This window comes from Halorientalis brevis (assembly GCF_023077655.1).
Genome location: NZ_JALLGV010000005.1, coordinates 607611 through 660437, shown reverse-complemented (window position 1 = coordinate 660437; position 52827 = coordinate 607611). Strand labels below are relative to the sequence as shown.

Below are 52827 nucleotides of genomic sequence, written 5' to 3'. Positions count from 1 at the left end.
ACAAGACATATAGCCGCATTTGGCATAGCTGTCGGCAACAGAATGCTCGATGCGCTGCTCGGGATGCTGGCCTGGTTCACGCAGTGGTCCGATCCCCTCGCCTGGCTGGTCGTGGGAACGTTCTCTGCGGGGGCAGTACTCGACTGGTCGAACCGCGACGAGAGGTCTCAGTACTCGACCGTCGCTGTGGGCGTGCTCGGTGCCGTCTTCTGGGCGGTACTGGTGTATTACTATGCGATCGTCCAAGGGAGCATTACGCGAGGTGCCGTGACGGTGGGAGCCGTTCTACTCGCCCTCGGCGTGGCCGGTGGGTTCCGCTCGTTGACGCACGGAACTCGTGAGCCCAAGCGCCTGGTCACGACCGCAGCGTGGGTTCTCTTCGGATTCTTCTGGTTCACGCTCATCTATCACTTCGCGTTCGTCCAGAAGAGCATCGTGGAGGGGATCGGAACGCTCGTCGCCGTCCCGGCGTCGCTCTACGTCGCGTATTTATTGGCCGACGGCCGGGACTCGCTGTTCGCGCTCTCGCGAGCGATCGCCGTGATGGGGCTTGTCTACGTACCGTTCGAGACGCTGGTGCTGTTCAAACGGCCGCTCGTCGAGATCGTCACCCGGCAGACGGAGGTTCTGATGAACGTGATCGGGTATCACCCCGACGTCATCTATGGGAACCTCGTCAGTGAAGCCGGTGGCACCGCGGCATCCGACTACGCGCCGTATCGCAACACCTTCGAGTTCTATCCCGACCCGGATCACCGGATCACCTACACGATACTGATCGCCTGTACCGGCATCGGGAGTATGGCGATCTTCGCGGGGCTGATCGCGGCCGTCCACGCACCGCTCTCCCGGAAGCTCCGGGCGCTGGCGGTGTCGATTCCGATCATCTACGCGCTGAACCTGGTTCGGAACGTGTTCATCGGCGTCTCCTTCGGCAAGCAGTATCTCCACGTGTTCCCCGACACCGTCATGACCCTGTTCGGAACGTCGGACCCGTATATGGTCTCGTACTACGTCGCCGACCGGATCATGGCCCAGGTCCTGTCGGTCGCGGCGCTCGTCGCCATCACGTGGCTCGTAGTTCGCGAACTTCCGGAGGTGCTCGTCATCGTCGAGGACGTGCTCTATCTGCTGACGGGCACCGAGTACGACCTCCGCGAGGCGCTCGGAGTCCAGCCAGTGCGAGCAGACGGGGAGTAAGCAGTCCGCTAGTCGTCGAGCAGTTCGGTCGGTGCGCCGGCCAGCTCGGCGAGTGCGTCCTGTTCGATGAGGTGGAGGTCTCCCGGGACGATGAGCAGATGCAACGGCGGGCCGAACCTCTGCTCGGCCAGCTCGGAGAGGCTGTCGGCGACGACCGTCGGATCGTCGCTCCCGGCCTGGCAGACGGCAACTGCCAGGGTCTCGTCGTACTCGGAAGCCAGCAGCGACGCGGCGGTGTCCGCGGTCATGTACTCTTCCTCTTCGGCCTTGATGTCGAGATAGACCAGCGTGTGAAGGCCCTGCTCTCGGTTCGTATCGATCGTGTCCACGACGCTCTGCGGGACGCCCTCGCCGCCGTGGGAGCGCTCGAACGGAAGTGTGGTGGCTTTCCCGAACCGGTAGTTCTGGAGGCCGGTCAACGAACTCGCGGCGGTCTGGGCGGTCGTGCCGTGGACGACGCGGGTTTCGATGCCTCGATCGTGGGCGCGGAGGCGAAGGTCGACGTGTGTCGTCGAGATCATGGTATCGCCCGCGGTGAGAAACACGGTCTCGCTGTCCTCGGCGGCGTCCAGAATCGGGTCGGGGTCCTGTTCGACGCCGGCGCGATCCCGGACCTCGATGGTGACGTCGTGATGGGCTTCGAGGTCGGCGACCGTCGTGCCGACGAGTTTGCTGGTGTAGAACTCGGCGAAGACGCGATCGGCGCGACGCAGCGCGTCCTGGCCTGCAACTGTGATCGAGCGCTCGTCGTAGAGACCGAGACCGACGAAAGTGAGCATACCGCTACTGTGGGCTGGGAGGGATTAAGCGGCCCGACCTGGACTGGAAACGTCAGGCTTACCGCCGGCGGTGTCCGACGTGTGGCCATGTCGGTTCCGTGCGTCTGTGTCGGCCGCGAAGCGGGCGAAGAAACGCGTGAGGCGCTCGCAGACGCGGACCTCATCGACGACGCTCACGAAATCACCGTCGAGGACGGACAGCTCTACATACCGGTCACAGACGCCAGTGCGGTGCCAGCGCGATACGAGGTGGTCTCGTACGACGTTCCGGCCAGAGAGACGCAGACGATGCCGGCCGACGTCGTCGACTTCGAACCGTCGTACGCTCGGGTGGGCGACATCGCCGTCATCGACGAGGACGATCCCGAGAGAGCGCGGGCGCTCGCCGACGCCATCGTCGAGTCCGCGCTGCCGGTCGATACGGTACTCAATCGGGCCTCGAAGGTGAAAGGCGACCTCCGGGTGCGCGACTGGGACGTGTTGGCCGGCGACCGGACGGAGACGGTCCATCGAGAGTACGGCTGTGAGTTCGCGCTGGATCTCGCCGAGGTGTACTTCTCGCCCCGGTTGGCGACTGAACGCCATCGCGTGGTCGAGCAGGTCGACTCGGGCGAGCAAGCGTTCGACATGTTCGCCGGGGTCGGCCCGTTCGTGATCCCGTTCGCCACGCGGGGGGCAGAGGCGGTCGGCGTCGACCTCAACGAGACGGCGATCGAATATCTCCGCGAGAACGCGCGTCGGAACAAGGTCGCGGACCGCGTGACGGCAATCCAGGGGGACGTCCGAGACGTGGCGGCCGAGTACGTGAACTGGGCGGATCGGCTGGTAATGAACCTCCCGCACAGCGCCGACGAGTTCCTCGACACGGCCGTCGACCTGGCGAGCGACGAGTGCGTCCTCCACTATTACGACATCCAGCACGAGGACGACCCGTACGGCCCCGGCGAGGAGGCGATCCGGGCTGCGGCCGAACCCCAGTACGAGGTCGACGTCGAGACGCGACACACTGTCCGGTCGTACGCACCCCACGAACTGAACGTGGTGCTTGACGTACGGCTGGTGCGAACGTGAGGGGTCCCGTCAGCGGGATTCGCAACCCTTATTGCGTTTATCCTCCCACGATTTGATGCGGAGAACGCCAACGCGCCGGTGTCTCGCTGAACGCAGAGAAGCGAGGCTTGGCAGACGAACACCGCGACGTCTGCCGGTGTAGCTCAGACTGGCAGAGCGAATCCTTCGTAAGGATTAGGCCGAGGGTTCAAATCCCTCCACCGGCTCTTTTGCCGCGAACAACCCGTGTGTAGTCGGCGCTACCGAGGGATTTGAACGAGACGAGACGCCCAGCGAAGCGAGCAGTCTCGGCGTAGTTCACAATCCCTCTACCGGCTTTTTCAGGGATACAACGCGCTCGATAGCGGTGTCAACGGGTTCGAACTGGGAGGCAATCTGGCGGAGTCGCGTCGTTGCTGTTGAACGAGAGATCAGCCACTCGCATCGCTTTCCCAGCGCCGGGAACTCCCCTGGACGTGGTTCATGACGGGTAATGAATGCGTGACCTGTCGGCGCAGCAACCACCGTACTTGCGCCATGTTCGCCGCGTTTGCGGACGATGAGTACGGATCTGTCGAATAAGCCTCAACGCTTAACAATACACTCGTTCAATGGGTTGTCATGAGCGATGTCGATGTCGACCCGATTCGGGTGCTACACGTCGACGACGACCCGGAAATCGTCGATCTGGCTGCCACTTTTCTCAAACGGGAGGACGACCGCCTCGACGTGGAGCTCGCCGAAACGGCTGGTGAAGCGCTCGACGTGGTGAGGGAGGGGACGATTCACTGCATCATCAGCGACTATCAGTTACCGGATATGGCCTGTGACGAGTTTGCCGCTGCTGCCAGGGAGGAAGCGCCCGGCATCCCGTTCGTGCTCTTTACGGGCCGCGACCGCGCGCAGCTCGACGACGACCTCCTCGACACTGCTGTCACTGCGTATCTCCAGAAGGGGTCGGGAACCGAACAGTACGGCGAGCTGGCCGACGAGATACTCACCGCAGTTGCGGAGTACGAGCAGATCCGAACCGACGGCGGTCGGCCGGAGGCGTCCAGCTATCGGACGGACGGTGGGTCCAAAACTGATTCGCGAGCGGTCGCACAGTTGTTCGAGCGCGTTGACGACGACGACCGCGAACGAGTCCTCGTGGAAGCACTCGACGCCATCGACGACGCGTTTTTCATTCTCGACGAAGACGGCGAGATCGTCTACTGGAACACGTACATTCCTGCCGTGACGGGGTACGACGAGGGGGAAATCGCCGGGATGGAGCCGGCCGAGTTCTTCGCGTCGGAACACCGCGAGCGGATCGACGACGCGATCGCTGAGACGGTCGCGACTGGCAGTGCCGAGGTGGAGGCGGCGGTCCGGAAGAAAAGCGGCGATGAACTCCCCGCGGAGTTCCGGGGCGCTCGACTGACTGACGACGAGGGGACCGTGGTCGGGATCGCCGGCGTCGCACGCGACGTCTCCGACCGTGTGACGTACGAACGGGAGTTAGAACGCCAGAACGAGCGACTGGAGGAGCTCATCGGAGCGGTGTCGCACGACCTTCGGAACCCACTGAACGTCATCACCGGTCGGCTCCAACTCGCGCGGGAACTGGGGGACGAGGAACATTTCGACGCGCTCGAACGGGCGACCCATCGAATGGAGGCACTCATCGAGGATCTGGTCGAACTGGCCCGGAAGGGGCACACCGTCGCTGATGGCGACTCCGTCCCACTGGACGCGCTCGCAGAGACGGCGTGGTCGGGGCTCGACACTGCGGACGCGACGCTCTCGATCGAGACCGATCGGACCGTCGTTGCAGACGAGCCGCGACTGCGACAGGTGCTCGAAAACCTCTTCCGGAACAGCGTGGAACACGCCGGCGACGAACCAGCGGTAACGCTCGGTGAGATGGAAGACGGGTTCTACGTCGCCGACGACGGTCCCGGTATCCCGGAAGACGACCGGGAGCGCTTGCTCGAATACGGCGAGTCGACGACCCAGCACGGAACCGGCCTGGGGCTCGCGATCGTTCGCCGCATCGCCGAGGCCCACGGCTGGTCGTTCTCGATCACCGATAGCGAGAGCGGCGGCACGCGGGTCGAGATTACCGGCCTCTAGGCTGTTGGCCGGGCTCCTGACGGCGATTCACTCGACGTCGATCGGAGTCCCGCCGTCGTCGCTGTCGGCCCGCGACAGCGTGATCTCCAGGACGCCGTTGTTGTACGTCGCCGTCGCGGACTGTTCATCGACTCGGGCTGGCAACCGAACCTGCTCCGCGTACTCCCGGCGCTCGCCCGTCGCCGAGATCGTCAGCGTCCGTCCGTCACACGTGACTTCGATTCCGTCTTTGCTCACGCCGGGAAGATCGGCGACGACCTGAACCGCTTCGTTCGCTTCTTGCACGTCGACGTGAGCTTCGGACGGTCGACGCTGACGGCCGTGCTCGGCGTGGTCGAACTGGTGGTCCACGTCGATGTTGACGTGGCCGTACGGTCCCATCATTCGATCCGTGTTCTCGACCATCTCTTCGACGAGTCGCTCGAACGCGGTGAACACGTCGTCGAACGGTCGCTCGTCCCTGTCTCGTGGGCGTCGAGTCATACTGCGAGCTACGCGCTCGAAGGCAAAAAGCGCAGCAGCTCCGTTCACTCGCCTTCGCCGCTGGTCACGTCTCTGACGACGCCGACGGATCCGCGGAGGTTGCCGTCGTCGTCGGTGAGGACGGCGACGTTGTCCTCGTAGCGTCGAATCTCGCCGCTGACGTTCTCCATGACGAACTCGAACCGGCCCCAGTTCTCGTCGTCGTTTTCGAGGAGGTCACTGATGATCTCGGTCCCCTTCTCGATGTCTTGCTCGCGCATGAACGTGGAGACGTGAGCGTCTTCGACGACGTCGCGGTCGTAGCCGGTGTGTTCGATGAACGCCTCGTTGACCCAGGTGATCTCTCCCTCGGGCGTGAGGACGTACATCGGATCGCCGGCGTTCTCGACGACCGTTCGGTAGCCTTCCAGGTCACGTTCGCGCTCTTTCCGCTCGGTGACGTCGCGGGTCGTGATGACGAATCCCTGCACGAACGGGTCGTCGAGGAGGTTGCGAGCGCGGGACTCGACGGTGCGCCACTGCCCGTCGGCGTCCTTGGCGCGAAACTCGACCGTCGGGACGTACTCCGGGTCACGGACGGCGTCGTAGAACTCCTCGCGGATCGTCTGCCAGTCGTCCGGGTGGACGCTGTCGAACGGCAACTTCTCGTCGATCTCCGCGGGAGTGTACCCGAGTACCTCCTCGACGACGTCGTTCTGGTAGGTAATCGAGGCACCTGGACTGACGACGGTAATCATCTCGGCGTTCTCGTCGACGATCCGGCGCGTTCGCTCGTTGCGTCGTCGTGTGCGTCGCGCCTGGCGATGGTCGGACGCGAGTTCGGCCACTCGCTCGACGAGCCTGCCAGTGGGATTGTCACCGCTGGCCGTGACGTAGTCGTCGACTCCGCCACTGATCGCCTGGCTCGCGAGGTGTTCGCTCCCGTCGCGTGCAAAGAGGACGATCGGTAACTCGTCGTGGATCTCGCGGACGCCTTCGATGAACTCGATCGGATCGCCGTCGTCAGTACAGATCACGCAGTCGAACGGGTCTTCGTGATCGACCAGCGGGCTTCGCATGCGGGGATGGAGTCGCTGCTGGGCGTCCGCGATCCGATCTAATGCGGCGGCGGCCGCCGTCTCCGCGACGAACTCGACCGGTTCGTCGAACCGCTCGAATCCGGCCCGCACCCAGTCGGCAACCTTCTCGTCTGGACCGAGGTAACAAACTCGGATCGGCCCCCGTCCGACCAGTTCCATTGGTCAATTACTGCGCACGTCCCCTGATAAGTGTTGGCAACGATTCGACAGTCTTCCCTCGTTGAAACTACTGGGTGGGAGACACCGAACTGAGTACGACTGCGGGTCGGACGGACGTGTGTCACACGGTCCGTATTGCCAGTCCTGAGCGGGTCGGGCTCTGCACCGTCGTGACTGCTCACAACTCGAAGGCGTGCGTCAGAAGAAAAACCGGCTGTCGGGTACCGCTCTAGACCACTGCGCCGACGTAGAGCACGACGACGAGGAAGATCCAGACGGCGTCGACGAAGTGCCAGTACATCGAGACGGTACTGACGGAGGTGTGTCGCTCAGCGTCGTACTGTCCGAGGAGGCCCCGGACGAACACGATGCCGATGAGGATGGCGCCGAGGGTCACGTGGAGACCGTGGAGTCCGGTCAACCCGTAGAAGGCGCTCCCGTAGATTCCTTCGGTGAGCGTGAAGTTCTCGTGGACGAGGAACTCGTAGTACTCCAGTCCCTGTCCGCCGATGAAGATGATCCCGAGCAGGAGCGTCACGGCCATGAGGCCCATGAATCGCTTGCGGTTGTTCTTCAGGAGCGCGGTGTGGGCGAAGTGGAGCGTGAAACTGCTCACGACCAGGATGGCAGTGTTGACGAGCACGAGCGAACTCACGAGCGGCGGGAGTTCTGCGCCCGTCGGCGGCCAGGTCCCGGCCCGGATGAAGAAGTAGTACACGAAGCCGGCGCCGAAGGTCGCCACTTCTGTCCCGAGGAAACTTATCATCGCCAGGCGCATCGCACCGCCGCCGTGTCCGTCGGTGCCGTGTTCCCAGAAGTTGACCACGAACGCGTGGTACAGCCAGCCGTAGAGGCCACCGAGGAAGACGAATGCACTGCCGATGAACACGTACGGGCCGGTCATCGGGCCGACGATCGCTTCTTCGCCCCTTCCGAGTACGAACAGTGCAGCGCCGACGTAGAAGCCGGTCGCACCGAGAGCCGTGATGAACGGCCACCAGCTGGCTTCACCGAATCCACGCGGCCAGTCTTCGACCGCGGGGAGGTGGTGTTCGTCGTGGCCCCCGTGGTCCTCTGACGTTTCGTCTGCGAGGCTCATGTCTATCTGGCGGTTACGTGTCTATTGGTAAAAACCTGCCCAAGTGAATCCGCCCCCGTCGGCGTGGTTTCGGAAGCTACTCGGGCGAGAAGCCCCTTTCCTTACCCAATGACCGACGACCCGTCCGCTCGGTGGTCGCCGTCTTCCCGGTCGTCGCTTCTCGCCGCCCGACGCGCGGTCGTTCGACTCCTCGCACTCACGCTGGCCGGCGTCCTGTTCGTCGGCGTCGCCGCTGCCCACGGCGGGAGTCTCGGTGCCTCCGCACGGGAGGAGCTGACGGTCCCGACCTGGCTGTTCTTGCTCACGGGCGGGAGCGCCGTCGGCGCGTCCTTCTTGCTGGCCAGTTTCGTCACGGACCGGGCGCTGATCCGGGAGATTCACACCTGGTACCGCACGAGTCCCGTCCCGGCCCGGCGCATCGGCCGCTGGCTCGGCCACCTCGCCGGCGTCGTCGGCCTCGCTGCCATCCTTGGCGTCGGATTCGTCGGTCCTCCCGAACCGCTTGCGAATCTGGCGATCCTCACCGTCTGGGTCGGCTGGTGGGCCGGGTTCACCATGACCACGTACCTGCTCGGGAACGCCTGGCCCGTGGTCAACCCCTGGCGGACGATCTCGTCGCTGCTCCCCTCGCTCGACCGTGCCTATCCGGACGGGCTGGGGGCCTGGCCCAGCGTCGTCGGGCTGCTCGCGCTCGTGTGGCTCGAAGTCGTCAGTCCGCTGGCCGACGAGCCGCAACTCCTCGCCACCGTCATCGTGGGCTACTCCGCACTCACGCTCGCGGGTGCGTTCGTGGTCGGCCCCGCTCGCTGGTTCGGAACGGTCGATCCCGTCGCTCGGGTGTTCCGCTACTACGGTCGCGTCGCACCCCTGACCTGGGACGACGAGGCGAGCCGACTCCGACTGCGACTGCCCGGGACCGCACTGTCAGAGACCCGCTTCATCGACGGGTTCGACGAGGTCGCCTTCGTCGTCGCCATCGTCTGGGTGACCACCTACGACGGCCTGGTCTCGACGCCTGCCTGGGCCGGCTTTGCCAGAGCCGTCGTCGGCGTCGGCGTCCCGCCGGCGCTGCTCTACCCCGCCACACTGCTCGTCGGATTCGTCGCCTTCCTCGGGGTGTACTGGCTCGCGGCGGGATACAGCCGGCAGCTGGCCGACTCCTACCGAACGAAGGCGTTCCTGGCGCGTCGGTTCGCGCCGTCGCTCCTGGCGATCGCCGCCGGCTACCACCTCGCCCACTACCTGGGCTATTTCCTCTCGCTGTTCCCGGCCGCGCTGGCTGCGCTGCAGGACCCGCTCCCGGCGTCGGCTCCGACCACTGTCCCGGTCGCGCAGCTTCCCGGCTGGTTCGGCGGCCTCAACATGACGTTCGTCCTCCTGGGCCATCTCCTGGCCATCTGGGTCGCCCACGCCACCGCCTTCGAGGTGTTTCCCGGCCGCCTGCAGGCCATCAAGAGCCAGTACTCGTTCACGCTCGTGATGGTCCTCTACACGATGACCTCGCTGTGGGTCGTCTCGCAACCGACGATTCAACCCCCTTTCCTATGAGCACGCACACCGAAGACACGACGACCGGATCGACCGTCGCCGCCACGGCGAGCGAGCAGTACACCGTCCCGACGGGGGACGACGCGTTCGTCTGTGAGTACTGTGGGGCACCGTTCGCGACCGAGGAGTACCATTCGCTGCACCTCGGGCTTCAACACGGTGCTTCACTCACTGACGACCAACGAGACGCGTTCGAGGCGGCCGCGACGGACGAGGCTGAAGAACTGAAGCTGTTCCGGCTGAAGGCGCTGGGGCTGCTCGTGTTGCTGTACTTCGGACTGCTGATGACGTACGCCGTGGTGACGTGAATCAGTCGGGCGCTCAGACGTCGCGCTCGACGACGAATCGGGTGAACGCCGACAGGTGGTCGGCCGGTTCCGGTTCCAGGTCCAGATCCGAGAGGTGGTTCCGGGCCCGTTCGGCGAGGGCCAGCGCCTGTTCGCGTGCGTATTCGATGCTGCCCGTCGACTGGAGGATCTCGATGACCTCCAGGATCTCGTCTTCGTCGTTGTCGTCGGCCCAGAGGATTTCCTCCAGGCGGGCGACGTCCTCCGGGTCGGCGTTTCGTGCGGCGTGGATGACCATCAGCGTCTTCTTCCCCTCCCGGACGTCGTTGCCGAACTCCTTACCGAAGGCGCCGGCCTCGTCGAGGGTGTGTTCGACGTCGAGGATGTCGTCGCCGATCTGGAACGCGATTGACATCTGTTCGGCGTAGTCGGCGACTGCCTGTTCGACCGCGTCGGACTGGCCGGTGACGATGGCGGCCAGGCGGGCGACGATCCGGCCGAGACACCCCGTCTTGCAGGCACACATCTCCAGGTACTGCCGTTCGCTCATCTGGATCTCTTTCTCGTTGTGCCAGTGGATGTCCATCCCCTGCCCGAGGTGCGTCCGGTTGAGCTCGTACATCAGCATCTCGTAGGCCGCCAACCGCGTTCCGTCGTCCAGGTCGCCGGGGTCGCGCGTGATGATCTTCAGGGGCAGGAAGTACATCGCGTTGCCCGCGTTCAGCGCGACGTCAGTCCCGTGTTCGAGGTGTAGGGCCGCGTCGCCGCGGCGCATCGACGCGTCGTCTTCGACGTCGTCGACGATGATCGTCCCGTTGTGCAGGATCTCGGGAACGCACGCGTAGGGCAGGTACTCGTCGGGATCCTCGCCGAACGCCTCGACGAGCAGGAGAAAGACGACGGCGCGCCACCGTTTCCCCCCGCGGTCGAGCAGTTCCCAGATGGGGTCGGAAAGAGCCGCCTGTACTGCGTCCGGGTCGTACTGGTAGGTCGGCTCGCCGAAGAAATCCGCGAGGTACGCGTCGTCGACGAGGCGCGGCAACAACTCTTCGATCGTCTCGTCGACTACCGGTCGCCACTCGTCGAGTACGTCCCGCATACCCCAGCAATCACCGTCGCGGCTCAAAAGCCTTCAGTTCTCCCGCGAAACGTGGTCTGTTGCCTACAATAATTCCTTTAGTCCCCACTCGCTTCACTGAGCCGTATGACCGACTGGATCGGCGAGACCTTCACAAGCGACGCCGGATGGTCCCATCTCGAAGCGCTCGTGGACGTCGGCGACCGGATGGCCGGCAGCGACGGCGAACGACGCGCGGCGGCACTGACCCGGGACGCACTCGCGGACGTCGGCGCTCGAGACGCCCGACTCTCCGAGTTCGACGCTCAGGGCTGGACTCGCGGAACGAGTGCCATCACTGCAGGCGAGACGACACAGGACTGCATCGCCCTCCCGCGGAGCCCCGGCGGAACGGTGACCGGGGAGTTCGTCGACCTGGGCTACGGCCTGCCCGAGGACTTCGAGACTGCGGACTGCTCGGACGCGGTCGTGATGGTCGCCAGCGACGTCCCCGACTGGCAGGACCGGTTGATCCACCGACGGGAGAAGTACTATCGCGCCGTCGAGGCGGGGGCACGCGCCTTCGTCTTCCGGAACCACGTCGACGGCTGTCTCCCGCCGACCGGGAGCGTCGGCACGAGCGAGGCCCCTCTCGGTGAGATTCCGGCCGTCGGCGTCAGCAAGGAGGTCGGTCACCGGCTCGCACGTCGGTTCGAGGGGACGGACGTCACCGTCACCGTCGACGTCGAGACCGGGCCGGCGACGAGTCAGAACGTCCACGCCGAACTGGGCCCCGAGACAGACGAGCAACTGCTGTTGACCAGCCACGTGGACGCACACGACATCAGCGAAGGAGCCATGGACAACGGTGCGGGGACTGCCACTGTCGTCGAGGTGGTTCGGGCCCTGGCGGCCCGCGAGGACGAACTGGACACGCGCGTCCACGTCGTCTGCTTCGGGGCCGAAGAGGTCGGACTCCTGGGATCGGCCCATCACGCCGAGCGGACCGACCGCGACGAGATCCGCGCCGTGGTCAACCTCGACGGCGTGCTCCGCGGACGGACGCTTCGGGCGAAAACCCACGGGTCCGACGCGCTGACCGAGGCAGTGCGGACGGTCAGCGACCGGTTCGACCATCCGATCACCGTCGACCCGCGACTCGGGCCGCACAGCGACCACTGGTCGTACGCCCAGTGGGGCGTGCCCGCGTGCTGGGTCAAAAGCGAAACCGCCGAGCGCGGGCGCGGGTGGGGACACACGCACGCGGACACGCTCGACAAACTCGACTCCCGCGACCTCCGGGAGAGCGCAATTCTCCTGACCGACCTCGTGGTCGAACTCGCGGGCGCCGACCGCGAGATTCCACACGCCGATCCGGACGCGGTCGCTGCGAACCTCGACGCCCAGGGGCTCGCCGAAGGGATGCGCGTGACGGGCGACTGGCCGTACGCCGAGTGAGCCGGCCGGAAGTCCCCACGTTTTTGCCGGCCGGGTGCCTGTACCCGGATAATGGGTACCCCAGCGGAGTCGTCGGTCGTCGGTGTCGTCGGCGACCGGACCGATTCGGTCCGGTCTGCAATCGAGGCAGCGGGCGGCCGGCACCGACTGGGCGACCTGACGACCGTCCTCGCTGGCGACCCCGACGTGCTGGTCACGGTAGGCCAGGCGCATCTTCTCGAACTCGCAGCCCTGGAGCCGACGCCCGATGTCCCCGTTCTCCCGGTGAACGCGGGGCCGGGCGTCGAGTCCGTTCCGCTCAGTGCGGTCCCGGCGGCCGTCGACGCGCTCCTCGCCGACGAGGGCGGGACGCACGCTCGGCCGGTGCTGGCCGCGCTCGAAGGCGAGACCGAGCGGGCGCGCGCGCTGTGTGACGTGATGCTCGTGACCGCGGAACCGGCGCGCATCTCGGAGTACGCCGTTCGGTCCGGCGGCGACCTCGTCGCGCAGTTCCGGGCCGATGGCGTCGTCGTCTCGACGCCCGCCGGCACCCACGGGTACGGGCGGTCGGTCGGTGCGCCCGTCGTCGCCCGCGGGACTGACGTCGTCAGCGTCGTCCCGGTCGCTCCGTTCGCGACCAGCGCCGATCACTGGGTCCTGCCGACGGGCGACGTGACGCTGACGATCGAACGCGACGAGGTTCCCGTCGAGTTGCTCGCCGACGATCGCCGGGCTGAGCGAGTCCCGCCGCACACGCCGCTGTCGATCGCCCGCGTGGACTCGCTTTCGATCCGAACGGTGCCACAGAGCCGGTCGTCGTTCGCGCGGTCCGAGTGACCGGCCGAATCGACCGGACGACAGGTCGAGTTATCGCGGGCGTTTGCCGATTGGATTGGAAAAACTCTAATGTATCAGGTGGGAAGGTGCGAGTATGGCAGCACCATCGGTGACACTCTTCGGACCGCTGGATACGGTTCTCGGCGGCCAGATCGAGTACGTCCTTCTGGCACTCGCGGTGGTCAACATCGGGACGCGCGCGTATCAGCATCGAAAACACGTGAAGCAAGCCGACGAAGGCGGCGCTGAGGCGGTCAGCCGCAGTCCGCTCCACGTCGCCTCGAACCTCGCGCTCGTGCTTGCGGCGTTCTACTACACGACGCTGCATTACCACGGCGGCATGGTCGCGTCCGCGCTCGTGGTGGGCCTGTTCCTCACCGACTTCTTCGAGTTCGAGTCCCGCAAGGTCGAAGCCCGCCGCGGCATCCCGATCGAACGACCCAAAGGCGCGATCGCAGCGTCCATCCTAGCGCTGATGTACGTGAGCTACCAGTCGCTGTTCTTCCTCATCAAACCGATCTGGTCGGCCATCATCTGAGCGGTCTCCGCTTTTCCCGTTTTCCCGACGCGTGAGACTCCGGTCTCGCAGTCTACTCGCTTTCACTCCCGTCTGGTCGAGTGTCACAGCGATCTCCACCGTGACCGATCTGGCCCGCTTCGCAACGATCAGCTGGATTCACTCTCGTCTGTCCGGTTCTGTGCGTTCCTCTGAGAGATGTCGTGGGTATCGCCCGGACTTTGAGCCACGCGCCACGTTGTCGTCCGCAATCGCAGCGAATCGGTTGCCACCGAGAGATGGGTCGAACCGGAGACCGGATTCAAAGCCAGTTTCGTGGGAGTTCAGTGTCGGCGTGTCCCGTTTGTTCGTCGCGCTTCGAGCGTGAGGGCTGAACTGTCCTGCCTGCTGTTGTGCCGAGACCGTCGAGTCGCCGGCGGGTCACGCTCTTCCTGAAGTGGTCGTTCCCGCTGTTGTCGTGTCCTGGGAACAACCGCTGCTGTCGGTCGCTAGGTGTCGAAAAACGAGTGGCCGGAACGGGGCCTCAGTTACCGCGCTCGGACAGTGCTTCGCGCGCCTGGTCGATCGCCGGGATGACGACCCAGAACGTCAGTGCGCCGAGGATGGCGAACCAGAACAGCGCGTCCTTCAGGAGCAACGCTATCTGCCCGTACATGTCCGGATTCTCCGGCGGGGGTGCCAACAGCTGCCCCTCTTCGAAACTCGCTGTCGTAAACCAGCCCGCCAGGACCATCCAGCCGAGCCCGGCCGTCGTCAGAATGCCGAAGCCCTTGGCGAATTCATCAGCCATTATCTGAGTCTTCGTCGGTGTCGTCTTTAGGCTTTCCCATTCCTTCCGCCCGGAACCGCGTCGAGAACGCGTAAGCCGCTGCCCCACCGAGGATTAATGCGATCCCCACGAGCGCCAGCACCGGATCGATCTCAGAGAGCGCTGCCCGCGCGCGGTCGGTCGCCAGGTCCAGCAACGCGAACCCGACGACGACGGTCACGACCGCGAACAGCGTCGTGAACACCGTGACGGCCTTGTAGACGCGCATCGGAACCTCGACGTCCCGGCCGCTCTTCGAGTCATCGGCGTCACCGTCGCGACGCTGCGCGATCGATTCGTCGGGCGATGCTGAGTCGGACGGCTGGTCGGACGTGGAATCGTCAGAAGTCATCGAAAACAGGGTGTCGTTACTTCGGCGGGCGCAGACGGTAGTAGCGACGGTTGAGGGTGAACATGTACCCCTCGCGCATCGACTTGAGCACCGCGTAGCTCATGAAGCCGAACACGAACGGCAGCAGGAACGTCAGGTCGAAGAGCAGGTGCGCGTCGATGGGCACCAGGTTCTTGACCGACAGCGCTGCGATCGTGAACGCGAACACGACGCCGAAGACGCCGACGGACGCCCAGAACGGCTGTTCGACCGGTCGGCGCGCGCTCCCCTTGTTCAGGAAGGGCACGATCGTGATGAACCCGACGACGACGAGGTTCGCCAGCACACCGTAGGTACGGTCTGCCATCAGCTTCTTCCCGCCCAGCAGGGCCAGCTCGGGATTGAGCGGACCGAGTTTCAGCAGCCCGAACGACCAGTACAGGTACCAGTCGGGCAGAATGACTGCCGGCGTGGACGACGCGTTGGCCGGCGGCAGCATCTCCGGCGGCAGCGTCGCCGAGAGAAACAGGATCATGCCGATGAAGAAACTCGTCAGCGAGAGGTTCCGGATCATCTCGTGGGGCCAGGCCGGGAAGCCGAGCACGTCGCGCTCGACGTAACTCGACTCCTGGCGCAGGTCCTGATCCTCGCGGCGTGCGCGCTCGAAGTACTCGTAGGTCAGCCGGGAGAGCCCCTGGGAGCGCTCCTTGCGCTCGCTCCAGGTGGGCGTCTCGTCGTCCGGCGGGACGATACCGGTTCCGCCGTCAGTCTTGGTGGTGTTGTCCTCACTCATGGTTTTAGTGGGGTTCCGCGATGCCCTGCATCCAGACGATGCCGATGTGGATCGCGATCAGCATGGTCACGACGAACGGCAGGAAGAACACGTGCAGGATGTACATCCGTTGCAACGTGGCCTGCGTCAGCGTGAATCCGCCGAACAACAGCTGTGCGACCCACTCTCCGGCCATCGGGATGGAGAGTGCCATTTCGACGCCGATCTGACCCGCCCAGAACGACAGCTGGTTCCAGGGAAGCAGGTAGCCACTGTATCCGAACACCATCGTCATCGAGATGAGGACGATGCCGAGGATCCAGTTCAGCTCACGCGGTTCCTTGTACGCGCCCGTGAAGTAGACGCGAAGCATGTGCAGGAACACTGCCGCCGTCATCACCTGTGCGGCCCACCGGTGAATACTCCGGAGCATGTACCCGAAGTTCAGGTCGGTCATGATCGAGGTGACCGACGCGTACGCGACGGTCGGGTCACCAGTCGCCCCGGCCGCAGCGGGTGCGTAGTAGAATCCCAGTAACGCGCCGGAGGTCGCTGCGACGAGATACGCTAACGTCGAGAACGACCCGAGCGCGTACAGCGGGTACCAGTACCAGAACTTGTTGTCGAGTCCGTACTGCTCCGTGTGGCTCTTGGGCATCTGGAGGTTGACCTTGTAGTACATGTCCTCCAGCAGCTCCAGGTAGTCGACGAGGCGGAGGCGTTTGTCGAGCCACATCAGGATGGCCAGATAGCGCGTCTCGACTGCGGTGAGGTCGCGCGACTCCATCCAGCCTTTGTGGTCGTGTTCGTCTTTCTTCTCGAGACTCATGCTATTCGCCTCCTTCGCTGCCGCCGTCGGACTCCGGCCGCGGCAGTGCAACGAACGATTTGCTCACCGGGCTGAACGGGTCGTAGATCGACTGGTGGCACTGGCAGTACACTTCGTTCTCGGCGCCGAACTTCGAACTCCCCTCGTAGGTCTTGAAGCCGGGAACACAGCAGAAGTGGGTACACTTGTTCAGCCAGGCCATGAAGCCCTGGTCGGTCGCGGCGCTCAGGAAGTTCTTGACGTCGCTCGGGAGTTCGCTGTACTTCCCTTCGCCGTTGGCCATCTGCTCGACGCGCTTGCTGCGGATGACCTGCACCGGGATCGTCTGGACGTCACCGTCAGAGCGCCACGTGGCCTCGGCGGGCTTGCCGACGCCGGACTTCCCGATGTTGTTGCCCCACTCCTCGTAGTCCGAGAAGTCGTCGACGGTCAGTTTGGCGCCGCCCTCGAGCTCTTTCTGCCACTCGAGGGTCGGCGAGGGATTCGAACGGAAGAAGTTGTCCTGATCGGCCGACGGTGCGAGTCCCTCGTAGTTCTGGACGCCGCAGTACTGGAACCAGGCGTTGGAGTAGGTAACTCCGCCGACGTCCGTCTTCGCGACTTTGACTGTGCGACCAGACTGCGTTTCCTCCTGGACTTCCGGCCAGAGGCCTTTGAGCGCCCCGTCGGAGTCGATCTCGAGGGGGATGATCGGCATGCCGCGGGGAGCCGGGCCGTCGGTGTTCTCGATGCCGACGAACTGGGTGATACCCCCACCGACACCGGAGGGCGAGGTCGCCGTATCGAGGGCGGCCGCGCCACCGACGCCGACACTTGCGAGCGCTGCGCTTCCGACGACGCCTTTCACGAAGCGGCGACGTCCTGTCTCTTTCGGATATTTGTCTTCGTCTAGTGGCATGGTTTATTTCTTGTAGTAGGGGTAGAGAGCCTTCTTGACGCCCTCCCAGGGTTCTTCCATGAACGGCGTCCCTTCCATGTCGTCAGAGCGGACGTAGAGGTCCTCCCACTTGCGTCGGCGTTTCTTGACGATCATCACGTCCGGCAGGAACTCCTTCCGGTACAGCATGAGGATGAACGCCAGGTCGATGAAGATGATCGCCAGGATACCGCCCATGTACATGTTCCCGAACTCGGTCAGTGCCCACCCGGAGATGAGTCCGTAGGTGAACAGACCGACGAACACGACTTCGACGACCGTCAGGAGGACGATCGCGAGCGCCGCTGCCGTGCTCTCGCGTGGCGGTTCGTACCTGTGAATGTCTCCGTAACTGCTACCTTCGGATGCCATGTTAGTCGTTACCTCCCTTCGTGTGCGGTGATTCACCGTACTTCAGCAGGAAGAACGTGAAGATCAGCGACACGAACATCATCAGGATCGTCGCGATCCCGACCCAGTGTGCCTGGAACGGCACGCCCATGTGCGTCGGGTCGGTGTTGGCCTGATGTCCGCCGCCGCCGCTGCTGGCGGCTTTGGTCGGGTAGTCGGTCCCGACGACGATCGAACCCAGCATTCCGCTCGCCTTGTGTGGGTTGCAGTAGTAGTTGTAGACGCCGTCGGAGTTGAACGTGTGCTCGAAGTTGACGCCGGCCGACGCCGTCGGCGAGCCCGACTCGAAAGAGCCGTCCTCGGCGACGACGTTGTGCGCGCCACCTTCGCCCGTCCACTCGAACTTGACCGTCGCGCCGTTGTCGACGTGGACTGCAGCCGGCCCGAACGCCAGGCCGCCGTCACCGGCACCGACTTCCACGGTCACTTCCGACTGGCCCGTCTTGTCGGCGACGGAGCCGGAGTAGTTGTTCGCGCCGTCCAGGTAGCCACCGAGGTCCGGCGGACCCGTGGGTGCGCTGCCACCGCCACCGCCGCCTGTCTCATTGCCGCTGGTTGCGTTACCGCTGCTCGCGTTACCTTCTTGAGCGACGGCTGTGCCTGCACCAGCAGACACGGCGGCGGTACCGCCGGCAGCCCCGCCGGCTGTTCGGAGAAAGTCCCGCCTGTTCATATACAATTGAGAACTCAGAACTGGCTTTGTATAAACCCACCGAATACGCCCCCAGCACCGGCGATGAACTACTCACGTGCTGTTTCGGAATCCCCGTCCGTCTCGCCAGGCGAGTCGCTCGTCTCCGTCGCTTGCATGCGCGTGGTTGCGGCTCCCAGACGCCTTATTCGTCCGCAGTGTCCGTCCCCGTCTCCAGACGGTTCGGTTCGTCGCCGGTCCACTCCCCGTCCTCGACTGGGAGGAAGTCCGGGCGTTCGCCCGATTCCATCCCGATCGCGCGCAGTCGGTTGCGGTACTCCTCGGCCCGGAACTTGTCGGACAGCCGAGCGTTCGCGACGGTCGCGAACAGCACGAACCCGATCACCAGGAACGCCAACCCGGCCAGCACCATCAGCGTCAAGTTCAGGTCCTGCCCGACGCGGGTCGTCGGCGGCTGCAGGACGCCGAGGGCGAACAGGACCCACGACAGGAGCAACCCGATACCGGCCAGCACCTGCACGCCGGCGATGGCCTGCAAGACGAGATTGCCGAGTTCCCCGCTCCCTTCCGCGACGTCGGCGGGGTCGGGGAGGACCTCGCCGTCCGGCATGTCCGGGACGTCGTAGTCGTCCATGGAACACAACGCGACGACGGGCTCGACGTCCCGCAGGACGGTCCCCTGTCCCTCGACGGAGCCGTCGGGGTTGACCGTCGCGTACCCCTCGTCGGAGTAGGCCACGATCCGCCCGTCGTCGAGCCGTTCGACGCGCGCGAACACGTCGCGGATGGCGACCCTGTACTTCAGGTCGGCTTCGACGCGGTCGAGCAGTTCCTCGCCCGTGATCCACGTGTCGGGATCGAACGCTGCCTCCCACTCGTCGGCGCTCATCTCTGCCATGTCGTCGGGGCCGAAGTTCTCGAAGTCGTACTTCTCCTCGACCTGCTGGCGGAGCTGTTCGGTCGAGAGCTCCTCCGTCGAGTCCTCGCGGTCGCTGGCCTCCCGCTCGTCATCACCGACGCGGTCGTCGGAGGCGTCACTCATTACCGGATCGTTAGGACGCGACGTTCCTTAGCGTGACGGTTGCCAGCGCCGCCAGCGGACCGACAACTTTCGCGGCAGCGCTGCTCGCCAGGGGAGTACTGTTCCGGGTGCTCTGACACGCCCGTTCCGGCACGCTTTAACGGACTTCGTCCGTACCGCCGGGCATGGCCCTGTCGGACGGGACGATCGCGACGGGCGTTCTCGTCTCGGTGACGCTCAGTTTTCCCTGCTTTCTGTACGGCGCCTGGATCATGATCGACGCCGACGAGGTCACCTGGGGCGTTCTCACTCACCATCTGAAGTTCATCGCGACTGGACTCACGCTCACGACCGTCCCGCTGCTCGGGTGGATGCTCCCGCGACTCGTCGAGCAACTCAACGGGTTCGCGGCGATCCACGCGTTCCTCGGTCTCCAGGCGTACGCCATGCTGGCGTTCGGGTTCACGGGCATCGTGCGCGTGTTCCGCGCGAAGTGGGAACACGACCTCTATCACGACTACGACGAAGACGTCCTGTTGGACGAGATCGGTTCGGACCGCCTGCAGTTCTTCCGACGACGGATCCGTATCGGCGTGTTCGGCTACGTCTTCTTCTGGATACTCGCGTATCTGGTCGGGGTTGCCCGATACCTCATGAAATACTGGCTCGTCAGTTGACGGGAGGAGACCACGCGTCCTGGCCTGGGGGTCGTCGGTCGGGGGCCCGACCGACTCGTCAGCGGGAGGGAAACGGAGAATTCGAGGGGAGATGAGAGAGGTACACTGTGTGTGGCAGCGTCGAATCGCGGTGATGGCGTGAGTGCCGATTGCGTCTCCTAGTGGTTCGCTCCGAAACAACTGGGTCGGCGTGGAACGACTGGCCGGCAGCACAGCGAGACAGCGCGATGGCGTCCGATACCGCCCTCCAATGCACGACCTCGTCTGTGAAGTGATACCACGTCGGAACAGCCCGAGAGGTGTCCCGAATGCCGTGCTGTCGACCGTTCCTCGTCTCGTAAGGTCTTCCTATCGACCCTACGATTAGGTAGCGACCTGCTACTGCATTAACTGTTTTTTCGGCTTCCAGGGGGTTACTCAGAAGATAGTGGCCAGTTGGTCCCTCCACTGATAGTCGTCCGTCCCGATTCCGTCGATCGAATCGCGGGCGGTAATCTGCTCGTTCCGTCTGGTAGCGGGGCCTTACCGGGCTCACCAGGGCTCGCCGCTCGCGAGGTCGACCTCGCTGTCTCCCTTGGCCGACGGGCAGATGTCCGCGAGGACGCACTCTCCACAGTCGGGATTGCGCGCCGTACAGGTCGCGCGCCCGTGACTGATGAGCAGGTGCGTGAAGGCCTGCCACTCGTCGTCGGGAACGAGGGGCATCAGGTCTGTTTCGATGGCTTCCGGCCGCTCCTCCTCGGTGATGCCGAGCCGACGCGTCAGCCGCTGGACGTGCGTGTCGACGACGATGCCCTCGACGACGTCGTGGCCGTGCTGGAGGACGACGTTCGCGGTCTTCCGGCCGACGCCCGGCAGGTCGGTGAGGTCGCTCATCGTGTCCGGGACCTCGCCGTCGTGTTCGTCTCTGATCTTCCGGCAGGCGTCTGTGATGTAGCCCGCCTTGTTGTTGTAGTAGGTCACCGAGTTGAGATCCTCGGCCAGTTCGTCCGTGTCGACCTCGGCGTAGTCGTCCGGGGACTGGTACTTCTCGAAGAGGTCGGCGGTGACTTTGTTCACGCGTTCGTCGGTGCATTGGGCGCTGAGGACGACCGCGACGAGCAGTTCGAGTCGATTGGAGAAGTTCAGCGAGATCGTCGAGTCGGGATACTCCTCGTGGAGGCGGTCGATGACTTCCTGTGCCTGCTCCGCGCGCGAGTCGAGCGGCGTTCCCATACGAGAGGGGCCGGCCGGTGATGACTTGTGGCTGTCGAGTTCTGTGCGGTCGGCTGGACCGAAGGGATATACCGCTGGCTGTCGTTCCAGTGGGTGTATGGCTATTCGTCGGCTGCTCCGCGGGCAGCTCTCGTGGGCACGTCTCGAACCCGTCGTGAAGGAGGTGTGTGATCGGTACGACCTCCCGGAGGGCGACGTCGAGTTCCTCGAAGCCGACAACTGGCTCTCGACGCCCCTGGTGGTCGACGAACAGGTGTTCGTGAAGGTCATCTCCGGTCAGAACTCCATCGTCCACGCGCTGTTGACGGCCGGACGCAACCTCGGCGCCTTTTCGAGCGGGACCGAGGGCTTTTTCGAGCACTTCGATGCGCCGGTCGAGATGGCCGAACACGAACTCGCCGCGACCGAGCGGATGCGCGAACTCGGGATCAACGCCCCCGAGCCGCTGGAGGCGTTCGAGGTCGACGGCCTCGGCGTGCTCGTCATGGAGTACCTGCCGGCGTTCCGCACGCTGGACGAACTCGACTCGGCGACAGTGGCGGCGTACGCCCCGGCGCTGTTCGACGCCCTCGCGACGATGCACGACAACGGACTCGCCCACGGCGACCTCCGCGAGGAGAACGTGCTCGTCGCCGGTGGCGGTCCCGCGAGCGACGTGAGCGAGACCTCGGCGGACGGGCAGCCCGCCGGTGAACTGTTCTTCATCGACGCGACGAGCGTCTCCGAGGCGAGCATCGACGACGCCCGGTCCTACGACGTGGCCTGTGCGCTCGGGTCGCTGACGCCCCACATCGGCGCGCGAGAGACGGTTCACGCGGCGCTGTCCGCGTACTCGCCGGCGGAGCTCCTGGGGGCACGCGAGTTCCTGGATTTCGTCAACATCCGCCCGGACCACAGCTTCGACGCCGCTGCGGTCAAAGGCGAGATCGAAAAGGCTGCAACACGCCCGCACGGGGCGTGAGCGGTGTCGGTCAGAACTTATTCACACGGGAGCGAGCCGGCGCGGCTGGCGTCGCCGACGAGGACCACGCCGCACATCGTCGATTTGCCGTGGATCGAGCAGTAGTACTCGTAGGTCCCCGGATCGTCGAAGGTGTAGTTGATCTCTTCGCCACCCTCGGCTTCTTCCTGGAAGTCCCACTGCGTCGCACCGCTGTTGAACTGGGCGCTCGTGACGTCGTGGGGAATCCCGTCGCGGTTGACCCAGCGAACTTCCGTCCCTGGTTCGACTGAGACCTCCATCGGCGCGAACGCCAAGTTGTCGATGTCGACGACCTGTCCGTCGGGTTCCGGCGTCGCCGTCTGGGTCGTCTCCGTGGCGTTCGTGTCGGTCGTCGTGTCAGCGGGCGACTCGGTCGCGTTCTGCGTCGTCTGCGTGTCGGTTTCCGTGGGCAATTCTGTGGGCTCCGTCGTCTCCGTCGTCTCGGTCTGCATTCCACCTGCGCCCGTCGGTTCGGTCGTGTCTGCTGAAGCGCCGTTCGGTTCCGTGGTCGTGTTCCCACCCTGGTCTGCACAGCCGGCAACGAGTCCAGCCAGTGATACACCACCAATTCGGAGGACGGCACGTCTATCGAGACGCATGCAACCGAGATTCAACGTCCAGGTACCTGAAACCAAGGGTGGAATCTGTTGGCAAATATTTTACGACGAACTGTGAGGTTCGCGCGGGAGTGGCTTTTTCACCTCGCGTGTGCAATCATTGCCGGTGATTCTATGAGTCAGGAAGGCCAGGCCCCGTTCGAGCAGTACATCGACGGCGAGTGGGTCGCGGGCAGCGGCAGCGAGACGTTCGAGAGCACCGATCCCGCGACCGGCGAGTCGCTGGGCGAGTTCCACCGTGCGACAGAGGCAGACGTTCGGCGCGCAGTCGCGGCGGCGGACGACGCCTTCGAGGCGTGGCGCGACCGGTCGTACGTCGACCGGGCCGAACACCTCTGGGACATCTACCACGAACTGCGCGAGCGCACGGACGAACTCGGTGAAGTCGTCACCAGAGAGTGCGGCAAAGAGATCAGCGAGGGCCGCGCGGACGTCGTCGAAGCGTACCACATGGTCGAGTGGGCCGCCGGCAACGCGCGCCACCCTCACGGCGACGTGGTGCCCTCCGAGATCGCGAGCAAGGACTCGTACATGCGGCGGAAACCACGGGGCGTCGTCGGCTGCATCACGCCGTGGAACTTCCCGGTCGCGATCCCGTTCTGGCACATGGCCGTCGCGCTCGTCGAAGGCAACACCGTGGTCTGGAAACCCGCCGAGCAGACCCCGTGGTGTGGCCAGATCGTCGCCGAAATGTTCGCGGACGCTGGGGTTCCCGACGGCGTGTTCAACGTGGTCCAGGGCTTCGGCGACGCCGGCAACGCCATCGTCGAGGACGAGCGCGTCCCGACGGTTCTCTTTACGGGTTCTGCAGAGGTCGGGCACAAGATCGCAGGGAAACTCGGCGGCGAACCCGGTCGCGAGGTGTCCGTCGAGATGGGCGGGAAGAACGCCGTCGTCGTCACCGAACAGGCGGACCTGGACGTCGCGGTCCACTCGGCAGTGATGTCCTCGTTCAAGACCACCGGCCAGCGCTGCGTCTCCAGCGAGCGCCTGATCGTCCACGAGGACGTGTACGACGAGTTCAAAGCGCGCTTCGTCGATCTCGCCGAGGACGTGGCCGTCGGCGACCCGCTCGACGAGGACACGTTCATGGGGCCGGTCGTCGACGAGAGCCAGGTCGAGAAGTTCCACCGGTACAACGACCTCGCGCGCGAGGAAGGCGTGACTGTCCTCGTGGACCGCGCCGACCTTGACGACGACGAGATTCCCGAGGGACACGAACAGGGCCACTGGATCGGGCCGTTCGTCTACGAGACCGAGTACGATCCCGAACTCCGCTGTCTCAAAGAAGAGGTGTTCGGCCCCCACGTCGCGTTGATTCCCTACAGCGGGGACGTCGAGCGAGCCGTCGAGATTCACAACGACGTCCCGTACGGACTGGCGGGCGCGATCATCAGCGAGGACTACCGCCAGCTCAACTACTACCGCGACCACGCCGAGGTGGGCCTCGCGTACGCGAACCTCCCGTGTATCGGCGCGGAGGTCCAGCTCCCGTTCGGCGGCGTCAAGAAGTCCGGGAAAGGGTCGCCCTCTGCCCGGGAGGTCATCGAGGCGGTCACCGACCGAACGGCGTGGACGCTGAACAACTCGACGGACATCGAGATGGCACAGGGGTTGTCCGCCCAGATCACGACGAGCGACGACGGCGACTGATCGTCGCGAGTAAGTCATTCCGTGAGGATGAAAGTCCCGGCAGGCCGACGCTCCCTGCCGGGGACGCGCCGACGGGACGAGGCAGATTGCGACTGGGTGGCTGTCCGGACAGCCATCGTCGCAACGGTGGCCGAGCAGCGAGGCGGGTGCGTCCTGTGATGCCGGTCGTGACGTGAAAAGCGCCGTACCGGCACCAATCGGTACGGCACCCCAGAAAATAAATATTCGGTTAGGTTCGCCGGTCCCGAAGCGCCGGGAACTCGTCGCGGACCGCCTGGACGCGGTCCGGTTCGATCGTGGCGGTCACGAGCGTCGGGTCGTCGTCGGCGCTCGCGAGCACAGTCCCCCACGGGTCGTACACTGTCGACCGACCGAGCAGGGTCGCGTCGTCGAACGCTCCGCTCCCGTTGATCGTGGCCACGTAATACTGGTTCTCGATCGCCCGCGTGCGGGGGAGCGTCTGCCAGTGCTCGACGCGGGGATAGGGCCACGCGCTCGGGACGAGCACCAGGGTCGCGCCGGCTTCGACCAGTCGCCGATACAGCTCCGGGAACCGGAGGTCGTAACAGGTCGTCATCCCGACGGTGAACCCCTCGAACTCGACGGTCGGGACTGCCTCGCCGGGGACGAGCAGCTCCTGTTCGGCCGACCCGTACCCGAAGAGGTGTCGTTTCCGGTACACCGCCTGCCGCTCTCCGTCGCGGTCGAAGAAGACGCTGGTGTTGGCCAGCCCATCGGTGGCCGGGACTGTGGCGTCCGACTCCCGGGCGGTCGCAGCCAGGTCCTCGACGATGCTCCCGGCCAGCACTGCCACGTCGTGTTCCCGGGCCGTCGCAGAAATCTCCGCAAGCGTCGGGCCGGCCAGTGACTCTGCGCGGCGGCTGTAGCTGTCGAACGCGAAGTAGCCGACGTTGAAGACCTCGGGGAGTGCAACGAGGTCGACGCCTTCGGCAGCGGCGTCGGCAATGGCGTCTCGTGCGCGCGTGACGTTTTCGGAGACGTCGCCGCTCTCGATGGCCAGTTGTGCGAGTGCGAGCTTCATCTTAGGCCTCGATTCCGAGATCCACGAGCAGCGCCTGTTCGATGTTGTGCAGTTCCTGGTCCATGTTCCGTTTGAAGTAGCGCTCGACGCCGGGGAGTTTGCCGTCGACGGTAAAACGAGTAATCAGGCGCGTCCCGCCGTCGATGGGTTCCAGTTCGTGTTCGCCGACGACGCGCATCACCTTCGAGCGGCCGACGAACTCCACCTCGGTTGGCGGTTCGAACTGCGTGTCTTCCGTCTCGACGGCGATGGATCTGTCGACGACGGGGATCGGGAGCTTGAGGTACCAGGTCGCGGCGTGCTCACCGGTCTGCTCGAAGTCGGTGACGACGCTGATCGGCCGGGCGCGCTTCTCCGGGTCAGCGATGAACGACCATACCTCCTCGGGCTCTGCCGGCAACTCGAACGTTCGCTCGACCCGGACAGTCATACCCCCACTTGGGGTCCCGCGTCAAAAAAGAGTGCGACTCGACTCGCAGCGCGTAATCACGCGCGCGTGACTCGCCAGGTGGTCGACCGCGCACGTCCCCACTTTTCGATCTCGACCTCGTCGGATTTCTCTGCCAACCGGGGCAGACGAGCACCGACCTGCTTTGCGGACAGGCCGATACTCTCGGCGATGTTTTTGGCGCGGACGTACGACTCACCTCCAGCGACCTGGTCGCGGAGGTGCTCTATAATGCGTTGTTCCTCCTCGCTGTAATCGGTCATACCAGAACTAGGCGGTGCTGACTTTTAACGGTTTGTTTCCGGTAAATGTCGCGTGCCTACCGATACAAACGAAGCGTGTTCACGAGAAAATGTGGATCACTGCGACGGCGATCGACCCCGCGATCATCGCGAGTGCGAACCCCCAGCCGGTGGTGAGTTGGTCCGCCGAGGCGATGAACATCACGAGCGCTCCGATGATGGCGACGACTCCGAAGACGAGGCCGAGTCCCAGCGATTTGTCCGACTGCAGTCCGGTTTCTGCCATTAGGGCTGGATTCCGCCAGCGCGTACTTAGTTCATACGGATACTGCCTGTCACCTCCGTATTCCTGCGATCGAACTACCGACTGGCCGCACACTCCAGGCCAGAAGACATATCCTACCGCTTCTACTCCGATGTATCGAAGCGTATGTCTCGGCTCAAGGACCAATTTCTCGGCAGTACTGCGCGGATCGCTGCGACGGCCGTGCTCTCGATCGCCGTCGTGGTCGCACTCGGCGTTCTGTTCGGCCTGTTCGGCGTCCCTGGGGTCGCAGCCGTCCAGAACAGTTTCGGCCCGGTCAACGACTCGACGACGACGATCCACACCGACCTCGTCGTCTCGAACCCGAACCCGGTCGGCGTCTCGCTCGGCGGGTCGACCGTCAACTACACCGTGTCGATGAACGACGTTCGGATGGCCAGTGGACAGAAAGAGGGCATCGAGGTCGGCAGAGGGAACTCGACGCTCTCTTTTACGACGTACATGCGAAACGAGCGCATCCCGGCCTGGTGGCGCTCCCACGTCGCGAACGGCGAGCAGACCCAGGTGCTGATCGACGCCTCGGTGCGTTCATCGACGTTGGGAGGCAGAACCGTGTCGCTCCCACAGAAAAAGCAGGTCGAGACGGACGTCATCGGGCAGTTCAACTCGACCGAAACCCGCCCGATCAACGCGAACCGCGCGTTCGTCTCCGACCCGGTGCTGTACGTCAACGAGACGAACGCCCAGTGGGATCAGGCGGGCCTCTCCCGCGAGCGTACGCCGATCAACATGAGCTTCGACGTGTACAACCCCAAACCGTGGCCCTACGCGGTCACGGAGATCGGCTACACGATCACGATGAACAACGTGACGGTCGGTGAAGGGAGCACTGAGGAGGTCGCGACCGTCATGCCCGGTACGACCGAGCGGCTCCGGACCGAGACCGCGATGCGAAACCAGCGGCTGGACGAGTGGTGGGTGAGCCACCTGCAGCGCGACCAGGTCACGGACCTGCGGATCGACTTCTACCTCGTCGTCGATCCCGAAACGAACGCCGGGCTGGGGAGCGTCGGGGCGTTCCGGATTCCACTGGACCCGATCGATTACGAGCGGACCATCGAGACGGACATCTTCGGCACCAAGAACGAAACGACCGCCAATACCAGCACGAGCGACGACAGCGCTGACCGGACCCCGACTCCCGGCCGAGAAGACGAGACCGACCAATCGACCTCGACCTCGGCTGCCGACACGACGACTGCCCGGGACACGGCGGCTGCCGATGACGGCACCACGACGGCTGACCGGTCGACCACGTCGGGCGACGACGGTGGCCTGTTCGGGGACGACACCGGTTCGACGCCCGAGACGGCGACTGACGACGGCGGACTGCTCGGCTCGTGAATATCTATCTGTTAGTTGCTAGGTTTTAAAGACCCCGTTCACGCCCACAGTAGGGTTTTATCCGTTGCCGCGAAAACGTGGTATCGCATGACACGGAGTGTTACCGCTCCTGATCGAGTTCTTCGACGGTGATGAAGAGCCCGATGGGGGGGTAGGGGTAACGACACAGGGAGAATCGATCCTCGTGACTATCGGCGACCAGACGCACGAACTGTCGCGCGAACAGGCTCGCGAGCTCCAGGCCGCGATTGGGGACGCGATGACTCGGAAACGCGAGTTCCTGCACACCGCAGGCGAACACCGCGAAGACGGCAAATACGTCGTCTCCCGTCGGAGTGCCGATTCGGCGGGCAACACGAAGGTGTTCGAGGACTTCGCGAACCTGCGGCGACTGTTCGAGCGGTTACCGGCGGAGTTCACCGCCGAGGACGTCAGTCGGACGGGGATCACGGGGTCGCGCCGGCACATGCTGGTGCGTCACTTCGCGGAACATCCCGCGTTCGACTGCTCGATCACGACGCGCAACCCGCTGACAGTTCGGAAAACAGCGACGAGCGCCGACAGGGGTTCCGAGGGGGAATCCGACTCGGCCACTGCCGACTGAGCGTTCCGCTCGGTCCGCGCAGTCTCACTGTTGCGCCTGCCCGGGAGCGCCGTCACCTGATGGTGGTGTGAACCGACTCTTCGTTGAGCGCCAGGTTCGTCGCGATCTCGGCGTTCCGCACGGCGTACTGAGCGGTCTGCTGAAGACTGACCAGTACCTCACGGACGCGGAGCAGGTCCTGGTTGTCCATCTCCGGGAGGTCCGAGAGGATTTCCTGCTCGCGGTTGCCGATGTCGGCGTACAGTTCGCGTACCTCGATCGCGGTGTCGTAGTCGCGGTTGACGGCAGCCGCGACACCTTTCTCGGTGATGTCGTTGACCTGGTCGGTGAACTCGCGGATGCGCCGCATCGTCGAGGACTCGACGTTCAGGGTGTGGCCGTCGGTCTCGAGGACGATCTCGGCGATGTCCTCGGCGTTGTCCGCGGTGAGTTCGAGGTTCTTCGCGATCGAGCGGTAGCCGATCAGCGGGAAGCCGTTGTCCAGCCCGACCGCCCGGGCGAGGTTCGGGTTCTGGTAGGCGGTGAAGATCAGGCGCAGGAGGAGCACGAAGATCTTGTTGGCCTGTCGCTCCCGGTTGAGCGCGCGCTGTGCGAGGTCGGGATTGCCGTGGGCGAGCGCCTTGACTGCCTCGTTGCGCATCGTCGAGCCGGTGGACTCGAGCCGTTCCAGGAGGTTGTCGAGCGTGAAGTCCTCGGGGTCGACCGAACAGCGGATCGCGATCCGCTCGGGCGTCTCTTCGATGACGCCCAGGCCCATGAGCTGGGTCTCGGCGTTGTAGACGGCGTTGATGTGTTCGCTCTTGAGCGTGCCGTCCTCGCCGGCTTCGACGTGGATGATGCGCCGCCCGAGCACGTACTGGGCGACGATCGCGCGTTCGACCGCGTCCGCATCGAGATCCTCGGCGTAGATGATGGCTTCCGACTCTTCGCTCTGGACTGACTCTGGCATCACCGTCAGCGTGCCTTTGCCGCCGATTCGGAGGGAGACCTCGTCGCCCTTCTCGACGTGGTGCTCCTGGGCCCATTCGGCCGGGAGCGTCATCGCGAGGGTCGACGGACCGAGTCGTTGCACCTTACGGGTTTCCATATGCCCTTTGTCAGTCGTCGCCACCCTTAATCTTGTCTATACACCACTTATGACGCCGAGGAATATAATATCTCTTCGTGATGGTTCCGCGATCTGGTGTGTTCCTAAACCACTTTCATCAGCCGGCGCTCGAAGCGACCGACGCGCACCTGGAGCCACCCGCGGAGTTCGTCGTCTAACTCGGGGTCACCTGTGTCGACGCGCAACACGCCGATGTCGTCCAGTTTCCGCTTCGAGGCGACCACTTCGAGGTCGCACCGGCGAATCACGTCGGGAGAGAGTTGCTGATTGCCGCGGCCGAAGACGAATCCCTGCCCGCCGATGGGTGAGACCACGATGACGTTCTCGTCGCCCAGCGCGTCCAGAATCTCGCGTTCGCTCCCGTCCTCCACGAGCACGGCGTCGTCACGCCAGACGTCGACGCCGAGCGCGGTGCCCTCGAATCCGAGTGCGTCCTTGACCGCGCCGACCGTACTGCCGGGACCGAGAACGTAGGTGACGCCCGCCTGCGCTTCTCGGGCGACGCCTTCGGCGAGACTCTCGACGGTCCCGCCGCCGAGTTGCTTGCTGGCCTGGCGCTGGTCTGCCGCCGGCACCCTGACGACGCCGCGCAGTTCGGTGTGGACCTCACCCTCGCGGTACTCGTCCTCGTCGATGTCGTTGACTTCGGCCGTCTCGGTGTCGGTGTAGGACGCCGCGACCTGGCCCGCGGCGCGCGGCGTGACGCCGAACACCTCGGAATAGACTTTCACGCCAGCCGGCACCCCGAGCACGGGCGTGTCGTCGCCGAGTTCGTCCAGGGTTTCGGCCACGTCGACGGCCGTGCCGTCGCCTCCGACGAACAGGACGAGGTGCACGTCGTTGGCGACCAGATCGCGGACCGCCCGTCGCGTGTCGTCGGCCGTCGTCTCCTCGCCGGCCGGTTCGCCGACGACGACGGGTTCGAAGCCCGCTGCGCGGACGGCGTCGGCCCCCATCGCCCCGCCGTAGGTCAGGACCTCGGTGTCGGGTGCCAGTTCCTGGAGCCGTTCGAGCGCTTCGTGAGCGCGGTCGGGCGCCCGCGGTTCCGCGCCCCGCGCTCGGGCCTCGTCGACTTTCCCGTCGGTTCCCTTGAGCCCCACGCGACCACCCATCCCCGCGATCGGATTGACGACGACGCCGATACGACGCATTACCAGTCGATACTCGTGCCGCCCTCAAAAGGCGTCCGGGCCGCGACTCACTCGCCCATCGCGCCGAGGAGCAAGCGGACGTTCGTCCCCAACGTCGTGACGAGCGCACGGGGGAACCGACGCCGTGCGCCTGCCAGCGCGTCGTCGAGAGCGGCGGCGGCTTCGTCGAGTATTCCCTCGCCGTGGCCGAACAGGATGCGCTCAGGGCTCAGATCGCCGAGTGCCTCCCGTGGCGGGAACAGGCGGTGCGTGAGAAACACGCCGAGTCGCTCGTCGCCGACAGCGTATCCGGGCGCCGTGCCGAGGAGGTCGGGGACGTACAGCGTCCCGTCGCGTTCGCGGTAGGCGATCGCTTCCTCCCAGCCCGGAATCGGTTCACAGCGCCGAACCGAGAACCCGGAGTCGCCGGGCTCGGTGTTGAACCGCTCGACGGGCGCGTCGACGCGCTCTGGGACTCGGCCGAGCCAGTGGGGGACGTGGACGGCGACGTCGTGTCGCCTCGCGATGGCACCGGCGTCCCTGGCGTGATAGCTCGAGAGGACGGCCACGCCGGCGACGTCTCCGAACTCGGCGAGCAGGTCGTCGAGGCGGGGCACGTCCAGCGGATCGAGCAGCCAGACGCCGTCGTCGGCCTCGACGGCGTGGCTCGCCCGTCGGCCGTCCTCGTCCGGGTGCGCGAGCCAGCCGACGCCGCTGTCCCAGCGGTCGATCGCGCGAGACGAACTGGCAGGGGACCGTTCGTAGGCGGGCATACGCGAGCGGTGTCGCCCCGCTGGCATCAATCCACTGTCAGTGGGACTGGGCGGGCGGAGTCCGGGATTGTTAAGATGGAGGGGTTGGAACGGCCGCTTATGAACGTCGTACTCGCAGAACAAGCCGCAAACGCGACCGGAGCCGGTGTGCAAGAGGGAATCATCAACAGTGCCGGAGCCGCGGTCGGCCTCGTGGGCCTCGTTCTGGTGGCCGCCTGGTGGGCGTACTTCTACCGCTGACGCTCACCCGTCGGGTTCCGGCGGATCGACGCGCTCACTGAGCCAGGCGGCCGCCGCATCGACCGCGGCTTCGTCCGTGCTCTCGAACTTGATGCGAACGGGATCGCCGGGATAGCTCCCGACCTTCACGTCGAAGCGCTCGCGGACGTCGCGGATGCGGTCGAGCATCGCGCTCTCGGGCTCGTCGGCCTCGACCGTCGCCGTGTACCGACGCGCTCCCTCGAACTCGTCGGCGACGTCTTCGAACATCGTTTTCATCTCGTCGGGCACGCCCGGCAGGACGTACACGCTATCGATGACGCAGCCGGGGGCGACGCCCGCCCGGTTGGGGAGCATTCGGGCTCCCGCGGGAATCTCGGCGGTTCCCTCGGTCAGGTCCTCGCGAGCGTACCCGCCGTGTTCTTCGAGCCAGTCCAGGACGTCCTCGCTTTTGACCACGTCGCGACCGAACGCAGCGGCGACGCCGTCCATCGTCACGTCGTCGTGGGTCGGTCCCAGCCCGCCCGTGACGACGACGGCGTCGTACTCCGCGCGGTACTCGTTGACCACGCGGGCGATCTCGGCGAGCCGGTCGGGAATGACCGTCACCCGTTCGACGGTCGCCCCGCGCTCGGCGAGGCGGCTCCCCAACCAGGCGGCGTTCGTGTTGACCGTGTCCCCCGCGAGCAACTCGTCTCCCACAGTGACCAGCGCGACACGCATGTCTCCCGGTTGGCGAGCCGCAGGTAAAAGTCCATCAGGTGCCCGTCGACGCGGCGGCGTCCCCGGTCGGATTCAGAGATCTTCGAACGCCGTGTGTCCGGTGTCGAGGTCCTCCGGCTCCGCGTCGTCGTCCGAGTCGTCGACGTCGGCCAGGACGTCCTCGATCTCGAGTTCTTCGGTCCTGATGTCGTCCATGTCCATGTGGTCGATCAGATTGACGAACGAGCCGGGGTCGGGAATCAGGAAGATCCGGATCTGGAACTCGGTGCCCGGGTCAGTGACGTTGACGTGGGAGTCCAGCACGACCGCCAGCGAGTCATTTCTGACGTGCGAGAGGTTGTCCGCCATCAACTTCCGCCCAGTCCCGTGTTCGAGCTGTGGCGTCCCCATCTCGATCGACGACCCCAGCGTGTTCGCCATCCCGTCGATGAACCCCGACGTGAAGATGTTGCACATCTCCTGGAGCGCGCTCTCCTGCAGCTGTGTCAATTCGCCGTCAACTTGGGTCCCGGTCATCTCTTCGGCGATGCTCTCGGCGGTGCCCTCGTTGAACGTCATGATGAAGTCGCCGTAGGGTGGCTCGGTGAGGTTGATCGTCGCCGAGAACACCGACTCGTCGCCGATGTCCTCGGGGATGTCACCGGGCGTGACCAGCGAGAGGCTCTTGACGGCGACCTCGGCGTTGAGTCCAGCGAGCGTTTCGAGCGAGTTCGCGACGTTGCCTGCCCCGCTTTCCATCAACACGTTGATGATACGGAGCTTCCGGACGTCGATAAGCAGGGGCATTCGGTGTCCGACAACGAATGGGAGCAATTAGTGGTTTCGGACGATTCACCTGCGTGAATTCGCGCCGACTGCGTTCACCCCATTCCGGGCGGCGGTCCACCGTCGTTGGAGTCGTCGCCGGTGTCGACGTCCAGCCCGACTTCTTCACGTCGTTGTTCGAGTTCGCGAATCTGCCGGAGGTAATAGAGGACGCCGATAGCGCCCAGCACCAGCATGAGGGCGAACAGGGCACCGAACAGCAGCAGGTCCCGCGCGAGGTACCATCTGACCGAAATCGACCTGGACTGAACGTCGTTCCACGCGACCGTCACGCGGTCGTTTTCGAGCGTCGTCTCGTAGTCCCGTGGACTGACCTGGGCGAGAATCGGGACCCCGACCCGTGCGCCCGGCGGGAGCGTCACCTCGTAGGTGCCACTGACGAAGGTCGGCAGGCCGAACTGTTTGCCCGACCGCGGCGATCGGAAGGCGAGTTTCCCGTCGTCGGCCGGCAGCGAGACGATCGCTTTCTTTCGCTGCAACTCGACGTTCTCGGCCGAGACGTTCGTCACCGTGCCGTTCGGATACCGGAACTTCACGCCCTCGACGTCGAGGGGGTGTCTCGTCCCCAGCGCGTCACGCTGGTAGAGGTCGATCTCCGAGCGGTTCTCGATCGCGTACACGGCGGTGTACTCGTTGCGCGTGACGTTGAACGTCGCGTTGGCGGTCGTGTTCCAGTCGTAACTGACGTTCTGCTCGATCTTCGCCGGATCGGGCTCGCCCGGGCCGAGAATCGTCGAACACCCGGCGAGGGCCGCGACGACCGCGAGCAGGCCGACGCCGACGAGGAGTCGCCGTCGCGTCACGGTACCACGGCGAGCAGCTCCGCCGGCAGGTACCCGCCGATGCTGGCCAGCAGCCCCGGCGGATCGGTCTCCTCGCGACAGACGATGCTCCCCTCCAGCAGTCCGAGTCGCTCGACGGTCACGATGTCCTGGGCGTGGCCCGCACGGTTGACCGTCGCGCGGATCTCCGAGCGCGTCGCGCTGTTGACGTTGACCCGACCAGCGCCACGCGTCCAGTCGTACAGGCGATCACGTTCTTCGTCGGCCAGACGCGGCGGCTCGTCCCAGACGAAGCGGAGCGGCATGTGCTGGACCAGCCCGTAGCGCTTGCGAATCTGCTCGGGCGTTCCCTGTCCGAGACCGAGTTCGCTGGCCGGAATCCGCACTTCCTGGCCGGCGTCGAGAACGAATCCGTCCTCGTCCCAGCCTTCGAGCGTGCCGACGTAGGTTTCGCCGGACTCGAAGTGGGCGGTGATCTCGCCCCACTCCTCGCGGAGCAGGTTCCGGGCGACGACCGCGTCGTCGCCGTCGACGGTCACCGACGGGAAGTCGTCGTCGCGGATTCCGACGTCGACCGTCACGTCCAGATCGCCGACCTCGTTGTCGATCATCGACCGCAGGCTATCGAGCGCCCGGTCGCGGGCGTCGCCACCGACGTACAGCTTCGTTGCGAGGACGACCATCAGGCTTCAGTCTCTGTTTCGACGTTTAGCTCGTCACGGAGTGCCGCGACGCGTTCCTCCATCGCGTCGACGAGCCGCGTGTTTTCCATCGCGTCGACGGGCGAGCCACATTCGGGACACTCGAACCCGAAGTCCATCGCCTCGCCGAACTCGAAGCGGATGCCACAGACCTCACAGAGGTAGAACTCGTTGTCGCGCTCGTACTCGCGGCGCTGTTCCAGCGCGTCCAGGAGGCGGTACATCTCCTCTTCGAGTTTCTCCGGGATCTTGTCGTACTCGAACGTCCAGAGGTAGGTGAGCCACCCGGAGTCCTCGTCGCGGAGACGACGGTAAGTCGCCAGGTCGTTCTCGTAGAGAATGAACAGCGCCCGGCGAACGTCGTTGAGTTCGAGGCCGAGTTCCTCCGCGAGCTCCTCGTCCGTTACCTCGCCGTCCGGCGGTGCCGCAGCGACCGGCATCCCCTTCGGTCCCACCAGTTCGTGGAGGTACTTCTGTATAACCGGGTCCTCCAGGAGTTCCTCAAAAGCCATTGGCTGTTTATCCGAGCGTGAATCGTTTAAAGGCACCGGAGTGTTTTCCACTCTGGAATCCCTCAGCAACACGCAGGTACCCTCTACCCGACAGTCGAACCATGACTCGACCCCTCCGGATTGCCGTCCGTGACCGCCTCTCGTTGCGCAGCGGCCTGTACGCCGTCGGACTCCTCGTTCTCTTTCGGGTCGTCTTCGAGATGGCCTGGGAGACCGTCGGCGTCCTGGCGGCGATCGCCCTCTTCACGGAATCGTTCGATGTCGCTAGCGCCGTTCCCGATCTCGACGAACGGTACCTGCTGTTCGTCTTCAGTCTGTTCCCCATCGGCATCGGCGCGGTGCTGCTCCGGACCGGCGACGATCCCGTTCTCGGTGGCGCCGCCGTCGCGACCGGCGGTTGGCTCCTGCTCGACACCGTGTACAACCTCCGCACCGGGCACCATCCCGGCAGTTCCGACGAGGACATCAAAGCGACTGACGCGATGCTCCTGATGCAGGTCGGGAACCTCGTCGCAGACGAACTGCAGGACGGACCGAAGACGGTGCCGGAACTCGCCGCGGCCTGCGACATGACGGAATCCCGGGTTCGCGACGCGCTGGCGTTCCACGAGCGGGCGGGCACCGCCTACGAGGACGATGGCGAGTGGCACCTCGACGACTCGAAGATCGGTCCCTGGGCGTTCGTTCGGGATAACGCCATTCGAATCGGGGGCCGTCTCGTCCGTCCCTTCCGGCTGTTCGTCCCGTCGTGATTACTCGTCTGCCGGCGCTTCGACGCGCTTGCCGACTTCCTGCGGGATCACGACCTTTTCGGCGTCCTCCCACTCGCGGTCGAGTTCGCGCCCCTCGAACAGCCTGTCGAGAAAGACGGCCAGCGAGGCGATCTCCGAGTGGGGCTGGTTGGTGACGGCGACGTTCCAGTCGGCCCACTCGTACACCTCGAAGGGAACCTTTTCGGCGCCGACGACCACCAGGAGGGGCTGCCGGTCGGCCTGATGCGCGTCGCGGATCTCGGCTTCGACCTCCTGGACTTCGAGCCCGTACATCGTGAGGTGAACGACGCGGCCGTCCCAGTCGCGGACGATCGGTCGCCAGGACTCGACGGTCTCGGTCTCGAAGGGGCCGCCGAAGCGGTCGGTGATGTCGAGTACGGTGTCCGCGCGACTGCTGGCCTGGCCGGCCAGAATCACGCGGTCGGCCCCCAGCGCCCGCGCGGTCAAGCCGACGTGCGTGGTGATGCGCTCGTCGCGGCCCGGGCGGTGGCCGAGTCGGAGCACCGCGACTTCGGGTTCGGTCTGCATACCCGCCCGAACGGTCGTCTGTGGTTAGGGGGTTTCGATACGGCGAGTCAGACTGTCTCTTTGTCCAGGGGCTCGTTCAGACTCTCGGTCGTGAAAAACTCCACGCCGTCCCGTTCGGTGTAGACGCCCATCACCGTGACGACGGGACTGACCCGGCCCAGCAGCATCACGTCGAGGCGGCTCAGGTGACTCTCGTTGTACCCGACGTGGCTGTGAACGTTCCCGATCAGTCGGGGGTTCTGCCCGGCAGCCACCTGGGACGCTGTCTCGGGGATACAGGTGAACGCGATCCGGTCCTCGCGCTGGAATATCGTCTGTGCCCTGACCACCTCCGTCACGCGGATGTGCGTCCGGTTTTTCGACCCGTAGAGACACCAGCCCTCCTCGTGGGTCGTGTTGTACTCACGTTCGATCTCGCGCAGTTCGGACGCGTCGACGACGACAGTCCGGTCGTCGTTGCTGTACGCCGTCTTCCCCATCGACAATCCTACCGAGCCGAAATACCAGACGAACAGCAGCTGCGTCGTGAGCAACGCGACCACGAGGACGGCCGACAGTCTCGCGAGTGCCTGCTTCGTGTATCGGCGTTCGAACCAGTCTGTCAGCCAGGTCAACGGATTCATCGCTTAGCGTCGTCGTCCCCACAGCGTCGGCCGGTAAGGGCCACTTACCGCGACCCTCCCGCTCATCGCCGCTGTGGTAGTTACCGGCCGTGCTCGTGGCGGTAAGAAAACACTACTTTCCCGCTGGTCTACTGTTCATCACCGTTTACTTGCGGCTTCGATGCGCACGCGACTTCCGTTCGAGCGCAGACGGATCGTCAGTCAGGGATCGGTCGGTGATGTCGGCCGACTTCCAAAAGCACTTGGCAAGTGCCGTCCGAGCACAGGCATGGATCTCTCTGGAAAGCGGCTGCTGGTGACGGGGGGCGCAGGGTTCGTGGGGTCGCACCTCTGTGACCGACTCGTCGCGGACAACGAGGTGCGTGTGGTCGACGACCTGTCGAACGGTGATCCGGCGTGGTTGCCGGACGACGTCGAACTCGTCGAGGGCGATCTCACCGACGAGTCCGTCGCCGCCGAAGCCATCACCGCGGATCTCGACATGGTGTTTCACTTCGCCGCCGACAAGAACGCCGCCCGCGACGACGTCGCGCAGTACCGGCTCAACAACCGCCTGACCGAGAACGTCCTCGAACGGATGGACGAGGTCGGCGTCGACAACATCGCCTTCACTTCCTCGTCGACTGTCTACGGGGAAGCGCCGCGCCCGACGCCTGAGGACTTCGCGCCGCTCGAGCCGATCAGTATCTACGGCGCGAGCAAACTCGGCGAAGAGAGCCTCATCTCCGTCTACGCGAAGAGCCACGACATGACCGCGTGGGTGTACCGCTTCGCCAACATCGTCGGCCCCCGCCTCCAGAAGGGCGCGGTCATCCCGGACTTCATCCACAAGCTCCGGGACGATCCCGAGAGCCTGGAAATCCTCGGCGACGGCCGCCAGGAAAAGTCCTACCTCCACATCGACGAGTGCATCGACGCGATGTGTCACGTCGTGGAACACGCCGAGAAGGACTTCAACGTGTACAACCTCGGAACGCGGACGACCACGTCGGTCACCACCATCGCCGACATCGTCGCCGACGAGATGGGCCTCGATCCGGCGTACGAGTTCACCGGCGGCGACCGCGGGTGGGTGGGCGACGTGCCCCGGATGCGCCTCTCGATCGAGAAGTTGGCCGCGCTCGGCTGGGAACCCGCCCAGTCCAGCGACGACGCGGTGCGCCAGGCCGTCCGCGAACTGCTGGACGAACACTGAGAGCAGCCGTCGCTGGACGGAAGTGATTTTTAGGGCCGGTCTCGTAGCCCTCGGCGTGCAAATCGTCGGGTACGACACCGGTGCTGGCGACGACGAGGGCGATCCCGCGCTCTTGCTCTCGACTGACGAGGGCCTCGACCGCCAGGTCCTCACGCCGGGAACTGAACTCGCCTCCACCCTGGACGAGCGTCACTGTGCCGGCTCGATCCAGGACGGCCGCCACGAGGCCTGTGCCAACGACGGGGCGCCCTACTGCGACGAACACACCAGCCGGTGGGCCTGTGCCCGGTGCGTCGGCACCTGTGATCTCCCGCTGCCGTCCTGTCGGGAGGAACACGCCGTCTACCTGGCGGCCTTCGCTCCGGCGACGTTCAAGGTGGGCGTCACGCGCTCCTGGCGACTCGAAACCCGCCTGCGCGAGCAGGGGGCCGACAGAGCGGCCCACGTTCACACCGTCAAAGACGGCCGGGTCGCCCGACAACTCGAGGCCGAGATCGCCATGGACCTCGTCGACCGGGTCCGGGTGCCGACGAAGATCGACGGGCTCCACCGCCAGGTCGACGCAGAGGCCTGGCAGGGCCTGCTGGCCGACTTCGACGTCATCGACCGGTTCGACTTCGAGTACGGACTGCGCCTCTCGGACCGCCCGGTCGAGGAGACGCTGTTGACCGGCACGGTCCGAGGCACGCAGGGTCGCGTGCTCGTGCTCGACAATGGCGGCAGCACCTACGCCGTGGACATGCGCGACCTCGTGGGCTACGAATGCACCGAGGGGAGCACTGATCGCGACCTCCAGTCCAGCCTCGGCGCGTTCGGCTAGCCGGCCGAACGTGGCAATTCTCACACAAGACACATATACGACGATTTCGTCGGTCAGGTCGTGCAACGAGAATGGCCGCTCGTCGGCGGGTTCGTCGCCGTCGTTCTGATCGCCCTGCTGGTCGCGAGCGTCGTTCCCGGCGTCATCGCCGAGCCGGAGACCGACGACCGCGACGCCCTCCAGCTCCAGGACATGGCGGTTTCCCACGGCGCGGTCAGCGGTGAGACGGTGCCGCTGTCGGTCGAAGCGCGCGTCCAGCATAGCGGCGGTCCGTCCGAGAACGTGACGGTGTTTTTCAGAGCCGTGGGCCGTCAGTCGGGACTGGTCGAGACGACTCGAACCGTCGACGTCGGTCGGCTCGCGGACGACCGCGAAGTCCCCGTCACCGCGAATCTCACCGTCGACCGCACCGGTGGCTATCGAATCGACACCGTCGTCTACCGGGACGGTGAGCGGCGCTCCTCGGGGTCGACGTCCGTCGAGGGCGTCGGCAATCTGGTCCCGCGCTACGCCGAAACGAACGTCGCGTTCCACGAGTTCGCCGGCGGCTCGAACGCCCTGCCGGTCATCGAGTACGCCATCGACTCGACGACCGACAGTGAGACGACGCTGAACGTCTCGACGTATCTCACCAACGGCGGTGATTCGCCGTCCGGTGACATGCGACTCGTCCTGAAAGCCCGGCAAGCCGACTCGAACATCCTCGCCGCGGAGAAAGTCGTCCGTGCCGGTCAGATCCCGGCGGGCTCGACGGCCACCCCCCACGCCACGCTGACTGTCCCCGCGAACTACAACTACTACCTCGACGCCGTCCTCTGGAAGGGCGACGTCATCGTCGCGACGGCGCGGTCGGCGGCCAATCTCGATCCCTCCGAGACGATCGCCGTCAATCAGACCCGGCGGGAAGTCGGGCTGGCAGTCGGGGACTTCCAGCGCAACACCGGCGGACCCGATAGCTCCCCTGACGAGTACGGCGAGACGCCGACACCCGAAAGCTCCGGCAGCGGACCTGGATTCGGTCCCGGTCTGGCGCTCGTCGGCCTCCTGGGCGGACTGTTCCTCCTCGCCCGACGAGGTGATGATCGATGACCGACGCTGACTCCGAACCCATGGCAAACTCCGATCCAGATTCGACCGACGACGACCAGTCTCAGTTCCCCGACCCCGGCGACGGTGGTCTCGTGGGCGAAGACGCGACTCGCTACCTCTACTGGGGCGCGTTCGCCACGTTGCTCCTCCTCGCGTTGACCGCGACGGTTCGGTTCTACCTCTCGGCGTCGAACGCGATCGGCATCTGGGTCGCTCCCGATTTCGTCCCCGTCTTCCAGGCCGCGTTCAACCTCGCCGTCGTCCTCGGCTGTGCGGTCGGGCTCTCTGTGCTCGTCCGTCGGATGGCGACGTGACCAGCAGACACGACAACCCTTTTCAGATGGCATCGCCAACCCGTTCCCATGGCAGACGACGACTCTCCAGACGCCGACACCGAGGCCGAAGCAGACAGCGGCAGCGAGGAATCGGAATCCGAGGGGAAGTCCTTCCGCGAGCGCGTCGAGGAAATCCGTCAGCAGCGCGCCGAAGAAGGCGAGGGCGACGACGCCGAGCGCTCCCGCGAGGAGCGCCTCGAAGAGATGATGGGCGGTGGCGGTGGCCCCGGCGGCATGGGCGGCGGCAACCCCTTCGCACAGATGATGGGCGGCATGATGGGTGGCGGTGGCGGCCCCGGCGGCATGGGTCCGGGCGGCCCCGGCGGCATGAGTCCGGGCGGTCCCGGTGGCGAAGGCCGCGGCCGCGAGGAGTCCAGCGGTAGCAGCGAAGAGATGGTCCGCGAAGTGCGCAAACTCCGCGACGAGGTCCACGACGTCCGACGGACCCTCGAACGGATCGCCGAAGCGCTCGAAAACTAACTGTTCTCCGGAGGCGTTCGCCTTCGTTACGCGAGTACCGTTATCCCCTGTAGTCACCCGTTTTCCTGGCCTGGCGCACGCTAAACTCGGCTACGTACGGCTGGCGAAGTCGGCCGGTCAGTGTGGCTTCAGTACTGAATTTCCGTGCAGCGTTCGGAGTCGTATCTGTCGCGACTCGTGTTCGCGGCGTGGGGCAGTCCCGCGACCAGGAGGACGAACGCGAGTGCGACGCTGAACCCGATTTGACGCATGGAGGGCGTTGCCATTGGCTATCTATGGTGTCGAATCAGCTACAAACAACTGTTAGGTAGCTGTCACTCACAACAGCATGTCGTACACGTCGTCGAGAACGTCGACGGCGTGTTCGACGCTGATCTGCTCGCGGCGGTCCAGGCAGTTCTCCCGGAGGGTCTCGCGTTCGGCGATCGTGCGTTCGATGACGTCGGCGAAGGCGTCGGCGTCTCCGGGCGGTGCCCGGTAGCCCGTGACGCCGGTGTCGACCGTGTCCGAGAGCGCTCCGGCGTCGACGGCGGCGATCGGCGTGCCGCAGGCGTTGGCCTCCAGCGCGACCAGTCCCTGGGTTTCGACTGGGCTCGGGAACGCGAAGGCGTCGAGCGACGAGTAGAACGCGGGCATGTCCTCGCGGTCGAGGAAGCCGAGGAACCGAACGTCGGCGTCCGAGTCGGCCGCCAACTCCTCCAGGTGGTCCCGCGCCGGGCCGTCCCCGCCGAAGACGACCGTGACGTCCATCCCGTCGGTCGCCTCGACGATGAGATCGAGTTGCTTCTCGTAGCCGTGGCGGCCGGTGTAGCCGACGAGTGGCTTGCCCGTGTTCAGGTCGTTCTCCCGCCGGAACTGCTCGGTGTCGACCGGAGCGAACGTGTCTGTGTCGACGCCGTTCGGGACGACTTCGATCGGCGTCCGGACCCCCATCTCGCGGAGGTGGTGGCGAGCGGGTTCGCTCGGGACGACGACCATCTCCGCGCGGTTCATGTACCACCGTTCGTACGCCTTCGCTGCCTTCTCGACCGGCGGCCGGAGCCATCCCTCGGCGATGTAGTCGGCGTACTCGGCGGTCGGCGTGTGATACGACGCGACCAGCGGGACGTTGTGCGTGCGGGCGTAGTGGAGGCCAGCCAGTCCCATGACGAACGGCGTGTGCGTGTGGACGAGGTCCGGGTCTGCACCGTTGATCTCCTCGGGAATCGACGGCAGCGCGGCGTGGTACCCGTCGTAGAACGGAAAGGAGACGGAGCGGACGGGAAACTCGTTGGGAGCCGGGTCGTAGTCGTCGGCGCCGGGATAGACGACCGGCATCGAGCCACCGCGGTCCTCCCACCGACCGCGCCAGGTCTTGACGGTGTACGTGACGCCGTTGACCGTCGGCAGATACGTGTCGGTGAAGACGGCAACGGTGGGCATCGTTGTCCCCCTGTTTTCGGACCGGGGCTTAATGCGTTGCGTTGTCATCACTGAGTTCCCGATAGATGTTCGCCAGTCGGTTGCCGACCCGCTCGAGCCCGTGTTCCTCAGCGGTCGCCCGTGCGTTTTTCCCGAGTCGCTCCCGCAGGTCGGGGTTCGCGGCCAGTTCTTCGAGGGCGTCCCGGAACTCGTCTCTCGTCTCGCACTTCAGGCAGTCCTCGCCGTGCGTGTAGAACTCCTCGAACACCGGAATGTCACGCAGGACGACCGCCTTCTCGCAGGCCATCGCTTCCAGGACGGCGATGCCCTGGTTTTCGGCTTTCGTCGGGAACAAGTACACGTCGCCCGCGCCGAACGCGCCCCGAATGTCGTCGACCCAGCCGGTGAACGTCACGTTCTCGGGCGGGTTCTGCGTCCACTTGCGAACGGTCTTCGAGGCGTGTGGCCCCGAGTCGTACGGACCGAACCAGGCGAACTCGTAGTCGGTCTCCTGGGCGAGCCGGCAGAACGTCGTCAGCCCCTTGCGCTCGAAGACGTTCCCGACGGCGAACACGACCATTCCCTCCAGGTCGAACCGCTCGCGGTACTCCTCGCGGAGGTCCTCGTAGCCCTCCAGTGATTCGAGGTCGACGCCGTTGCTGATGGGGCGAATCGGCGCGTCCACGGGGTAGGATTCGATCGTGCGTTTCGTGTACTCGCTGGGGCAGAGGACGAGGTCTGCCTGGGAGTAGAACCACCGGAGATAGTGCCCGAGCGGGCCGGCCAGATAGTTCGATCCCCGGAAACTCTCCGCGAAGTCCTCCTTGGTGACGTGGGAGTGGAGCACCAGCGGGACGTCGTTGCGGCGCGCGTACTGGGCAACTGCGACCGTGCCGGGACCGATCATGTTGCAGTGGGCGACGTCGAAGTCGGCCACCGGGCAGTCGCCGGCGAGCGCGGCACTGAGGCCGTCGCCGGGGCTCCCGCCGGCCCAGGGCGAGGTGAGCACCTCGATGTCGGTTTCGGCGAGTGCGGCACGTTGCTGGTCGACCGACGTGCCGATGCCGCTCCGGTCGAGTTGCGATTCGAGTTCGAGGTAGTTGAGCGCGCGCACAGGCGGGGCGAGACCCCCTCGGGGGAAAATCCTACCGGAACGCCCGAGCGCAACCTATACTGGCCTGCGCCTCGGAGCCAGATACACCCTGCCATGCCCAGCGAGGAGACCATCGCGGCCGAGCGGATCGAGCGCCTCCAGGAGCGTGCACGCGAGGCCACCATCGACGACAAACTCGACCGCTCCCGCGAGTACGTGCGCCGCGCCCGCCGGGTCGCAGAGCGCAACCGACTCTCGCTCCCCCGCGAGTTCAAGCGCTTCACCTGTGACCGCTGTGACGCGTACCTCGTCCCGGGAACGAACGCTCGGGTCCGCACGCAGGACGGCCACGTCGTGATCACCTGTGACTGTGGGGCACACACTCGGTATCCGTACTGACTGGCCGCACCTCGCGACTTGCTGCCGTGCCTCCCAAACCAGTTGGGACAGCCTTTAACGGCCCCGCCACATCACGTCTCTACAAGATGACCGATCAGAACCGCCGCCAGCGGATTCACGAACTCGACGTGACCGTCTGGGTGGGCAAGAACGGTATCGACGCAGTCGTCGACGAACTCTCCGACCAGCTCGCCGAACGGAACCTCGTGAAGGTGAAGTTCCTCCGCGCGTCCCGGGGCGGGACCACGACCGAGGAACTGGCCGAAGACCTCGCCGAGGCCGTCAACGCGGACCTCGTCAGGACCCGGGGGCACACGGCGGTGCTAGAGCGGTAATGGTCCCGCTCCAGACCGGGTCGACAGTAGTCGCCGAACTCCTCACCCGAGCTGGAGTCCCCGGCGAGTTCGCCGGCGCCATCGGGTCGGCGATCACGTTCGTCGTCTCCTTTTTCGCCCTGTACTTCGTCGGCCGGCTCACCGTCAGTCCGCTGATCAGTCGCGTCCTGAACGGCCGCGGACTCGACGCCCACGCGCGGAAACCGCTCGTCAAGATCACGCGCATCCTCATCGTCTTTGTCGCAGTGTCTGTCGCTTTCGCACTCGCCGGGTACGGCGACTTCTTGCAGTCGCTCGCGACCGTCGCGGCGGCGGCCACGCTGGCCATCGGCTTCGCCATGCAGGACGTCATCGCCAACTTCGTCGCCGGCGTGTTCATCTTCACGGACAGGCCGTTCCGCATCGGCGACTGGATCGAGTGGGACGACCAGTCCGGCGTCGTCGAGGACATCAGCCTCCGGGTCACCCGCGTGCGCACGTTCGACAACGAACTCCTGACCGTGCCGAACTCCGTGCTCACCGATGGCGTCATCAAGAACCCCGTCGCCAAGGAGCAACTCCGTCTCAAGTTCGTCTTCGGCATCGGCTACGACGACGACATCGACAGAGCCACCGAGATCATCGTCGAGGAAGCCGAGGCCCACGACGAGATCATGGAGGACCCCGCGCCGTCCGTGCGCCTGGTCGAACTCGGCGACTCCTCGGTCGGCCTGCAGTCCCGTATCTGGATCGACAACCCGTCGCGCGGTGACTTCGTCAAGACCCGCGGCGAGTACGTCCAGGCGGTCAAGGAGCGCTTCGACGCCGAAGACATCAACATGCCGTATCCCAACCGGACCATCGGCGGCGGCCTCGAACTCTCGAACGTGGACGCGCTCGCAGAGCCGGCGGCCGACGACTGATCTCTTTCACGTCCTCGGTCACTGCCCGACCTGGGCGTCACCCTGAGCAAACCCTGTTCCCACGACATTGAGAGCGCGTCAGAACTTCTCCTGCCGGCGTTTAACGGTTCTAAGCCGGATTCAACCGCACGGGTGTACTGCCTCCCGCTCGGCGCTCGGCAAACGGACGGCCGAAAAATCTGCTCAATGCGTGTGCCCACTGACCGCTATGAATTCTATCAGAGGTGAATACTGGTGTGAGCTGGTTGCTGAATACAGAGCGCGTATCCTGCAGAGAACCAATACTATAGCGTCCGTTCACCCTTCAAATTCTTCGTCCTGAGACTCGTATATCAACGTCAATCTACCGGACGTTGGCCTTCGCGCAGCATCGCGGATCGTCTCGAACTGCGCCAACATCTCCGTCGAATCGTTCGACCCCTCGCGTCGCGTCCGGGATTCCTCTCGGAGCGAATCGTACAGACGGTTCATCAGGCGCTTGACGGCGTACGCGTCCGTTTTCGAATCGATATCGAAGACGGCCGTATACTCATCCATGCTCAGAATAGGATCGCCAACTGAATAACGGTTGTCCGAAAACTCGCGGCGGCGTCCGCGAGAGTCCCTGGCCCCGTTGATATCACCCCCGGCTCGCAGTTATCGCTATTCGTCTTCGTCGTCGAAATCCTTCGCCAGTTCGACGATCTCTACTTCCCAGTCGTGTGTCGATCCTCGCGTTCGAAACTCCCAGGCACCGCGGACGTCCACGTCAGCCTTGATGGCCTTCTCGACTGCCTCGGCGAGTACAGCTTCGAACTCGGCAGCACTGGAGATCGAAACGTCATGAAATTGATCGCGTGTCATGGTGAATGGGCCACGATCCTCAACCCGAAGATATGGGGGCTAAGCCACGACCACATCAACACCACCAGGGTCACACTTCGCGCAGGGCATTCGGTCCAGTAATTTAGAGGGGTGCCACGACCATATGTCTGCCGTTCTGCATGGTACACCATGCTGCCTAGTCGGGGATGGTACACCAGGCCAGCCATATTTACCCGTCTCGGACCCGACTTTCTAGCAAGGAATGGCCGTCATCGCGCATCTTCGGATCCCAGCCAGCTCGTTCGAGCTCGGTCGGATCCTCGAATTGGAAGTCGGTGGGACGATCGAGCTCGAAAACATGGTCCCGCTGGGTGAGAAAGCCGTCCCGTTTTTCTCGGTGAGCGACGAGGTCCGCGAATCGTTCGAGGAAAACGTCGAGAATCATCCGTCGGTCGACCGCATTATCGAGATGACGCGACACGACGGCGAGCGACTGTATTCACTGGACTGGAACGTGGCCCGCGACGTCTTCTTTCAGGGCATCATCGAACTCGAAGGACAGCTTCTGAGCGCCACCGGAACGACCGACACGTGGGAATTCGAGATTCGGTTTCCAACCCACGAGACGCTCAGTGGATTTCAAGAATACTGCTCGAACGCCCACGTCCCCCTCGAAGTCGGACGCGTGTACAATCCCGTTCGGCCGGGGACTGGTATGTGGTACGGGGTGACAAAAGCCCAGCGTGAAACGCTCATACGCGCTGTCCACGGTGGCTACTACTCGATCCCGCGACGGATGTCAACGCAGGATCTGGCCGATGATCTTGACATCTCGGATCAGGCCGTGACAGAGCGACTACGCCGTGCGATCGAGACACTCACTGAAAACACGCTCATCATGATGGAAGAGGAACTCACGGAGGAGTTCGAGCCAACCCAGGAATCCTGATCGTCTCAACAGCCCGCCTCGAAAGGGGCGTGCAGATCACCGCCACGGGTGCGATTGATTAGCGACATTGTCTACCATGCACCGAAGGGAACCGGGTGGGGAACCTCTGTACGCATGTGAGAGCTAGAATGGGGTTTGATCAAGTTGCAGATGCACTCCGGGACCAAGCGCGGCGGCATATACTTGTGTTATTACTGGATCACAATCCCGTGAAACTATCAGCAGTCGTCGCGAAGAACGATCCTCGAGAGGACGAGAAACTAGAGGTTCAGCTCATCCACACCCATCTTCCAAGACTCGACGACATGGACTACATTGGGTGGAACAGGGACCACGGAACGATCGTAAAGGGGTCAAACTGGGAAGAAATCGAACCGGTGGTTCGATTACTCCGCAACAATAGGGAACAGATCCCTCCCGACACGTTCTAACGCTCTCAAAAGAGATCGCGCGTACTCTGCGGACTACACGCTCTGTCTCTCGCACGCCTTTCTTGCCAGATGAGGTGGATATTGGCGACCAGCGTTCGCAATCACCAGCCTGTACTGTGCACCGGCGTCCGCGCGACCGCAGGGAGCGCGGTCCACCGGACGTGAGGCCGCAGGCCGAGCGTCCGGGACGCTTTTGTACTACATTTTTGCAAATAGGGTATCGCAGCGAGTGTTACCGAGCGAGGATACCCCTATTGCAGTAAAATTTCAGATGAATGCGGACCCCGGGTTTGCCCGGCGTTCGGACGTGGGTAAGCCCGCGCACCTCCTCCACCCCGCGACCCTACGAGCGACGGGTGTCCAGGGATCCGTTGCTCGCTTCCGCGCCTGGCGGGTTGTCCCCGGCTAACCGCGATGGGCCGCCCCTGCAGGCGAACCATCGGGGACCGCCGCCCCCGCAGGACGAGGCTTCGAAGTTGGCTTGCGGGGCCCACGCCCGTCTGACCGGACGCCCCCGAGCTTCGGTCCCCGCTAAAGACCATAACGCGGGTTGTGAGCAGGGCCTAACTGCCCGACCTAGTCCATCCGATCATACTTCGGAGCCACTTAAGGGCCTTTCGGAACCGGGAGCGCCCCGTCCCTCACTTACAGGACCCCGAGAGCGCGACTGAACCAGGCCGCACTGGCCGGTACGGCTGCCGCAACGGCCGTGACCACCCAGCGATGGTTCGACGTGATCGCGACTGTATCGACGCGCACCGTCAGTGCCCAGGCGAGAGCGATGATCGCGATGAACGTCCCGAGCGCCAGTGCGACGCCGGCAGCGAGTTCGGGATCGGTCCGTCCCTCGCGGCCTGCGGCGAAGACGATGATCGTGATGAGTGCGAACAGTCCCGCCAGGAGCGGATTGATCGCCCCGGACGCGTAATACGCGCTCACGCCCGTGGTCGAATCGGTTAGCACGTACGGCGCACCCAACGCGATCAGGAACCCGACTGAAGCGACGACGCCGACGAGCGGCGCGACCCGAAGATCGTCCATACCTCGGTCTGTGGCCCCACCGGACTTAATCGCGGCGTTCTCGCCGACCAGCAGCCGAAACGGCCACAATCCTCCACGCAGAATGACCGGTATGGTCGGACTCGGCGACACGAAAAAGAAGATTCAGAAGATAGTCGACTCGGCGGAGAAAACGTACGCGAAACTGAACGAACTACGCGAACAGGTCGAGGACCTCCGAGCGAAGGTCGACAAGACTAGCGAGTCGGTCGACCGCATGGACCACGAACTCGACGAACAGCGCGCCCTGCTCGAAGCACTCGCAGCCGAGGAAGGGATCGACGTCGACCAGGTCCTCGCGGACGCCGCGATCGAAGAGGCCGACGCGGACGAGTCGGCGACCGAAGCGAGCGACGCCGCCGGTGGCACTGCGGCCGAACCCGAGGACTAACCTCTCGAGCGCGAACGGAGCGGCCGTTCGGCTCCTTTCAGCCCTTCAGCCGTCGGTGCTCCACCTTGAGACACTTGTCCTGGACGACGCGACGACCGGCAGCCTCGGCCCGCGCGGCCGCCTCGTCGTCGCTGATCCCGAGCTGGGTCCAGATGGCCTCGACGTCGTCCCGTTGCAGCGACTCGTCGACGATGCCGGCGACTTCCTCGCTCGGCCGAAAGACGTCGACCAGCTCGATCTCCTCGTCCACTGCGGCCAGCGAGTCGTACGCGGTCCGTCCAAGAATCTCGTCGGCGAAAGGATTCACCGGCACGATCTCGTAGCCGTGGTCCTGCATGTAGCGAGGGATCTCGTGTGCGTCCTTTCCCGGCGTTGACGAACACCCGACGACGGCGATCGGGTCCAGATCGAGTATCGCGCTGAGCTCGGCGTCGTTGTCGACGGGCATGGCTACTCGGAGTCGTCCCCGGGAGAAAAGACTACTGCCGGACTCAGGGGCCGACGGCGCTCGTGTCGACGCCGGGCAGTTGCAGTGAGACGTTCCGATCCTCGTCGGTCCGCACGACGCCGTCGTACAACTGCTTGAGCGTGTTCATCGTCTCTTCGTCGTGTGCCGTGGACTCGATGACGTGAATGCCGATGGCGTCAGCGTTCTCGATGCGGCTCGTGAACACGTGCATGAACCGGAAGACGGTCTGGAGGTTCGAGTACAGCAACAGCGTCGAGAGCGAATCCAGCATCACGCGATTCTTCGTGACGTTGCGGTCGCGGTAGAACTCCTCGACGAACTCGGAGAACTTGATCCCGATTCCCGTCATGTCCACCGGTGACGACGCGTATTTCACGACCTCGGAGTCCCGGACGGACTGCCCCTGGTGTTTCGTCACGCAGTCGACGATTCCGAGGTTCGCCGCCTCTGGATCGCTCAGAATCGACCGAAAGTCCTCCTGAATCCGTTTCGAGTTGTCTCTGGTCGTGACGATGAGTGACCCCTCTCCCGCTTTCGATCCCCGTTCGAGTGCTCGCATCGCCAGCTCGCGCTTGCCAGTCAGCGGCGGGCCAGCGACGAGGAGGTTAGTGCCGGGGTCTACCGTCGCGTCTCCGAAATCCGAACCCAATTCGTACATGGAAAGTCCTCACTGAAGGAATCCGACCCCGCGGATACCGTCCCCTCTCGCGGTCGAATTATCTCTACACTCATGTGCCTCAGCCACACATATATGCTTTCGTGTCGACCCTGCCCGTGACCGCCCCCGTTTCGGCCGCCTGCCGGGCGATTCCGGACTCCCTGCTCACGCCAGCGCTGCGGCCCGGCCCACGATGAACGCCAGTGCTGCGAGGAACATCCCGTACTTGAGGTGCGACTGGCCAGCCGTCGGATCGGAAAACCCCTCGTAGCCGGCGTACAGCATGACCGCGTCGGCCGGGAGAACTACCACGAGGTACGACAGCCCGAACGTCCCGGTTAGATACGGCACTGGACTCGCGACCGCCGCGACGGCTACCATGCCCGCGGCCAACTGGAGGGCTCGCCGTTCGCCGATCGCGATCGGGAGTGTGTTCAGCCCTTCCTCCCGGTCGCCCTCCACGTCCTCGACGTCCTTGATGATCTCCCGGGCGAGCGTCGACAGCGCAGCGAGCACGAACAGCACGATCGTCGGCTCGACGTTGTCCACTGCAGCTCCACCGAACAGGAACGTGCTCCCGCCCAGATACGCGACCAGTGCGTTCCCGACGCCGGGTAATCCTTTGAACAACTCCGTGTAGGTGATCAACGCGAGGAGATTGACCACGGCGATCGCGATCGCCAACGGTGGGAGCAACGCGAGTGCGAGTACGACCGCCGTCAGAAACAGGCCGATGCTAAACCACAGGCACGCTCGCGGTGAGACGGCGCCGCGTGGGATCGGCCGTTCAGGATTGTTGATGCGGTCGATCTCGCGGTCGAAGTAATCGTTGATGGCGTTCCCAGCCCCCGTCGCGAGGATCGTCGCCCCGACTGCGGCGACCACCGCACCGACCGGAAACCCCTGGTCTGCGGCGACGAACGAGCCGATGAACGTCAGCACGCCAGCCGCAATCGAGTTCACTGGACGGGTTAGCTCGACCAGCCCGCGACCACGCTCGACCGTCCCCATGCGTGGATACTGCCAGGTGCGTGTGATAAAGTACCCGATACGATTCACTGGCCGGGTTGGCCACCGCCACGACAGGTACCAGCATAGTTGGTGAGAACCGAGGCGTTTAACACTGCACACCGAATAGCCCGCACCGAGGGCGCTTAGCTCAGTCTGGACAGAGTACTTGGCTTCGGACCAAGCTGTCGCGGGTTCAAATCCTGCAGCGCCCATGTTTCTGCCACGAGCCGAACGGCGAGTGGCGAAACTGGGACAAAGGATTTGAATCAGGGAGCGGCTTCGCCGCGACCGTGGTTCACAATCCTGCAGCGCCCATGGTTGTTCTACCCGCACGAAGGCGGCGTATTGTATCCTCTTTCCAGAGTCCCGCCCGTTTAGCGGCTGAACGAACCCACGATCTTGGTCTCGATGCTCTACAGTGAGGACAACGGCTTAGTACATCCAATACATTGTGATACACATGCCTATCAGTGCGGATCACTTCGAGAACATCGATACCGAGGGCGATGAGCCGACACCAGGGACGAACGCGCACGAAATTCTCTCGTTTCTCGAACAGCACCCTGACCAGGCATTCACACAGAGCGAGATCGCTGACGAGACAGATGTCACCCGTGGCTCGGTCGGTCCAACCCTCGTCCGACTCCGGGAGTCTGGACGGGTTGACCACCGAGGCAAGTACTGGCGGATCAGCGATCACGCCCGGAGTCTCGACCATGCGGCTGATCACGCCGATGCTGTCGCTGCCAGCTACGAGGAGGAGTCGTTCGACTACGACGAGTGGCAGGCCCACGCGGTTGATCCACGGGAAGACCGTGAGTAGGAGCGCCTTCCAGAAGGGCGATGTCTTCTGGGCACCAGACCCGTTCAGACAGGGCTCGAATCCACGATTGTGGCTTGTGCTAGCCGCTGATTCGCTTCCGTATCAGGGGCAGGAATACATCTGTGCTGCACTGACGACGAGTGACTTGCCGGCCAATTATGCAGTCGGCTCTGAATGGATCACCGGCCGCAACCCACAGAAGACCTCGTATTGCTCACCGTGGGTAGTGGCGACGATCAAAGACCGTGCAGTCGTCAACGCGCAGGGCGAAATCACCACTGGATTCACTGACAGAATGATCACTGAATGTACGGAATATCTCGATCCGTGACTGCCGTCTGACCATCCTCATTACTGGTCTGAAACCTCCGAATTCCGCAGCTTCACGGCTGCAAGGTCGATTCGTTCGATGGTCGAACAAGAGCCTGCAGCACCCATTTCGTCCGGAACGATTCGAATCCACAGCTGCTTCTGCAGGCTCGGCGTAGAAACCACGACCTGGGCCAAACAGGTATCTGCGAAGACCGTACGACGAGGGTCCGGCTGCTGGACCCGCGTGCTCCCACCGATAACGGTGAATCGTCGACCGCGGTTCGGAATCGGACTGCCGACGCCGATTCTAGTACTGTTGGCTGTGCTGTTGTTGCTGGCCGCGCTGGCCCTGACTCTGATCGACGAACTGGCCGGTCTGTGGGTCACGGGCCTGCTGCTCGGCCTTTTCGTGCATCTGCTGGCGGAACTGCTGGGTGTGGCGTTCGTCCGCAGCGCCCTGGTCAGCGCCGCGTCCCTGTTTACCCGGCCAACCGCCGTGCATCTGCCCCTGATGCTGTTGGCCCTGCCCCTGCTGGCCCTGGAACTGGGGCTGCTGAGACTGCTGGCGGTGCTGTTGTGTCTGGACGTACTGTTGGCCTCGCTGCTGAGACTGCTGCGGTTGCTGATACTGTTGCTGG

Annotated in this window: 66 protein-coding genes, 2 tRNA genes and 1 other RNA gene (1 of these 69 cut by a window edge); 30 read left to right on the top strand and 39 right to left on the bottom strand. The window is 64.6% G+C overall.

The features are described from left to right. The first annotated feature begins 42 nt into the window (after positions 1 to 42). Positions 43 to 1200: an archaeosortase A gene (gene artA / locus MU553_RS15415; protein ID WP_247378978.1), complete on the top strand. Its 1158-nt coding sequence runs from the start codon at positions 43 to 45 to the stop codon at positions 1198 to 1200. A gap of 8 nt (positions 1201 to 1208) precedes the next feature. Here the strand turns inward: artA and dph5 are convergent, their stop codons facing one another. Next, positions 1209 to 1979 carry a diphthine synthase gene (dph5, locus tag MU553_RS15410; RefSeq protein WP_247378976.1) on the bottom strand — a complete coding sequence of 257 codons (771 nt, stop codon included), beginning with the start codon at positions 1977 to 1979 and terminating at the stop codon, positions 1209 to 1211. A gap of 87 nt (positions 1980 to 2066) precedes the next feature. Here dph5 and MU553_RS15405 point away from each other — a divergent pair, with 87 nt between their 5' ends. The 3 genes from MU553_RS15405 (at position 2067) to MU553_RS15395 (ending at position 5144) form a co-directional block, all read left to right on the top strand. Further along, entirely contained in the window at positions 2067 to 3050 is a 984-nt protein-coding gene (locus MU553_RS15405) for a class I SAM-dependent methyltransferase (protein ID WP_247378974.1), read from the top strand. A 132-nt stretch (positions 3051 to 3182) separates the two neighbouring features. Beyond that, a tRNA-Thr gene (locus MU553_RS15400) sits at positions 3183 to 3256 on the top strand. Between the two features lie 394 nt (positions 3257 to 3650). Continuing rightward, positions 3651 to 5144: an ATP-binding response regulator gene (locus MU553_RS15395; RefSeq protein ID WP_247378971.1), complete on the top strand. Its 1494-nt coding sequence runs from the start codon at positions 3651 to 3653 to the stop codon at positions 5142 to 5144. A gap of 27 nt (positions 5145 to 5171) precedes the next feature. Here MU553_RS15395 and MU553_RS15390 read toward each other — a convergent pair whose 3' ends face one another. The 3 genes from MU553_RS15390 to MU553_RS15380 all read right to left on the bottom strand — a co-directional run bounded on the left by MU553_RS15390 (position 5172) and on the right by MU553_RS15380 (position 7964). Next, a complete protein-coding gene (locus MU553_RS15390; protein ID WP_247378968.1) occupies positions 5172 to 5627 on the bottom strand; it encodes an Hsp20/alpha crystallin family protein in 456 nt (151 codons plus the stop codon). A gap of 44 nt (positions 5628 to 5671) precedes the next feature. Continuing rightward, a complete protein-coding gene (locus MU553_RS15385; protein WP_247378966.1) occupies positions 5672 to 6865 on the bottom strand; it encodes a PAS domain-containing protein in 1194 nt (397 codons plus the stop codon). Between the two features lie 229 nt (positions 6866 to 7094). Beyond that, entirely contained in the window at positions 7095 to 7964 is an 870-nt protein-coding gene (locus MU553_RS15380; protein WP_247378964.1) for a cytochrome c oxidase subunit 3, read from the bottom strand. A gap of 108 nt (positions 7965 to 8072) precedes the next feature. Between MU553_RS15380 and MU553_RS15375 the strand changes: the two genes are divergently transcribed. After that, positions 8073 to 9512 carry a hypothetical protein gene (locus MU553_RS15375; RefSeq protein WP_247378962.1) on the top strand — a complete coding sequence of 480 codons (1440 nt, stop codon included), beginning with the start codon at positions 8073 to 8075 and terminating at the stop codon, positions 9510 to 9512. Continuing rightward, positions 9509 to 9820, top strand: coding sequence for a DUF7410 domain-containing protein (locus MU553_RS15370; RefSeq protein ID WP_247378960.1), 312 nt, complete (start codon positions 9509 to 9511; stop codon positions 9818 to 9820). Before MU553_RS15375 ends, MU553_RS15370 begins: the two co-directional genes overlap by 4 nt. A 13-nt stretch (positions 9821 to 9833) precedes the next feature. Here the strand turns inward: MU553_RS15370 and MU553_RS15365 are convergent, their stop codons facing one another. After that, positions 9834 to 10898, bottom strand: coding sequence for a polyprenyl synthetase family protein (locus tag MU553_RS15365; protein WP_247378957.1), 1065 nt, complete (start codon positions 10896 to 10898; stop codon positions 9834 to 9836). A gap of 105 nt (positions 10899 to 11003) precedes the next feature. Between MU553_RS15365 and MU553_RS15360 the strand changes: the two genes are divergently transcribed. The 3 genes from MU553_RS15360 to MU553_RS15350 all read left to right on the top strand — a co-directional run bounded on the left by MU553_RS15360 (position 11004) and on the right by MU553_RS15350 (position 13668). Then, positions 11004 to 12314, top strand: a complete 1311-nt coding sequence (locus MU553_RS15360; protein ID WP_247378955.1) for a M28 family peptidase — start codon at positions 11004 to 11006, stop codon at positions 12312 to 12314. Positions 12315 to 12365: 51 nt separating this feature from the next. Then, entirely contained in the window at positions 12366 to 13130 is a 765-nt protein-coding gene (locus MU553_RS15355) for an NAD(+)/NADH kinase (RefSeq protein ID WP_247378953.1), read from the top strand. Between the two features lie 94 nt (positions 13131 to 13224). Continuing rightward, positions 13225 to 13668, top strand: a complete 444-nt coding sequence (locus tag MU553_RS15350) for a DUF7313 family protein (protein WP_247378951.1) — start codon at positions 13225 to 13227, stop codon at positions 13666 to 13668. A gap of 502 nt (positions 13669 to 14170) precedes the next feature. On the opposite strand, the gene MU553_RS15345 is transcribed toward MU553_RS15350, so the two are convergent. From MU553_RS15345 to MU553_RS15310, 8 genes are all read right to left on the bottom strand, one after another. Continuing rightward, the gene (locus tag MU553_RS15345) at positions 14171 to 14437 is read right to left on the bottom strand and encodes a DUF7314 family protein (protein ID WP_247378947.1); all 267 of its coding nucleotides are present in this window, start codon (positions 14435 to 14437) and stop codon (positions 14171 to 14173) included. Continuing rightward, positions 14430 to 14684 (bottom strand): DUF7315 family membrane protein, encoded by a 255-nt coding sequence (locus MU553_RS15340; protein WP_247379046.1) that lies wholly within the window; start codon positions 14682 to 14684, stop codon positions 14430 to 14432. The genes MU553_RS15345 and MU553_RS15340 overlap by 8 nt, the downstream gene beginning before the upstream one ends. 139 nt (positions 14685 to 14823) lie before the next feature. Next, positions 14824 to 15579, bottom strand: a complete 756-nt coding sequence (locus tag MU553_RS15335; protein ID WP_247378945.1) for a cytochrome b family protein — start codon at positions 15577 to 15579, stop codon at positions 14824 to 14826. A 4-nt stretch (positions 15580 to 15583) separates the two neighbouring features. Next, entirely contained in the window at positions 15584 to 16387 is an 804-nt protein-coding gene (locus tag MU553_RS15330) for a cytochrome b (protein ID WP_247378943.1), read from the bottom strand. Between the two features lies 1 nt (position 16388). Further along, positions 16389 to 17285, bottom strand: coding sequence for a ubiquinol-cytochrome c reductase iron-sulfur subunit (locus MU553_RS15325; protein WP_247378941.1), 897 nt, complete (start codon positions 17283 to 17285; stop codon positions 16389 to 16391). 3 nt (positions 17286 to 17288) lie between these two features. Then, positions 17289 to 17675, bottom strand: a complete 387-nt coding sequence (locus MU553_RS15320; protein ID WP_247378938.1) for a DUF7318 family protein — start codon at positions 17673 to 17675, stop codon at positions 17289 to 17291. A 1-nt stretch (position 17676) separates the two neighbouring features. Beyond that, entirely contained in the window at positions 17677 to 18387 is a 711-nt protein-coding gene (locus MU553_RS15315) for a halocyanin domain-containing protein (RefSeq protein WP_247378936.1), read from the bottom strand. Positions 18388 to 18550: 163 nt separating this feature from the next. Beyond that, on the bottom strand, positions 18551 to 19408 hold the full coding sequence (locus MU553_RS15310; RefSeq protein WP_247378934.1) for a DUF7319 domain-containing protein: 858 nt from the start codon (positions 19406 to 19408) through the stop codon (positions 18551 to 18553). Positions 19409 to 19572: 164 nt separating this feature from the next. Here MU553_RS15310 and MU553_RS15305 point away from each other — a divergent pair, with 164 nt between their 5' ends. After that, on the top strand, positions 19573 to 20064 hold the full coding sequence (locus MU553_RS15305; protein WP_247378932.1) for a DUF7321 family protein: 492 nt from the start codon (positions 19573 to 19575) through the stop codon (positions 20062 to 20064). Positions 20065 to 20595: 531 nt separating this feature from the next. On the opposite strand, the gene nth is transcribed toward MU553_RS15305, so the two are convergent. Beyond that, on the bottom strand, positions 20596 to 21279 hold the full coding sequence (gene nth / locus MU553_RS15300) for an endonuclease III (RefSeq protein WP_247378930.1): 684 nt from the start codon (positions 21277 to 21279) through the stop codon (positions 20596 to 20598). Positions 21280 to 21376: 97 nt separating this feature from the next. Here nth and MU553_RS15295 point away from each other — a divergent pair, with 97 nt between their 5' ends. Beyond that, on the top strand, positions 21377 to 22240 hold the full coding sequence (locus MU553_RS15295; RefSeq protein WP_247378928.1) for an RIO1 family regulatory kinase/ATPase domain-containing protein: 864 nt from the start codon (positions 21377 to 21379) through the stop codon (positions 22238 to 22240). A gap of 17 nt (positions 22241 to 22257) precedes the next feature. Here the strand turns inward: MU553_RS15295 and MU553_RS15290 are convergent, their stop codons facing one another. Beyond that, positions 22258 to 22860 carry a cupredoxin domain-containing protein gene (locus MU553_RS15290; RefSeq protein WP_247378926.1) on the bottom strand — a complete coding sequence of 201 codons (603 nt, stop codon included), beginning with the start codon at positions 22858 to 22860 and terminating at the stop codon, positions 22258 to 22260. Between the two features lie 132 nt (positions 22861 to 22992). Here MU553_RS15290 and MU553_RS15285 point away from each other — a divergent pair, with 132 nt between their 5' ends. Next, entirely contained in the window at positions 22993 to 24531 is a 1539-nt protein-coding gene (locus MU553_RS15285) for an aldehyde dehydrogenase family protein (protein WP_247378924.1), read from the top strand. Positions 24532 to 24760: 229 nt separating this feature from the next. Here MU553_RS15285 and MU553_RS15280 read toward each other — a convergent pair whose 3' ends face one another. The 4 genes from MU553_RS15280 to MU553_RS15265 form a co-directional block, all read right to left on the bottom strand. Then, positions 24761 to 25573, bottom strand: coding sequence for a carbon-nitrogen family hydrolase (locus MU553_RS15280; RefSeq protein ID WP_247378922.1), 813 nt, complete (start codon positions 25571 to 25573; stop codon positions 24761 to 24763). Position 25574: 1 nt separating this feature from the next. Continuing rightward, positions 25575 to 26003, bottom strand: coding sequence for an SRPBCC family protein (locus tag MU553_RS15275; RefSeq protein WP_247378920.1), 429 nt, complete (start codon positions 26001 to 26003; stop codon positions 25575 to 25577). 56 nt (positions 26004 to 26059) lie between these two features. Beyond that, on the bottom strand, positions 26060 to 26284 hold the full coding sequence (locus MU553_RS15270) for a DUF7123 family protein (RefSeq protein WP_247378918.1): 225 nt from the start codon (positions 26282 to 26284) through the stop codon (positions 26060 to 26062). A gap of 79 nt (positions 26285 to 26363) precedes the next feature. Then, complete coding sequence (locus MU553_RS15265; RefSeq protein ID WP_247378916.1) at positions 26364 to 26549, bottom strand: DUF7525 family protein; 186 nt, start codon at positions 26547 to 26549, stop codon at positions 26364 to 26366. Positions 26550 to 26693: 144 nt separating this feature from the next. Here MU553_RS15265 and MU553_RS15260 point away from each other — a divergent pair, with 144 nt between their 5' ends. Then, positions 26694 to 27932, top strand: coding sequence for an LEA/WHy family protein (locus tag MU553_RS15260; RefSeq protein ID WP_247378914.1), 1239 nt, complete (start codon positions 26694 to 26696; stop codon positions 27930 to 27932). A gap of 211 nt (positions 27933 to 28143) precedes the next feature. After that, on the top strand, positions 28144 to 28536 hold the full coding sequence (locus MU553_RS15255; RefSeq protein ID WP_345893384.1) for a DUF7528 family protein: 393 nt from the start codon (positions 28144 to 28146) through the stop codon (positions 28534 to 28536). 52 nt (positions 28537 to 28588) lie between these two features. Here MU553_RS15255 and MU553_RS15250 read toward each other — a convergent pair whose 3' ends face one another. The 3 genes from MU553_RS15250 to MU553_RS15240 form a co-directional block, all read right to left on the bottom strand. Next, positions 28589 to 29623, bottom strand: coding sequence for a phosphate uptake regulator PhoU (locus tag MU553_RS15250; RefSeq protein WP_247378909.1), 1035 nt, complete (start codon positions 29621 to 29623; stop codon positions 28589 to 28591). A gap of 104 nt (positions 29624 to 29727) precedes the next feature. Beyond that, positions 29728 to 30795 (bottom strand): ATP-NAD kinase family protein, encoded by a 1068-nt coding sequence (locus MU553_RS15245; RefSeq protein ID WP_247378907.1) that lies wholly within the window; start codon positions 30793 to 30795, stop codon positions 29728 to 29730. Positions 30796 to 30842: 47 nt separating this feature from the next. After that, positions 30843 to 31547, bottom strand: a complete 705-nt coding sequence (locus MU553_RS15240; RefSeq protein WP_247378905.1) for a hypothetical protein — start codon at positions 31545 to 31547, stop codon at positions 30843 to 30845. Positions 31548 to 31646: 99 nt separating this feature from the next. Between MU553_RS15240 and MU553_RS15235 the strand changes: the two genes are divergently transcribed. After that, positions 31647 to 31787, top strand: a complete 141-nt coding sequence (locus tag MU553_RS15235; RefSeq protein WP_247378903.1) for a hypothetical protein — start codon at positions 31647 to 31649, stop codon at positions 31785 to 31787. 3 nt (positions 31788 to 31790) lie between these two features. Here MU553_RS15235 and MU553_RS15230 read toward each other — a convergent pair whose 3' ends face one another. The 5 genes from MU553_RS15230 to tfe all read right to left on the bottom strand — a co-directional run bounded on the left by MU553_RS15230 (position 31791) and on the right by tfe (position 35309). Beyond that, positions 31791 to 32489, bottom strand: a complete 699-nt coding sequence (locus MU553_RS15230) for a competence/damage-inducible protein A (RefSeq protein WP_247378901.1) — start codon at positions 32487 to 32489, stop codon at positions 31791 to 31793. 72 nt (positions 32490 to 32561) lie between these two features. Beyond that, positions 32562 to 33275, bottom strand: a complete 714-nt coding sequence (locus MU553_RS15225) for a chemotaxis protein CheC (RefSeq protein ID WP_247378899.1) — start codon at positions 33273 to 33275, stop codon at positions 32562 to 32564. Between the two features lie 74 nt (positions 33276 to 33349). Further along, complete coding sequence (locus MU553_RS15220; RefSeq protein WP_247378897.1) at positions 33350 to 34117, bottom strand: DUF5803 family protein; 768 nt, start codon at positions 34115 to 34117, stop codon at positions 33350 to 33352. Beyond that, positions 34114 to 34779: a DUF2110 family protein gene (locus MU553_RS15215; RefSeq protein ID WP_247378895.1), complete on the bottom strand. Its 666-nt coding sequence runs from the start codon at positions 34777 to 34779 to the stop codon at positions 34114 to 34116. The genes MU553_RS15220 and MU553_RS15215 overlap by 4 nt, the downstream gene beginning before the upstream one ends. Then, positions 34779 to 35309 (bottom strand): transcription factor E, encoded by a 531-nt coding sequence (gene tfe, locus MU553_RS15210; RefSeq protein WP_247378893.1) that lies wholly within the window; start codon positions 35307 to 35309, stop codon positions 34779 to 34781. The genes MU553_RS15215 and tfe overlap by 1 nt, the downstream gene beginning before the upstream one ends. Positions 35310 to 35410: 101 nt before the next feature. Here tfe and MU553_RS15205 point away from each other — a divergent pair, with 101 nt between their 5' ends. After that, complete coding sequence (locus MU553_RS15205) at positions 35411 to 36061, top strand: hypothetical protein (protein ID WP_247378891.1); 651 nt, start codon at positions 35411 to 35413, stop codon at positions 36059 to 36061. On the opposite strand, the gene MU553_RS15200 is transcribed toward MU553_RS15205, so the two are convergent. After that, positions 36062 to 36610, bottom strand: coding sequence for a tRNA (cytidine(56)-2'-O)-methyltransferase (locus tag MU553_RS15200; RefSeq protein WP_247378888.1), 549 nt, complete (start codon positions 36608 to 36610; stop codon positions 36062 to 36064). It lies immediately after the preceding gene. A 47-nt stretch (positions 36611 to 36657) separates the two neighbouring features. Next, positions 36658 to 37233 (bottom strand): hypothetical protein, encoded by a 576-nt coding sequence (locus MU553_RS15195; RefSeq protein WP_247378886.1) that lies wholly within the window; start codon positions 37231 to 37233, stop codon positions 36658 to 36660. Between the two features lie 268 nt (positions 37234 to 37501). Here MU553_RS15195 and MU553_RS15190 point away from each other — a divergent pair, with 268 nt between their 5' ends. The 5 genes from MU553_RS15190 to MU553_RS15170 are packed head-to-tail and all read left to right on the top strand — an operon-like array spanning position 37502 to position 41152. Further along, positions 37502 to 38428 (top strand): NAD-dependent epimerase/dehydratase family protein, encoded by a 927-nt coding sequence (locus MU553_RS15190; protein ID WP_247378883.1) that lies wholly within the window; start codon positions 37502 to 37504, stop codon positions 38426 to 38428. A gap of 55 nt (positions 38429 to 38483) precedes the next feature. Continuing rightward, positions 38484 to 39248 carry a DUF2797 domain-containing protein gene (locus MU553_RS15185; protein ID WP_247378881.1) on the top strand — a complete coding sequence of 255 codons (765 nt, stop codon included), beginning with the start codon at positions 38484 to 38486 and terminating at the stop codon, positions 39246 to 39248. A gap of 60 nt (positions 39249 to 39308) precedes the next feature. After that, the gene (locus tag MU553_RS23795; RefSeq protein WP_247378879.1) at positions 39309 to 40337 is read left to right on the top strand and encodes a DUF7490 domain-containing protein; all 1029 of its coding nucleotides are present in this window, start codon (positions 39309 to 39311) and stop codon (positions 40335 to 40337) included. Continuing rightward, positions 40334 to 40651, top strand: a complete 318-nt coding sequence (locus tag MU553_RS15175; protein ID WP_247378876.1) for a DUF8060 family membrane protein — start codon at positions 40334 to 40336, stop codon at positions 40649 to 40651. Before MU553_RS23795 ends, MU553_RS15175 begins: the two co-directional genes overlap by 4 nt. A 48-nt stretch (positions 40652 to 40699) precedes the next feature. Further along, positions 40700 to 41152, top strand: coding sequence for a hypothetical protein (locus MU553_RS15170; protein WP_247378873.1), 453 nt, complete (start codon positions 40700 to 40702; stop codon positions 41150 to 41152). 128 nt (positions 41153 to 41280) lie between these two features. Here MU553_RS15170 and MU553_RS15165 read toward each other — a convergent pair whose 3' ends face one another. Genes MU553_RS15165 through MU553_RS15155 form a run of 3 tightly spaced genes read right to left on the bottom strand, consistent with a single transcriptional unit; the run spans position 41281 to position 43667 of the window. Continuing rightward, entirely contained in the window at positions 41281 to 41418 is a 138-nt protein-coding gene (locus MU553_RS15165) for a hypothetical protein (RefSeq protein WP_247378870.1), read from the bottom strand. A 52-nt stretch (positions 41419 to 41470) separates the two neighbouring features. Next, positions 41471 to 42574 carry a glycosyltransferase gene (locus tag MU553_RS15160; protein WP_247378868.1) on the bottom strand — a complete coding sequence of 368 codons (1104 nt, stop codon included), beginning with the start codon at positions 42572 to 42574 and terminating at the stop codon, positions 41471 to 41473. A gap of 28 nt (positions 42575 to 42602) precedes the next feature. Then, positions 42603 to 43667 carry a glycosyltransferase family 4 protein gene (locus MU553_RS15155; RefSeq protein ID WP_247378866.1) on the bottom strand — a complete coding sequence of 355 codons (1065 nt, stop codon included), beginning with the start codon at positions 43665 to 43667 and terminating at the stop codon, positions 42603 to 42605. 93 nt (positions 43668 to 43760) lie between these two features. On the opposite strand from MU553_RS15155, the gene MU553_RS15150 reads away from it, so the two are divergent. From MU553_RS15150 to MU553_RS15140, 3 genes are all read left to right on the top strand, one after another. Continuing rightward, the gene (locus MU553_RS15150) at positions 43761 to 44045 is read left to right on the top strand and encodes a ribonuclease P protein component 4 (RefSeq protein ID WP_247378864.1); all 285 of its coding nucleotides are present in this window, start codon (positions 43761 to 43763) and stop codon (positions 44043 to 44045) included. Positions 44046 to 44131: 86 nt separating this feature from the next. Further along, a complete protein-coding gene (locus MU553_RS15145) occupies positions 44132 to 44380 on the top strand; it encodes a YhbY family RNA-binding protein (RefSeq protein ID WP_247378862.1) in 249 nt (82 codons plus the stop codon). After that, positions 44380 to 45282 (top strand): mechanosensitive ion channel family protein, encoded by a 903-nt coding sequence (locus MU553_RS15140; protein WP_247378860.1) that lies wholly within the window; start codon positions 44380 to 44382, stop codon positions 45280 to 45282. The genes MU553_RS15145 and MU553_RS15140 overlap by 1 nt, the downstream gene beginning before the upstream one ends. A 297-nt stretch (positions 45283 to 45579) precedes the next feature. Here the strand turns inward: MU553_RS15140 and MU553_RS15135 are convergent, their stop codons facing one another. After that, entirely contained in the window at positions 45580 to 45819 is a 240-nt protein-coding gene (locus MU553_RS15135) for a hypothetical protein (protein WP_247378858.1), read from the bottom strand. 105 nt (positions 45820 to 45924) lie between these two features. Beyond that, positions 45925 to 46125, bottom strand: coding sequence for a hypothetical protein (locus tag MU553_RS15130; RefSeq protein WP_247378855.1), 201 nt, complete (start codon positions 46123 to 46125; stop codon positions 45925 to 45927). Between the two features lie 223 nt (positions 46126 to 46348). Between MU553_RS15130 and MU553_RS15125 the strand changes: the two genes are divergently transcribed. Next, positions 46349 to 47035 (top strand): helix-turn-helix domain-containing protein, encoded by a 687-nt coding sequence (locus MU553_RS15125; protein WP_247378853.1) that lies wholly within the window; start codon positions 46349 to 46351, stop codon positions 47033 to 47035. A 128-nt stretch (positions 47036 to 47163) separates the two neighbouring features. Next, positions 47164 to 47466: a DUF7344 domain-containing protein gene (locus tag MU553_RS15120; protein ID WP_379814985.1), complete on the top strand. Its 303-nt coding sequence runs from the start codon at positions 47164 to 47166 to the stop codon at positions 47464 to 47466. Positions 47467 to 47735: 269 nt separating this feature from the next. Here MU553_RS15120 and ffs read toward each other — a convergent pair. Together ffs and MU553_RS15110 are read right to left on the bottom strand one after the other, a co-directional pair. Beyond that, positions 47736 to 48053, bottom strand: an RNA gene (gene ffs / locus MU553_RS15115) — signal recognition particle sRNA. 58 nt (positions 48054 to 48111) lie between these two features. Further along, positions 48112 to 48507, bottom strand: coding sequence for a DUF7548 family protein (locus tag MU553_RS15110; RefSeq protein WP_247378849.1), 396 nt, complete (start codon positions 48505 to 48507; stop codon positions 48112 to 48114). A gap of 91 nt (positions 48508 to 48598) precedes the next feature. Here MU553_RS15110 and MU553_RS15105 point away from each other — a divergent pair, with 91 nt between their 5' ends. Then, complete coding sequence (locus MU553_RS15105; protein ID WP_247378847.1) at positions 48599 to 48916, top strand: DUF5798 family protein; 318 nt, start codon at positions 48599 to 48601, stop codon at positions 48914 to 48916. Between the two features lie 37 nt (positions 48917 to 48953). On the opposite strand, the gene MU553_RS15100 is transcribed toward MU553_RS15105, so the two are convergent. From MU553_RS15100 to MU553_RS15090, 3 genes are all read right to left on the bottom strand, one after another. Continuing rightward, complete coding sequence (locus MU553_RS15100; RefSeq protein ID WP_247378844.1) at positions 48954 to 49364, bottom strand: CoA-binding protein; 411 nt, start codon at positions 49362 to 49364, stop codon at positions 48954 to 48956. Between the two features lie 43 nt (positions 49365 to 49407). Then, a complete protein-coding gene (locus MU553_RS15095; protein WP_247378841.1) occupies positions 49408 to 50043 on the bottom strand; it encodes an RAD55 family ATPase in 636 nt (211 codons plus the stop codon). A gap of 165 nt (positions 50044 to 50208) precedes the next feature. Further along, positions 50209 to 51054: a geranylgeranylglycerol-phosphate geranylgeranyltransferase gene (locus MU553_RS15090; RefSeq protein WP_247378839.1), complete on the bottom strand. Its 846-nt coding sequence runs from the start codon at positions 51052 to 51054 to the stop codon at positions 50209 to 50211. Between the two features lie 137 nt (positions 51055 to 51191). Between MU553_RS15090 and MU553_RS15085 the strand changes: the two genes are divergently transcribed. From MU553_RS15085 to MU553_RS15075, 3 genes are all read left to right on the top strand, one after another. Then, positions 51192 to 51266, top strand: a tRNA-Arg gene (locus tag MU553_RS15085). Positions 51267 to 51514: 248 nt separating this feature from the next. After that, entirely contained in the window at positions 51515 to 51877 is a 363-nt protein-coding gene (locus MU553_RS15080; protein ID WP_247378837.1) for a winged helix-turn-helix domain-containing protein, read from the top strand. A 409-nt stretch (positions 51878 to 52286) separates the two neighbouring features. Then, positions 52287 to 52827, top strand: the 5' portion of a protein-coding gene (locus tag MU553_RS15075; RefSeq protein WP_247378835.1) for a hypothetical protein. Its footprint extends 509 nt past the window's final position; the window shows 541 of its 1050 coding nt (coding positions 1-541); it begins with the start codon at positions 52287 to 52289; the stop codon falls past the right edge of the window.

Bases quoted from the DNA above. Each gene is read 5' to 3' on its own strand.
- MU553_RS15120 (WP_379814985.1), top strand. From the start codon at position 47,164: ATGGGGTTTGATCAAGTTGCAGATGCACTCCGGGACCAAGCGCGGCGG.
- MU553_RS15235 (WP_247378903.1), top strand. From the start codon at position 31,647: ATGAACGTCGTACTCGCAGAACAAGCCGCAAACGCGACCGGAGCCGGT.
- nth (WP_247378930.1), bottom strand. From the start codon at position 21,279: ATGGGAACGCCGCTCGACTCGCGCGCGGAGCAGGCACAGGAAGTCATC.
- MU553_RS15205 (WP_247378891.1), top strand. From the start codon at position 35,411: ATGACTCGACCCCTCCGGATTGCCGTCCGTGACCGCCTCTCGTTGCGC.
- MU553_RS15370 (WP_247378960.1), top strand. From the start codon at position 9,509: ATGAGCACGCACACCGAAGACACGACGACCGGATCGACCGTCGCCGCC.
- MU553_RS15330 (WP_247378943.1), bottom strand. From the start codon at position 16,387: ATGAGTCTCGAGAAGAAAGACGAACACGACCACAAAGGCTGGATGGAG.
- MU553_RS15250 (WP_247378909.1), bottom strand. From the start codon at position 29,623: ATGGAAACCCGTAAGGTGCAACGACTCGGTCCGTCGACCCTCGCGATG.
- MU553_RS15200 (WP_247378888.1), bottom strand. From the start codon at position 36,610: ATGCAGACCGAACCCGAAGTCGCGGTGCTCCGACTCGGCCACCGCCCG.
- MU553_RS15110 (WP_247378849.1), bottom strand. From the start codon at position 48,507: ATGGACGATCTTCGGGTCGCGCCGCTCGTCGGCGTCGTCGCTTCAGTC.
- MU553_RS15265 (WP_247378916.1), bottom strand. From the start codon at position 26,549: ATGGCAGAAACCGGACTGCAGTCGGACAAATCGCTGGGACTCGGCCTC.
- MU553_RS15175 (WP_247378876.1), top strand. From the start codon at position 40,334: ATGACCGACGCTGACTCCGAACCCATGGCAAACTCCGATCCAGATTCG.
- MU553_RS15390 (WP_247378968.1), bottom strand. From the start codon at position 5,627: ATGACTCGACGCCCACGAGACAGGGACGAGCGACCGTTCGACGACGTG.
- MU553_RS15285 (WP_247378924.1), top strand. From the start codon at position 22,993: ATGAGTCAGGAAGGCCAGGCCCCGTTCGAGCAGTACATCGACGGCGAG.
- MU553_RS15105 (WP_247378847.1), top strand. From the start codon at position 48,599: ATGGTCGGACTCGGCGACACGAAAAAGAAGATTCAGAAGATAGTCGAC.
- MU553_RS15325 (WP_247378941.1), bottom strand. From the start codon at position 17,285: ATGCCACTAGACGAAGACAAATATCCGAAAGAGACAGGACGTCGCCGC.
- MU553_RS15310 (WP_247378934.1), bottom strand. From the start codon at position 19,408: ATGAGTGACGCCTCCGACGACCGCGTCGGTGATGACGAGCGGGAGGCC.
- MU553_RS15135 (WP_247378858.1), bottom strand. From the start codon at position 45,819: ATGGATGAGTATACGGCCGTCTTCGATATCGATTCGAAAACGGACGCG.
- MU553_RS15380 (WP_247378964.1), bottom strand. From the start codon at position 7,964: ATGAGCCTCGCAGACGAAACGTCAGAGGACCACGGGGGCCACGACGAA.
- artA (WP_247378978.1), top strand. From the start codon at position 43: ATGCTCGATGCGCTGCTCGGGATGCTGGCCTGGTTCACGCAGTGGTCC.
- MU553_RS15305 (WP_247378932.1), top strand. From the start codon at position 19,573: ATGGCCCTGTCGGACGGGACGATCGCGACGGGCGTTCTCGTCTCGGTG.
- MU553_RS15215 (WP_247378895.1), bottom strand. From the start codon at position 34,779: ATGGTCGTCCTCGCAACGAAGCTGTACGTCGGTGGCGACGCCCGCGAC.
- MU553_RS15345 (WP_247378947.1), bottom strand. From the start codon at position 14,437: ATGGCTGATGAATTCGCCAAGGGCTTCGGCATTCTGACGACGGCCGGG.
- MU553_RS15125 (WP_247378853.1), top strand. From the start codon at position 46,349: ATGGCCGTCATCGCGCATCTTCGGATCCCAGCCAGCTCGTTCGAGCTC.
- MU553_RS15375 (WP_247378962.1), top strand. From the start codon at position 8,073: ATGACCGACGACCCGTCCGCTCGGTGGTCGCCGTCTTCCCGGTCGTCG.
- MU553_RS15245 (WP_247378907.1), bottom strand. From the start codon at position 30,795: ATGCGTCGTATCGGCGTCGTCGTCAATCCGATCGCGGGGATGGGTGGT.
- MU553_RS15145 (WP_247378862.1), top strand. From the start codon at position 44,132: ATGACCGATCAGAACCGCCGCCAGCGGATTCACGAACTCGACGTGACC.
- MU553_RS15290 (WP_247378926.1), bottom strand. From the start codon at position 22,860: ATGCGTCTCGATAGACGTGCCGTCCTCCGAATTGGTGGTGTATCACTG.
- tfe (WP_247378893.1), bottom strand. From the start codon at position 35,309: ATGGCTTTTGAGGAACTCCTGGAGGACCCGGTTATACAGAAGTACCTC.
- MU553_RS15280 (WP_247378922.1), bottom strand. From the start codon at position 25,573: ATGAAGCTCGCACTCGCACAACTGGCCATCGAGAGCGGCGACGTCTCC.
- MU553_RS15100 (WP_247378844.1), bottom strand. From the start codon at position 49,364: ATGCCCGTCGACAACGACGCCGAGCTCAGCGCGATACTCGATCTGGAC.
- MU553_RS15240 (WP_247378905.1), bottom strand. From the start codon at position 31,547: ATGCCCGCCTACGAACGGTCCCCTGCCAGTTCGTCTCGCGCGATCGAC.
- dph5 (WP_247378976.1), bottom strand. From the start codon at position 1,979: ATGCTCACTTTCGTCGGTCTCGGTCTCTACGACGAGCGCTCGATCACA.
- MU553_RS15320 (WP_247378938.1), bottom strand. From the start codon at position 17,675: ATGGCATCCGAAGGTAGCAGTTACGGAGACATTCACAGGTACGAACCG.
- MU553_RS15405 (WP_247378974.1), top strand. From the start codon at position 2,067: ATGTCGGTTCCGTGCGTCTGTGTCGGCCGCGAAGCGGGCGAAGAAACG.
- MU553_RS15365 (WP_247378957.1), bottom strand. From the start codon at position 10,898: ATGCGGGACGTACTCGACGAGTGGCGACCGGTAGTCGACGAGACGATC.
- MU553_RS15385 (WP_247378966.1), bottom strand. From the start codon at position 6,865: ATGGAACTGGTCGGACGGGGGCCGATCCGAGTTTGTTACCTCGGTCCA.
- MU553_RS15275 (WP_247378920.1), bottom strand. From the start codon at position 26,003: ATGACTGTCCGGGTCGAGCGAACGTTCGAGTTGCCGGCAGAGCCCGAG.
- MU553_RS15335 (WP_247378945.1), bottom strand. From the start codon at position 15,579: ATGAGTGAGGACAACACCACCAAGACTGACGGCGGAACCGGTATCGTC.
- MU553_RS15140 (WP_247378860.1), top strand. From the start codon at position 44,380: ATGGTCCCGCTCCAGACCGGGTCGACAGTAGTCGCCGAACTCCTCACC.
- MU553_RS15165 (WP_247378870.1), bottom strand. From the start codon at position 41,418: ATGGCAACGCCCTCCATGCGTCAAATCGGGTTCAGCGTCGCACTCGCG.
- MU553_RS15130 (WP_247378855.1), bottom strand. From the start codon at position 46,125: ATGACACGCGATCAATTTCATGACGTTTCGATCTCCAGTGCTGCCGAG.
- MU553_RS15315 (WP_247378936.1), bottom strand. From the start codon at position 18,387: ATGAACAGGCGGGACTTTCTCCGAACAGCCGGCGGGGCTGCCGGCGGT.
- MU553_RS15340 (WP_247379046.1), bottom strand. From the start codon at position 14,684: ATGCGCGTCTACAAGGCCGTCACGGTGTTCACGACGCTGTTCGCGGTC.
- MU553_RS15195 (WP_247378886.1), bottom strand. From the start codon at position 37,233: ATGAATCCGTTGACCTGGCTGACAGACTGGTTCGAACGCCGATACACG.
- MU553_RS15170 (WP_247378873.1), top strand. From the start codon at position 40,700: ATGGCAGACGACGACTCTCCAGACGCCGACACCGAGGCCGAAGCAGAC.
- MU553_RS15190 (WP_247378883.1), top strand. From the start codon at position 37,502: ATGGATCTCTCTGGAAAGCGGCTGCTGGTGACGGGGGGCGCAGGGTTC.
- MU553_RS15080 (WP_247378837.1), top strand. From the start codon at position 51,515: ATGCCTATCAGTGCGGATCACTTCGAGAACATCGATACCGAGGGCGAT.
- MU553_RS15260 (WP_247378914.1), top strand. From the start codon at position 26,694: ATGTCTCGGCTCAAGGACCAATTTCTCGGCAGTACTGCGCGGATCGCT.
- MU553_RS15090 (WP_247378839.1), bottom strand. From the start codon at position 51,054: ATGGGGACGGTCGAGCGTGGTCGCGGGCTGGTCGAGCTAACCCGTCCA.
- MU553_RS15360 (WP_247378955.1), top strand. From the start codon at position 11,004: ATGACCGACTGGATCGGCGAGACCTTCACAAGCGACGCCGGATGGTCC.
- MU553_RS15160 (WP_247378868.1), bottom strand. From the start codon at position 42,574: ATGCCCACCGTTGCCGTCTTCACCGACACGTATCTGCCGACGGTCAAC.
- MU553_RS15395 (WP_247378971.1), top strand. From the start codon at position 3,651: ATGAGCGATGTCGATGTCGACCCGATTCGGGTGCTACACGTCGACGAC.
- MU553_RS15295 (WP_247378928.1), top strand. From the start codon at position 21,377: ATGGCTATTCGTCGGCTGCTCCGCGGGCAGCTCTCGTGGGCACGTCTC.
- MU553_RS15225 (WP_247378899.1), bottom strand. From the start codon at position 33,275: ATGCCCCTGCTTATCGACGTCCGGAAGCTCCGTATCATCAACGTGTTG.
- MU553_RS15095 (WP_247378841.1), bottom strand. From the start codon at position 50,043: ATGTACGAATTGGGTTCGGATTTCGGAGACGCGACGGTAGACCCCGGC.
- MU553_RS15350 (WP_247378951.1), top strand. From the start codon at position 13,225: ATGGCAGCACCATCGGTGACACTCTTCGGACCGCTGGATACGGTTCTC.
- MU553_RS15150 (WP_247378864.1), top strand. From the start codon at position 43,761: ATGCCCAGCGAGGAGACCATCGCGGCCGAGCGGATCGAGCGCCTCCAG.
- MU553_RS15270 (WP_247378918.1), bottom strand. From the start codon at position 26,284: ATGACCGATTACAGCGAGGAGGAACAACGCATTATAGAGCACCTCCGC.
- MU553_RS15230 (WP_247378901.1), bottom strand. From the start codon at position 32,489: ATGCGTGTCGCGCTGGTCACTGTGGGAGACGAGTTGCTCGCGGGGGAC.
- MU553_RS15355 (WP_247378953.1), top strand. From the start codon at position 12,366: ATGGGTACCCCAGCGGAGTCGTCGGTCGTCGGTGTCGTCGGCGACCGG.